The sequence below is a fragment of the Leisingera sp. ABM4_101 genome, assembly GCF_056158725.1.
The window spans coordinates 3,445,323-3,501,348 of sequence record NZ_JBSWTV010000002.1 but is presented as its reverse complement, the minus strand read 5'-3'; the positions used below and the strand labels follow the sequence as shown (position 1 = coordinate 3,501,348).

54 protein-coding genes (1 of these 54 running past the window's edge) are annotated in these 56,026 nt (G+C 62.6%); 22 read left to right on the top strand and 32 right to left on the bottom strand.

Annotated features, from left to right (window positions below):
• From nuoI to ACXAEK_RS18270, 10 genes are all read left to right on the top strand, one after another.
• Positions 1 to 481 carry the 3' portion of an NADH-quinone oxidoreductase subunit NuoI gene (nuoI, locus tag ACXAEK_RS18315; RefSeq protein ID WP_475044066.1) on the top strand. It extends 14 nt beyond the left edge of the window, so 481 of the gene's 495 nt are visible here — the last part of the coding sequence; its start codon lies beyond the left edge, outside the window; the stop codon is at positions 479 to 481.
• Positions 478 to 909: a carboxymuconolactone decarboxylase family protein gene (locus tag ACXAEK_RS18310; RefSeq protein WP_475044064.1), complete on the top strand. Its 432-nt coding sequence runs from the start codon at positions 478 to 480 to the stop codon at positions 907 to 909. The genes nuoI and ACXAEK_RS18310 overlap by 4 nt, the downstream gene beginning before the upstream one ends.
• Positions 906 to 1,508: an NADH-quinone oxidoreductase subunit J gene (locus ACXAEK_RS18305; protein ID WP_027237103.1), complete on the top strand. Its 603-nt coding sequence runs from the start codon at positions 906 to 908 to the stop codon at positions 1,506 to 1,508. Before ACXAEK_RS18310 ends, ACXAEK_RS18305 begins: the two co-directional genes overlap by 4 nt.
• Before the next feature lie 4 nt (positions 1,509 to 1,512).
• On the top strand, positions 1,513 to 1,818 hold the full coding sequence (gene nuoK / locus ACXAEK_RS18300; RefSeq protein ID WP_008553673.1) for an NADH-quinone oxidoreductase subunit NuoK: 306 nt from the start codon (positions 1,513 to 1,515) through the stop codon (positions 1,816 to 1,818).
• A gap of 6 nt (positions 1,819 to 1,824) precedes the next feature.
• Positions 1,825 to 3,927, top strand: coding sequence for an NADH-quinone oxidoreductase subunit L (gene nuoL, locus ACXAEK_RS18295; protein ID WP_475044062.1), 2,103 nt, complete (start codon positions 1,825 to 1,827; stop codon positions 3,925 to 3,927).
• The gene (locus ACXAEK_RS18290) at positions 3,927 to 5,477 is read left to right on the top strand and encodes an NADH-quinone oxidoreductase subunit M (RefSeq protein ID WP_475044060.1); all 1,551 of its coding nucleotides are present in this window, start codon (positions 3,927 to 3,929) and stop codon (positions 5,475 to 5,477) included. The genes nuoL and ACXAEK_RS18290 overlap by 1 nt, the downstream gene beginning before the upstream one ends.
• Positions 5,478 to 5,492: 15 nt before the next feature.
• Positions 5,493 to 6,932 (top strand): NADH-quinone oxidoreductase subunit NuoN, encoded by a 1,440-nt coding sequence (nuoN, locus tag ACXAEK_RS18285; RefSeq protein ID WP_475044058.1) that lies wholly within the window; start codon positions 5,493 to 5,495, stop codon positions 6,930 to 6,932.
• Positions 6,933 to 7,002: 70 nt separating this feature from the next.
• Positions 7,003 to 7,749 (top strand): biotin--[acetyl-CoA-carboxylase] ligase, encoded by a 747-nt coding sequence (locus tag ACXAEK_RS18280; protein WP_475044056.1) that lies wholly within the window; start codon positions 7,003 to 7,005, stop codon positions 7,747 to 7,749.
• A 12-nt stretch (positions 7,750 to 7,761) separates the two neighbouring features.
• Entirely contained in the window at positions 7,762 to 8,544 is a 783-nt protein-coding gene (locus ACXAEK_RS18275) for a type III pantothenate kinase (RefSeq protein ID WP_475044054.1), read from the top strand.
• Entirely contained in the window at positions 8,541 to 10,208 is a 1,668-nt protein-coding gene (locus tag ACXAEK_RS18270) for a ribonuclease J (protein ID WP_475044053.1), read from the top strand. Before ACXAEK_RS18275 ends, ACXAEK_RS18270 begins: the two co-directional genes overlap by 4 nt.
• A 211-nt stretch (positions 10,209 to 10,419) precedes the next feature.
• On the opposite strand, the gene ACXAEK_RS18265 is transcribed toward ACXAEK_RS18270, so the two are convergent.
• The 5 genes from ACXAEK_RS18265 to ACXAEK_RS18245 form a co-directional block, all read right to left on the bottom strand.
• Positions 10,420 to 10,599, bottom strand: a complete 180-nt coding sequence (locus tag ACXAEK_RS18265; RefSeq protein WP_475044051.1) for an RSP_7527 family protein — start codon at positions 10,597 to 10,599, stop codon at positions 10,420 to 10,422.
• A 211-nt stretch (positions 10,600 to 10,810) separates the two neighbouring features.
• On the bottom strand, positions 10,811 to 12,202 hold the full coding sequence (locus tag ACXAEK_RS18260) for a DEAD/DEAH box helicase (protein WP_475044049.1): 1,392 nt from the start codon (positions 12,200 to 12,202) through the stop codon (positions 10,811 to 10,813).
• Positions 12,203 to 12,384: 182 nt separating this feature from the next.
• Positions 12,385 to 13,332, bottom strand: a complete 948-nt coding sequence (locus tag ACXAEK_RS18255) for a glycosyltransferase family 2 protein (RefSeq protein ID WP_475044047.1) — start codon at positions 13,330 to 13,332, stop codon at positions 12,385 to 12,387.
• Complete coding sequence (locus ACXAEK_RS18250) at positions 13,277 to 14,170, bottom strand: hypothetical protein (RefSeq protein WP_475044045.1); 894 nt, start codon at positions 14,168 to 14,170, stop codon at positions 13,277 to 13,279. The genes ACXAEK_RS18255 and ACXAEK_RS18250 overlap by 56 nt, the downstream gene beginning before the upstream one ends.
• Positions 14,171 to 14,273: 103 nt before the next feature.
• Entirely contained in the window at positions 14,274 to 15,881 is a 1,608-nt protein-coding gene (locus ACXAEK_RS18245; RefSeq protein ID WP_475044044.1) for a peptide chain release factor 3, read from the bottom strand.
• Positions 15,882 to 16,121: 240 nt separating this feature from the next.
• Between ACXAEK_RS18245 and ACXAEK_RS18240 the strand changes: the two genes are divergently transcribed.
• Together ACXAEK_RS18240 and ACXAEK_RS18235 are read left to right on the top strand one after the other, a co-directional pair.
• Complete coding sequence (locus ACXAEK_RS18240) at positions 16,122 to 16,487, top strand: BrnA antitoxin family protein (protein WP_475044042.1); 366 nt, start codon at positions 16,122 to 16,124, stop codon at positions 16,485 to 16,487.
• A gap of 282 nt (positions 16,488 to 16,769) precedes the next feature.
• The gene (locus ACXAEK_RS18235; RefSeq protein WP_475044041.1) at positions 16,770 to 17,822 is read left to right on the top strand and encodes a hypothetical protein; all 1,053 of its coding nucleotides are present in this window, start codon (positions 16,770 to 16,772) and stop codon (positions 17,820 to 17,822) included.
• Positions 17,823 to 17,897: 75 nt separating this feature from the next.
• Here the strand turns inward: ACXAEK_RS18235 and ACXAEK_RS18230 are convergent, their stop codons facing one another.
• Entirely contained in the window at positions 17,898 to 18,923 is a 1,026-nt protein-coding gene (locus tag ACXAEK_RS18230) for a Hint domain-containing protein (RefSeq protein WP_475044039.1), read from the bottom strand.
• Between the two features lie 202 nt (positions 18,924 to 19,125).
• Between ACXAEK_RS18230 and ACXAEK_RS18225 the strand changes: the two genes are divergently transcribed.
• The 5 genes from ACXAEK_RS18225 to ACXAEK_RS18205 all read left to right on the top strand — a co-directional run bounded on the left by ACXAEK_RS18225 (position 19,126) and on the right by ACXAEK_RS18205 (position 24,549).
• Positions 19,126 to 19,905, top strand: coding sequence for an SDR family oxidoreductase (locus tag ACXAEK_RS18225; protein WP_475044038.1), 780 nt, complete (start codon positions 19,126 to 19,128; stop codon positions 19,903 to 19,905).
• Positions 19,906 to 19,915: 10 nt separating this feature from the next.
• A complete protein-coding gene (locus tag ACXAEK_RS18220) occupies positions 19,916 to 21,037 on the top strand; it encodes a hypothetical protein (RefSeq protein ID WP_475044036.1) in 1,122 nt (373 codons plus the stop codon).
• A gap of 252 nt (positions 21,038 to 21,289) precedes the next feature.
• Positions 21,290 to 22,339, top strand: a complete 1,050-nt coding sequence (locus tag ACXAEK_RS18215) for a methyltransferase domain-containing protein (RefSeq protein ID WP_475044034.1) — start codon at positions 21,290 to 21,292, stop codon at positions 22,337 to 22,339.
• 209 nt (positions 22,340 to 22,548) lie between these two features.
• The gene (locus ACXAEK_RS18210; protein WP_475044032.1) at positions 22,549 to 23,655 is read left to right on the top strand and encodes an ABC transporter ATP-binding protein; all 1,107 of its coding nucleotides are present in this window, start codon (positions 22,549 to 22,551) and stop codon (positions 23,653 to 23,655) included.
• A gap of 42 nt (positions 23,656 to 23,697) precedes the next feature.
• Entirely contained in the window at positions 23,698 to 24,549 is an 852-nt protein-coding gene (locus ACXAEK_RS18205) for a GNAT family N-acetyltransferase (RefSeq protein WP_475044030.1), read from the top strand.
• Positions 24,550 to 24,612: 63 nt separating this feature from the next.
• Here the strand turns inward: ACXAEK_RS18205 and ACXAEK_RS18200 are convergent, their stop codons facing one another.
• Together ACXAEK_RS18200 and ACXAEK_RS18195 are read right to left on the bottom strand one after the other, a co-directional pair.
• A complete protein-coding gene (locus ACXAEK_RS18200) occupies positions 24,613 to 25,287 on the bottom strand; it encodes a helix-turn-helix transcriptional regulator (RefSeq protein ID WP_475044028.1) in 675 nt (224 codons plus the stop codon).
• 81 nt (positions 25,288 to 25,368) lie between these two features.
• Entirely contained in the window at positions 25,369 to 25,677 is a 309-nt protein-coding gene (locus ACXAEK_RS18195; RefSeq protein ID WP_475044027.1) for a hypothetical protein, read from the bottom strand.
• Positions 25,678 to 25,902: 225 nt separating this feature from the next.
• On the opposite strand from ACXAEK_RS18195, the gene ACXAEK_RS18190 reads away from it, so the two are divergent.
• The 5 genes from ACXAEK_RS18190 to ACXAEK_RS18170 all read left to right on the top strand — a co-directional run bounded on the left by ACXAEK_RS18190 (position 25,903) and on the right by ACXAEK_RS18170 (position 29,918).
• Entirely contained in the window at positions 25,903 to 26,118 is a 216-nt protein-coding gene (locus tag ACXAEK_RS18190; protein ID WP_475044025.1) for a twin-arginine translocase TatA/TatE family subunit, read from the top strand.
• Positions 26,119 to 26,124: 6 nt separating this feature from the next.
• Positions 26,125 to 26,604: a Sec-independent protein translocase protein TatB gene (tatB, locus tag ACXAEK_RS18185; protein WP_475044024.1), complete on the top strand. Its 480-nt coding sequence runs from the start codon at positions 26,125 to 26,127 to the stop codon at positions 26,602 to 26,604.
• Positions 26,601 to 27,503 carry a twin-arginine translocase subunit TatC gene (gene tatC, locus ACXAEK_RS18180; protein ID WP_475044022.1) on the top strand — a complete coding sequence of 301 codons (903 nt, stop codon included), beginning with the start codon at positions 26,601 to 26,603 and terminating at the stop codon, positions 27,501 to 27,503. The genes tatB and tatC overlap by 4 nt, the downstream gene beginning before the upstream one ends.
• Positions 27,504 to 27,689: 186 nt before the next feature.
• Complete coding sequence (locus ACXAEK_RS18175; RefSeq protein WP_475044020.1) at positions 27,690 to 28,946, top strand: FRG domain-containing protein; 1,257 nt, start codon at positions 27,690 to 27,692, stop codon at positions 28,944 to 28,946.
• A 129-nt stretch (positions 28,947 to 29,075) separates the two neighbouring features.
• A complete protein-coding gene (locus ACXAEK_RS18170) occupies positions 29,076 to 29,918 on the top strand; it encodes an ATP-binding protein (protein ID WP_475044018.1) in 843 nt (280 codons plus the stop codon).
• Between the two features lie 201 nt (positions 29,919 to 30,119).
• Here ACXAEK_RS18170 and ACXAEK_RS18165 read toward each other — a convergent pair whose 3' ends face one another.
• The 24 genes from ACXAEK_RS18165 to ACXAEK_RS18050 form a co-directional block, all read right to left on the bottom strand.
• Entirely contained in the window at positions 30,120 to 31,370 is a 1,251-nt protein-coding gene (locus ACXAEK_RS18165; RefSeq protein ID WP_475044016.1) for a peptidoglycan DD-metalloendopeptidase family protein, read from the bottom strand.
• A gap of 159 nt (positions 31,371 to 31,529) precedes the next feature.
• Positions 31,530 to 32,177 carry a protein-L-isoaspartate(D-aspartate) O-methyltransferase gene (locus tag ACXAEK_RS18160; RefSeq protein ID WP_475044014.1) on the bottom strand — a complete coding sequence of 216 codons (648 nt, stop codon included), beginning with the start codon at positions 32,175 to 32,177 and terminating at the stop codon, positions 31,530 to 31,532.
• Entirely contained in the window at positions 32,174 to 32,968 is a 795-nt protein-coding gene (surE, locus tag ACXAEK_RS18155) for a 5'/3'-nucleotidase SurE (protein WP_475044013.1), read from the bottom strand. The genes ACXAEK_RS18160 and surE overlap by 4 nt, the downstream gene beginning before the upstream one ends.
• A gap of 253 nt (positions 32,969 to 33,221) precedes the next feature.
• The gene (locus ACXAEK_RS18150) at positions 33,222 to 33,869 is read right to left on the bottom strand and encodes an SDR family NAD(P)-dependent oxidoreductase (protein ID WP_475044011.1); all 648 of its coding nucleotides are present in this window, start codon (positions 33,867 to 33,869) and stop codon (positions 33,222 to 33,224) included.
• Between the two features lie 115 nt (positions 33,870 to 33,984).
• The gene (locus tag ACXAEK_RS18145; RefSeq protein ID WP_475044009.1) at positions 33,985 to 34,257 is read right to left on the bottom strand and encodes a hypothetical protein; all 273 of its coding nucleotides are present in this window, start codon (positions 34,255 to 34,257) and stop codon (positions 33,985 to 33,987) included.
• A 142-nt stretch (positions 34,258 to 34,399) separates the two neighbouring features.
• The gene (locus tag ACXAEK_RS18140) at positions 34,400 to 34,987 is read right to left on the bottom strand and encodes a DUF2199 domain-containing protein (RefSeq protein WP_475044007.1); all 588 of its coding nucleotides are present in this window, start codon (positions 34,985 to 34,987) and stop codon (positions 34,400 to 34,402) included.
• Between the two features lie 111 nt (positions 34,988 to 35,098).
• Positions 35,099 to 36,619 carry an amidophosphoribosyltransferase gene (purF, locus tag ACXAEK_RS18135; RefSeq protein WP_475044006.1) on the bottom strand — a complete coding sequence of 507 codons (1,521 nt, stop codon included), beginning with the start codon at positions 36,617 to 36,619 and terminating at the stop codon, positions 35,099 to 35,101.
• 409 nt (positions 36,620 to 37,028) lie between these two features.
• On the bottom strand, positions 37,029 to 37,361 hold the full coding sequence (locus ACXAEK_RS18130; protein ID WP_475044004.1) for a GYD domain-containing protein: 333 nt from the start codon (positions 37,359 to 37,361) through the stop codon (positions 37,029 to 37,031).
• 196 nt (positions 37,362 to 37,557) lie between these two features.
• Positions 37,558 to 38,241: a Hint domain-containing protein gene (locus tag ACXAEK_RS18125; protein WP_475044002.1), complete on the bottom strand. Its 684-nt coding sequence runs from the start codon at positions 38,239 to 38,241 to the stop codon at positions 37,558 to 37,560.
• Between the two features lie 387 nt (positions 38,242 to 38,628).
• Positions 38,629 to 39,183 (bottom strand): CvpA family protein, encoded by a 555-nt coding sequence (locus tag ACXAEK_RS18120; RefSeq protein ID WP_475044000.1) that lies wholly within the window; start codon positions 39,181 to 39,183, stop codon positions 38,629 to 38,631.
• Positions 39,184 to 39,225: 42 nt separating this feature from the next.
• On the bottom strand, positions 39,226 to 40,587 hold the full coding sequence (radA, locus tag ACXAEK_RS18115) for a DNA repair protein RadA (protein WP_475043998.1): 1,362 nt from the start codon (positions 40,585 to 40,587) through the stop codon (positions 39,226 to 39,228).
• A gap of 185 nt (positions 40,588 to 40,772) precedes the next feature.
• Positions 40,773 to 41,555, bottom strand: coding sequence for a DNA repair protein (locus tag ACXAEK_RS18110; protein WP_475043996.1), 783 nt, complete (start codon positions 41,553 to 41,555; stop codon positions 40,773 to 40,775).
• A gap of 138 nt (positions 41,556 to 41,693) precedes the next feature.
• Positions 41,694 to 42,140 (bottom strand): paraquat-inducible protein A, encoded by a 447-nt coding sequence (locus ACXAEK_RS18105; RefSeq protein ID WP_475043994.1) that lies wholly within the window; start codon positions 42,138 to 42,140, stop codon positions 41,694 to 41,696.
• A gap of 321 nt (positions 42,141 to 42,461) precedes the next feature.
• Entirely contained in the window at positions 42,462 to 43,208 is a 747-nt protein-coding gene (locus tag ACXAEK_RS18100; RefSeq protein ID WP_475043992.1) for an ABC transporter ATP-binding protein, read from the bottom strand.
• Positions 43,205 to 43,987, bottom strand: coding sequence for an MlaE family ABC transporter permease (locus tag ACXAEK_RS18095; protein WP_475043990.1), 783 nt, complete (start codon positions 43,985 to 43,987; stop codon positions 43,205 to 43,207). Before ACXAEK_RS18095 ends, ACXAEK_RS18100 begins: the two co-directional genes overlap by 4 nt.
• Positions 43,984 to 45,021: an alanine racemase gene (alr, locus tag ACXAEK_RS18090; RefSeq protein WP_475043988.1), complete on the bottom strand. Its 1,038-nt coding sequence runs from the start codon at positions 45,019 to 45,021 to the stop codon at positions 43,984 to 43,986. Before alr ends, ACXAEK_RS18095 begins: the two co-directional genes overlap by 4 nt.
• Before the next feature lie 30 nt (positions 45,022 to 45,051).
• Complete coding sequence (locus tag ACXAEK_RS18085; RefSeq protein WP_475043986.1) at positions 45,052 to 46,005, bottom strand: isopenicillin N synthase family dioxygenase; 954 nt, start codon at positions 46,003 to 46,005, stop codon at positions 45,052 to 45,054.
• A 230-nt stretch (positions 46,006 to 46,235) separates the two neighbouring features.
• On the bottom strand, positions 46,236 to 47,756 hold the full coding sequence (locus ACXAEK_RS18080; protein WP_475043984.1) for a replicative DNA helicase: 1,521 nt from the start codon (positions 47,754 to 47,756) through the stop codon (positions 46,236 to 46,238).
• Positions 47,757 to 48,089: 333 nt separating this feature from the next.
• Positions 48,090 to 48,767, bottom strand: coding sequence for an orotate phosphoribosyltransferase (locus ACXAEK_RS18075; RefSeq protein WP_475043982.1), 678 nt, complete (start codon positions 48,765 to 48,767; stop codon positions 48,090 to 48,092).
• Between the two features lie 109 nt (positions 48,768 to 48,876).
• Positions 48,877 to 50,583: a calcium-binding protein gene (locus tag ACXAEK_RS18070; RefSeq protein WP_475043981.1), complete on the bottom strand. Its 1,707-nt coding sequence runs from the start codon at positions 50,581 to 50,583 to the stop codon at positions 48,877 to 48,879.
• Between the two features lie 161 nt (positions 50,584 to 50,744).
• The gene (locus ACXAEK_RS18065; protein ID WP_475043979.1) at positions 50,745 to 51,704 is read right to left on the bottom strand and encodes a calcium-binding protein; all 960 of its coding nucleotides are present in this window, start codon (positions 51,702 to 51,704) and stop codon (positions 50,745 to 50,747) included.
• A 319-nt stretch (positions 51,705 to 52,023) separates the two neighbouring features.
• Complete coding sequence (locus tag ACXAEK_RS18060) at positions 52,024 to 53,385, bottom strand: calcium-binding protein (RefSeq protein ID WP_475043978.1); 1,362 nt, start codon at positions 53,383 to 53,385, stop codon at positions 52,024 to 52,026.
• A gap of 510 nt (positions 53,386 to 53,895) precedes the next feature.
• Positions 53,896 to 54,939 (bottom strand): dihydroorotase, encoded by a 1,044-nt coding sequence (pyrC, locus tag ACXAEK_RS18055; RefSeq protein ID WP_475043977.1) that lies wholly within the window; start codon positions 54,937 to 54,939, stop codon positions 53,896 to 53,898.
• 64 nt (positions 54,940 to 55,003) lie between these two features.
• Entirely contained in the window at positions 55,004 to 55,960 is a 957-nt protein-coding gene (locus ACXAEK_RS18050) for a phosphoadenosine phosphosulfate reductase (protein ID WP_475043975.1), read from the bottom strand.
• Positions 55,961 to 56,026 lie beyond the last annotated feature (66 nt).

The window sequence follows — 56,026 nt, the reverse complement described above, 5'->3', positions numbered from 1 at the left end:
CTACACCCGCGCCGCCAAATACTTCCTGCTGCAGGATTTCTGGGTCGGCTTCAAACTGGGGCTGAAGTACTTCTTCGCACCCAAGGCCACCCTGAACTACCCGCATGAGAAGGGCCCGCTGTCGCCCCGCTTCCGCGGCGAGCACGCGCTGCGCCGCTATCCAAACGGTGAGGAGCGCTGCATTGCCTGCAAGCTTTGCGAGGCGGTCTGCCCGGCGCAGGCGATCACCATCGACGCGGAACCGCGCGAGGACGGCAGCCGACGCACCACGCGCTATGACATCGACATGACCAAATGCATCTACTGCGGTTTCTGCCAGGAAGCCTGCCCGGTGGATGCGATTGTCGAAGGTCCGAACTTCGAATTCGCCACCGAGACCCGCGAGGAGCTGTTCTACGAAAAGGAGAAGCTGCTTTCGAACGGGGAACGCTGGGAAGCAGAGATTGCCCGAAACCTGGAAATCGACGCGCCGTACCGATGACAGATCCCAAGAACCCTTTCGAGGCCATGATGGCCCAGATGCAGACCCAGGCGCAGGAGATGGCCAAGGCCTTCAATCCAGCGCTGGAAAACTTCTCGCCAACCGAGGCTTTCAAGGAGTTCGAGGCGCTGTGGCCCACCATGCCCAAAGAGGTCATGGAAATGATGTTCGGCAACACCGTCAACAAGGACGGGCTGGATGCCAAGACCCGGCTGCTGCTGACACTGGCCGGGCTGACAATGCAGGGCGCGCAGGCTGACAGTGCCGTGCGCCAGACCGTGCGCCATGCCCTCGCGGCCGGCGCCAAGAAACAAGAGATCGTGGAAACGATCGGACAGATGTCGGTCTTTGCCGGCATTCCGGCCATGAACCGGGCGCTGGATCTGGCGCAGGCGGTCATGGACGACAAAAGGGACGATGAGACATGAGCGTTTTTGCCTTCTACCTCTTCGCCATCAGCGCCATCACCGGCGGGCTGTTCACCGTGATCAGCCGCCAGCCGGTGCATTCGGTTCTGTGGCTGATCCTGGCCTTCCTCTCTTCGGCCGGGCTGTTTGTGCTGCTGGGGGCGGAATTCGTCGCCATGCTGCTGGTCATCGTCTACGTGGGCGCGGTCGCGGTGCTGTTCCTGTTTGTGGTGATGATGCTGGATGTGGACTTTGCCGAGCTGAAGGCGGAGATGGCCAAATACATGCCGCTGGCGCTGCTGATCGGCCTGGTGATCCTGATGCAGTTCGTGATGGCCTTCGGCGTTTGGGAAACCGCGCATAAGGCGCCTGAGCTGTTGGCCAATCCGGTTCCTGCGGACCGCCACAACACCGAGGCGCTCGGCCTCATCATCTATGATCAATATTTCCTTCTGTTCCAGCTGGCGGGCCTGATCCTGCTGGTGGCGATGATCGGCGCAATCGTGCTGACCCTGCGCCACCGCACCGACGTCAAGCGCCAGGACGTGGTTGCCCAGATGATGCGCGATCCGGCAGCGGCGATGGAGCTCAAGGACGTGAAACCGGGGCAGGGGCTGTGAGCACATGATCGGACTTGAACATTATCTGACCGTCGCGGCGACGTTGTTCGTCATCGGCATCTTCGGGCTCTTCCTGAACCGCAAGAACGTGATCATCCTGCTGATGAGCATCGAACTGATGCTCCTGGCGGTGAACATCAACCTGGTCGCATTCTCCAGCTTCCTGGGCGATCTGGTGGGGCAGGTATTCACCCTGTTCGTGCTGACCGTGGCCGCAGCTGAGGCGGCCATCGGCCTTGCGATCCTGGTCTGTTTCTTCCGCAACCGCGGCACCATCGCCGTCGAAGACGTCAACGTGATGAAGGGCTAAAGAAACATGGAAACCATCCTCCTCTTCGCCCCGCTGGTTGGCGCGATTATCTGCGGCTTCGGCCACAAGATGATCGGCGAGAAAGCCGCCACCGTGACCGCCACGGCGCTGTTGTTCCTGGCGGCGCTGCTCAGCTGGATCACCTTCCTGTCGTTTGACGGGGTGACCCAGAACATCGAGATCTTCCGCTGGATCGAAAGCGGCTCGCTGTCGACCTCCTGGGCGATCCGCCTGGACCGGCTGACCGCGATCATGCTGATCGTGATCACCACGGTGTCCTCGCTGGTGCACCTCTATTCCTTCGGCTACATGGACCATGATCCGCAGTGGAAAGAGGGCGAAAGCTACAAGCCGCGCTTCTTTGCCTACCTGTCGTTCTTCACCTTCGCGATGCTGATGCTGGTGACCTCCGACAACCTGGTGCAGATGTTCTTCGGCTGGGAAGGCGTCGGTGTCGCCTCTTACCTGCTGATCGGCTTCTACTACCGCAAACCTTCGGCGAATGCAGCGGCGATGAAGGCCTTCATCGTCAACCGCGTCGGCGATTTCGGCTTTGCGCTGGGGATCTTCGGGCTGTTCTTCCTGACCGACAGTATCAACCTGTCTGACATCTTTGCGTCGGCCCCCACGCTGGCGGAGACCCAGGTGTCCTTCCTGTGGACCGAGTGGAACGCGGCGAACCTGCTGGCCTTCCTGCTGTTTGTCGGCGCGATGGGCAAATCGGCGCAGCTGATCCTGCACACCTGGCTGCCGGACGCGATGGAGGGTCCGACCCCGGTGTCGGCGCTGATCCACGCCGCGACCATGGTGACCGCGGGCGTGTTCCTGGTCTGCCGCATGTCGCCGCTGATCGAGTTCGCGCCTGAGGCCGCAGCCTTCATCACCGCCCTTGGCGCGGCAACTGCCTTCTTTGCGGCAACCGTGGGTTTGGTGCAGAACGACATCAAGCGGGTGATTGCCTATTCAACCTGCTCGCAGCTGGGCTACATGTTCGTGGCAGCTGGCGTCGGCATGTACTCGGCGGCGATGTTCCACCTGTTCACCCACGCGTTCTTCAAGGCGATGCTGTTCCTTGGCGCCGGTTCGGTGATCCACGCCATGCATCACGAGCAGGACATGCGGAACTACGGTGCGCTGCGTAAGAAGATCCCCTATACCTTCTGGGCGATGATGATCGGCACCCTGGCAATCACAGGTGTCGGCATTCCGCTCAGCGGCTGGGTTGGCTTTGCCGGCTTTGTCTCCAAGGACGCGATCATCGAAAGCGCTTATGCGGGCGGCTCGATGTTCGGCTTCTGGGCGCTGGTGATCGCGGCCTTCATGACCTCCTTCTATTCCTGGCGCCTGATCTTCATGACCTTCTATGGCGAGGCACGCGGCGACAAGCACACACACGACCACGCGCATGAAAGCCCCTTGACCATGCTGGTGCCGCTGGGCGTACTGGCTCTGGGCGCGATCTTCTCGGGCATGCTGTGGTACAGCAGCTTCTTCGGCCACGCCGATCAGGTCGGCAAGTTCTACGGCATCCCGGTGGCTGAAGCCGCAGCGGAAGCGCACGGCGAAGACACAAGCCACGGAGACGAAGCCTCGCACGGCGAAGAAGCCGCCCATGGTGGCGAAGGCGAGCACCACTATGTGTTTGCCGGCAAGCCGGGCGAGGGCGCGCTTTACATCGCGCCGGACAACCACATTCTGGAGGATGCCCACGCGGCGCCGAAATGGGTGAAACTGTCCCCGTTCATGGCAATGATTGGCGGCCTGGTGCTGGCGCTGTGGTTCTATATCTGGAACCCGTCGCTGCCCGCCCGCCTGGCCAAGCAGCAGCGCCCGCTGTACCTGTTCCTGCTGAACAAGTGGTACTTTGACGAGATCTACAACGTGATCTTCGTTAGACCGGCCGTTGCCCTCGGCCGCTTCTTCTGGAAACGCGGCGATGGGAACACCATCGACGGTTTCCTGAACGGTCTGGCCATGGGCGTTGTGCCCTTCTTCACCCGTCTCGCTGGACGCGCACAGTCCGGTTACATCTTCACTTATGCCTTCTGGATGGTGCTGGGCATTGCAGCCCTGGTCACCTGGATGTCGATCGGCGGAGGAGCGCACTGATGGACAATCTCCTTTCTATTGTCACCTTCATCCCGGCGCTCGCAGCGGCCATCCTGGCCCTGTTCCTGCGCGGCGAGGAAAAGGCGGCGCAGCGCAACGCCAAGTTTGTTGCGCTCTTTGCCACCACGATCACCTTCCTGGTGAGCCTGGGCATCTATTCCCAGTTCGACCCGGCCAACACCGGCTTCCAGTTCGTCGAGGACCGGGAGTGGATTTTCGGGCTGAAGTACAAGATGGGCGTTGACGGCATCTCGGTTCTGTTTGTGATGCTGACCACCTTCATCATGCCGCTGACCATCCTGGCCAGCTGGTCGGTCACTGACCGGGTCAAGGAATACATGATCGCCTTCCTGCTCCTGGAGACCCTGATGCTGGGTGTCTTCATGGCGCTGGACTTGGTGCTGTTCTACCTGTTCTTCGAGGCGGGCCTCATCCCGATGTTCCTGATCATCGGCATCTGGGGCGGCAAGGAGCGGATCTACGCCTCCTTCAAGTTTTTCCTCTACACCTTCTTCGGTTCGGTGCTGATGCTGGTGGCAATGGTCTTCATGTATGTGGATGCCGGCACCACCGATATTGAGACCCTCTTGACCCACAGCTTCTCGGCGGCGTCCTTTGACGTGCTGGGTGTTCACATCGTGGGCGGTGCGCAGACACTGATGTTCCTGGCCTTCTTTGCCTCCTTCGCGGTGAAGATGCCGATGTGGCCGGTGCACACCTGGCTGCCGGACGCGCACGTGCAGGCGCCAACTGCAGGCTCCGTGGTGCTGGCGGCGATCCTCTTGAAGATGGGTGGCTACGGCTTCCTGCGCTTCTCTCTGCCGATGTTCCCGGTGGGCGCGGATGTGATGACCGATGTGGTCCTGTGGATGTCGGCCATCGCCGTGGTCTACACCTCGCTGGTGGCGATGGTGCAGGAGGACATGAAGAAGCTGATCGCCTATTCCTCGGTTGCGCACATGGGTTTTGTCACCATGGGCATCTTTGCCGCCAACCAGCAGGGCATCGACGGCGCCATCTTCCAGATGCTGTCACACGGCTTCATCTCCGCCGCGCTCTTCCTTTGCGTGGGCGTGATCTATGACCGCATGCACACCCGCGACATCGACGCCTACGGCGGTTTGGTGATCCGGATGCCCGCCTATGCGCTGGTCTTCATGTTCTTCACCATGGGCAATGTAGGCCTGCCGGGCACCTCCGGTTTTGTCGGCGAATTCCTGACCCTGATGGGCGCCTTCCAGAAAAACACCTGGGTGACCGCAGTGGCGGCAACCGGCGTGATCTTCTCGGCCGGCTATGCGCTGTGGCTGTACCGCCGCGTGGTGTTCGGCGACCTGATCAAGGGCAGCCTGATGGGCATCAGGGACATGTCTGCGCGTGAGCGCTTTGTCTTTGCGCCGCTGGTCGTCATGACCCTGCTGCTGGGTGTCTACCCGTCGCTGGTCACCGACATCATCAGCCCCTCGACTGAGGCGCTGATTGCAAACTTCAACCAGTCTCTGGCTGCTGCGGACACTGCGCCCGCCGCGACCCAGATTGCTTCGCACTAAGGGAGCATCAGGCAGATGATCCAAGCTGATCTTACCGTAATCCTGCCAGAGATCGTTCTGGCGCTTTACGCCATGGCGGCGCTGATTGGCGCCGTCTACACCGGCAAGGACAAGCTGGCGGTGCCGCTGGTCTGGAGCACGGCAGCGTTGCTGGCGCTGGTCGCCTTCTGGATCGCTTCCAGCCCGGCCGGCACTCAGACGGCGTTCAATGGCATGTTCATCGACGACGGCTTCTCCCGCTTTGCCAAGGTGGCATTGCTGCTGGGTGCCTCGGCTGTGCTGCTGATCGGCCAGGACTACATGGCGCGCCGCGGCATCCTGCGGTTTGAATACCCGGTCCTAGTGGCGCTGGCCGCTGTCGGCATGATGGTGATGGTTTCCGCTGGCGACCTGATGTCCCTTTACATGGGGCTGGAGCTGCAGTCGCTGTCGCTTTATGTCGTCGCCGCGATGCGCCGCGACAGCGTCAAGTCGACCGAGGCGGGCCTCAAGTACTTCGTGCTGGGCGCGCTGTCCTCCGGCCTGCTGCTTTATGGCGCCTCGCTGGTCTACGGCTTTGCGGGCACCACACAGTTCGCGGGCATCATCCAGGTGGCGGAGCAGGGCCATATGTCTATCGGCATGCTGTTCGGCCTGGTCTTCATGATCTCGGGCATGGCGTTCAAGGTCTCGGCGGTTCCGTTCCACATGTGGACCCCGGACGTCTATGAGGGCTCGCCGACGCCTGTGACCGCCTTCTTTGCCACCGCACCCAAGGTTGCGGCCATGGGCCTGTTTGCCCGTGTGCTGTTTGACGCCTTCGGCGGCGCAATCGCTGACTGGCAGCAGATCATCGTGGTGCTGTCGGTGCTGTCGATGTTCCTGGGCGCCATCGCGGCAATCGGCCAGCGCGACATCAAACGGCTGATGGCGTTCTCCTCCATCGCCCACATGGGCTATGCGATGATCGGCCTGGCGGCTGGCACCGAGCAGGGCATCACCGCGATGCTGGTGTACCTGGCGATCTACGTCACCATGAACATCGGCACCTTCTCCTTCATCCTGATGCTGGAGAAGGACGGCAAGCCCGTGACCGACATCCTGGCCCTGAACCAGTTCGCCGCGCGCGAGCCGGGCAAGGCGCTGGCGGTGCTGATCCTGATGTTCTCGCTGGCTGGCGTGCCGCCGATGCTGGGCTTCTTTGCCAAGTTCGGGGTGTGGCAGGCGGGTGTCGATGCTGGCCTGATGACGCTGGTCATTGCCTCTGCCGTAGCCTCGGTCATCGGTGCGTTTTATTACCTGCGGATTGTCTTCTACATGTACTTCGGCACCGGCGAGGACGATGTGGAGGCCAAGGGCTCGCCGGTTCTGGGCGTGGCTCTGATGGCCTCTGCGGCGCTGATGCTGGTGGGCGTGGTCTACCAGTTCGGCATCGACGGCGCTGCCGCCGCTGCCGCGGCAACCCTTGTAAATTGATCTGCTTTTCAGGCAGGCTGGACAGGCCCGGTCTTGTGACCGGGCCTTTCGCACTTTTTAAGGAATGCAGATGAGCTGGCCAGCAGGATATGGGAAACGGGTGCTCGCCGAGGTGGACAGCACACTGAGCGAAGCCGCCCGCATTGCCGGGGAACTGTCGGGTCCCGAGTGGATCCTGGCGCTGCGCCAGACCCAGGGGCGCGGCCGCCGCGGGCGTGATTGGAAAGACCCCAAGGGCAACTTCGCCGCCACCCTGGTGATGCGCCCCGAAGGCGCGCCGGACAAGGCCGCGCTGCGCAGTTTTGTGGCTGCACTGGCCGTTTATGACGCTTGTGTCGCGGTCACCGGCCGCAGCGAGGGCCTGTCGCTGAAATGGCCTAACGACGTGCTGCTGAAGGGCGGCAAGCTGGCTGGCATCCTTTTGGAAAGCGCAGGCAACGGCAAAGGCGTCAACCATCTGTTTGTCGGCGTCGGCGTTAACCTGGTGGAAACGCCGATGAAGGAATGGCTGGAGCCCGGCGCGGTCTGGCCGGTGTCTCTGTTGTCGGAAACCGGTGTGCAGGTCACGCCGGAGGAATTCCTGGAAGCAGTGGCAGAGGCTTTTGCGCGCTACGAGCAGCAGTTCGCAACCTACGGGTTCGAGCCGATCCGCACCGAATGGCTGTCGCGTGCCGCCAAGCTGGGCGAGGTGATCACCGCCCGTACCGCCAGTTCCGAGACCGAAGGCACCTTTGAAACGGTGGACGGCAGCGGCAACCTTGTCCTAAACACCGCCAAGGGCCGCGTCAGCATTCCCGCGGCTGACATCTATTTCTAGGAAGGGGCAGCAATGCTTCTGGCAGTTGATTGCGGCAATACCAATACGGTCTTCTCGATCTATGACGGTGAGAAGTTCATCGGCATGTGGCGCACAGCCACTGAATGGCAGCGCACCGCCGATCAGTATTACGTCTGGCTCAACACGCTGATGCGGCTGCAGGGGATCGAAGCGGATATCACCGATATGATCATCTCCTCCACTGTGCCGCGGGTGGTGTTCAACCTGCGTGTGCTGGCGGACCGCTATTTCAACACGCGGCCTTTGGTGGTTGGCAAACCCGAATGCCTGCTGCCCGTCGCGGTGCGGGTGGACGAGGGCACCGCCGTCGGCCCCGACCGGCTGGTCAACACGGTTTCGGGGTTTGACACCTATGGCGGCAATCTGATCGTGGTGGATTTTGGCACCGCCACAACATTCGACGTAGTGGCCGAGGACGGCGCCTATGTCGGCGGCGTGATCGCACCTGGCGTGAACCTCAGCCTGGAGGCGCTGCACCAGGCCGCTGCCGCGCTGCCCCATGTGGACATTTCCAAGCCGCAGAACGTGATCGGCACCAATACCGTCGCCTGTATGCAATCCGGCGTGTTCTGGGGCTATGTTGGCCTCGTGCGCGAGATTTGCGACCGCATCAAGGCGGAACGCGCGGTGCCGATGAAAGTAATCTCAACCGGCGGGCTGGCGCCATTGTTCCAGCAATCTGCCGATCTGTTTGACGCATATGAGGATGATCTCACCATGCATGGGCTGCAGATCATTCATAAATACAACAAGGAAAACGGTACTGACGCATGAGCAGTGATAGATTGATCTACCTGCCCCTGGGCGGGGCGGGTGAAATTGGCATGAACGCCTATGTCTACGGCTATGGCCCGCAGGGCAAGGAACGGCTGGTCCTGGTGGATCTGGGCGTGACCTTCCCGGACATGGACACCACCCCGGGTGTAGACCTGATCATGCCCGACATCACCTGGCTGAAGGAGCGTGCCGACCGGTTGGAAGGCATCTTCATCACCCACGGGCATGAGGACCACATCGGCGCCATTGCCCATCTTTACGCGCATCTGAACGTGCCGGTCTACGCCCGCGCCTTCACCGCCAACCTGGCGCGCCGCAAGATGGAGGAGGCCGGCCACGATCCGGCCAATGTGCACACCGTCGAAGCCTGGCCGGAAACAACCAAGCTCGGGCCCTTCACCATCGGTGTTGCCCCGATGAGCCACTCGATCCCCGAAAGCGGCGCGCTGGTGATCGACAGCCCGGCTGGCCGCGTTGTGCACACCGGCGACTTCAAGCTGGACGCAAACCCCCTGGTCGGTGAACCCTTCGACCCGGAAATGTGGGCGGAGATCGCAAAGGACGGAATTCAGGCGCTGGTATGCGATTCCACCAATGTGTTCTCGCAGCATCCGGGCCGCTCGGAATCCGAGCTGCCGGAGGAGATCACCAAGCTGTTCTCCGAGGCCAAGGGCCTGGTCGCGGCCACCACATTTGCCTCCAACGTCGCACGGGTGAAAACCCTGGCAGAGGCCGGTGTGAAGGCCGGCCGCTCCGTGGTCCTTTTGGGCCGCGCCATGCGCCGGATGATCGAGGCGGCAGTGGAAACTGGCGTGCTGGTGGACTTCCCCAAGGTGATCAGCCCGGAAGACGCCAATAATGTGCCGCGCGACAACCTGATGCTGATCACCACCGGCAGCCAGGGCGAGCGCCGCGCCGCCACCGCGCAGCTGGCGCGCGGCAAGTACCGCGGTCTGGAGCTGAAGGAGGGCGATCTGTTCCTGTTTTCCTCCAAGACCATCCCGGGTAACGAAAAGGGCGTCATCCGCATCATCAACCAGTTTTCCGAAATGGGCGTTGATGTGGTCGATGACAGCTCCGGCCTCTACCATGTCTCTGGCCACGCTAACGGCCCGGACCTGGAGGTTGTTCACAACCTGCTGAAGCCCAAGATGCTGATTCCGATGCACGGTGAGCACCGCCACCTGCGCCAGCACGCCCGCCTGGGCGAGGAAAAGGGCATCGCCAGCGCCGTCGTCGTAAATGGCATGATGATGGACCTGACCGGCGATGCACCCAAGGTGACCGAGTGGATTGAGACCGGCCGCACCTATCTGGACGGCTCAGTCAAATACGGCGCGCTGGACGGCATCGTGCGCGACCGCATCCGCATGGCGCTGAACGGCCATGTGCTGGTGACGGTGATCCTGGACGAGGAAGACGAGCCGCTGGGTGAGCCTTGGTGCGATCTTAAAGGCCTGGCCGAGACCGGGACCTCCAATGCCGCGCTGGTCGAGGTGCTGGAGGAGGACCTGAATCAGTTCCTGATGCGGGCAGGCGCGAAAACCTTGCGCGACGATGACAAGCTGGAACAGGAACTGCGCCGCATCACCCGCCAGACCGCGCAGGCCGAAATCGGCAAGAAGCCCGAAGTGACGGTGGTGGTCAGCCGTATGCGCTGATCCTGCCGCGGGGAAAGGGCAGGGCGGTTCTCCCGCCCGGCCCAAGCCGCCTCAGAGATGCGGCAGGCCCCATTGTGCCTTGCGCCATGGTGCCTGACGGACCCGCGGTACGGGCACGGCCCCCCCTGTCTGAAAATTGAAAACGCCGCGGCCCGTTCGGGCGCGCGGCGTTTTCAATTCAATGGCGGCTCCACCAGGCGCGGTGGATGTTTCAGCCGTGCAGCGGGCGGGCGCAGCTGGGGCAGGAAACCACTTTGCGCGGGGCGCTGAACAGGGCGCGGAACAGGCGGCGCATGACATTGGCAAAGGCTTCCGCGCGCAGCTCATGGGCGCGGGCCTCAATGGCCTGGAATTGGGAGATGCTCAGGGTCTTGGTGTCGGTGGTGTTCATGGCGTGGCCCATCTTCAATGGCGCGTTTCAGTGTTGAAGATGCATTACGCCGCTTTTCGCAGAATTACGCCGGCCAAGATCGAAGACCCGATATGCTGCAGCTGCAAAGGTCGCCATGCTGCAGGTGCAAGGGCTGGCAATGGCCTGGCCGCTGTGGCAATGAAAAAGGCCGCCCCGGCGGGAGCGGCCTTGTATGCTAAGTTCTGCAGGATCAGCTTGCGCGGCGTTCGGCGAAGCTGAGCGCGATGAAGCTGGGCAGATGATCGCCCATGCCGACCACAACCTTGTCGTCGCGCTTGCCGTATTTCCCGCGGCCGCCGGAGGAGCGCTCGCGCTCCGGCTTTTGCGCCGGCTTTTCGTCCCGGCGGCTGCTGCGGGGCTCGTCCTTGCGCGGCTCGCGGGCTTCGACTTCCGGCTTGGCCGAACGGGCCGGCTTTTCTTTCTTGGGCTCCGGCTTGACCGGGTTTTCCAGCCGCGGAATTTCCTTCTGGATCAGGCTTTCGACTGCGGCCAGTGCCTTGTCGTCGCGCGGAATGCAGATGGTGATCGCCTTGCCCTCGCGGCCCGCACGGCCGGTGCGGCCGATACGGTGGACGTAGTCCTCGGCGTGGCCAGGCACGTCGAAATTGAACACATGGCTGACGCTGGGGACGTCCAGGCCGCGCGCAGCAACGTCGGAGGCCACCAAGATGCGCAAAGAGCCTTCACGGAAGGCATCCAGCGTTTTGGTGCGCTGGCTCTGGTCCAGATCGCCATGGATTGCTGCCGCGTCATAGCCGTATTTCTTGAGCGATTTCGCGCAAATATCCACATCCGTCTTGCGGTTGCAGAAGATGATGCCGTTGGTCAGCTTGTCGCCCTCAGCGTCGATCAGCGCCCGCAGAACCTTGCGCTTTTCGCTGCCCTCGCGGTCGCGGCGCGAGGCCTTGAACTGCACCACGGCCTGCTCGATGGTCTCCGACGCAGTGGCCTGGCGGGCCACTTCGATGCGGGCTGGACCCGACAGGAAGGTGTTGGTGATCCGCTCGATCTCAGGCGCCATGGTGGCAGAGAAGAACAGGGTCTGGCGGGTGAACGGCGTCAGCGAGAAGATGCGTTCGATATCCGGGATGAAACCCATGTCGAGCATCCGGTCGGCCTCGTCCACCACCATGATCTGCACGCCGGTGAGCAACAGCTTGCCGCGCTCGAAATGGTCCAGAAGGCGGCCCGGGGTGGCGATCAGAACGTCGACGCCTTTGTCGATCAGCGCGTCCTGCTCTTTAAACGAGACGCCGCCGATCAGCAGCGCCTTGGTGAGCTTCACGTGCTTGGCATAGGTGTCGAAGTTTTCCGCTACCTGGGCGGCCAGCTCGCGGGTGGGGCACAGCACCAGGCTGCGCGGCATCCGGGCGCGGGCACGGCCGCGCGCCAGAAGCGTGATCATCGGCAGCGTGAACGACGCGGTCTTGCCGGTGCCTGTCTGGGCGATTCCCAAGACGTCACGCCCTTCCAGCGCGGGCGGAATAGCTCCTGCCTGAATCGGGGTGGGGCTTTCATAGCCGGCTTCTTCAACTGCTTTGAGGACCTTGGGATTAAGGTTCAGATCGGTGAATTTTGTCATATGCATCCGTCATTGCGGACACTGACCTGGCCCGCGCGTGTATGTTGCAGCCGGTTCCGCAAAGGTCATGCGGCGTGGCAGCTTCCGGCTCGAGGCGGGGCATAGCAAAATACCTTGCGCAGGTCAATTAACGCCGGATTTTGCAGGATTTTCGTTGCTAGGATCGGCAAAATGGAAACAATTCAGCCGAAACCGGGGAAGTGTTTTCTCCGTTTCTCCTCCAAGCCGAGGGGGCGAATCCTCAAAAGCCCCTCCTGCTGCAAATTCCGGTAGACATCCGGATCCCTGGCGCTCACCTCATCAAAGAAGGCGCGCAGGCCCTGGGGGCCATGCTCCTCTTCGATCATGGAAATCAGCTCATGGGCGCTGAGCCCGCCTGCAAGCCTGGCAAAGCCGGGGGCCAGGCCGGGCCGGTAGGAGCCGCGTTCAAGGCGGAACCTGTAAACCGATTGCCAGTGATCCCAGCTGAAGGCGTGGCAATGGCACAGGTCCGCTTGCTTCAGCTCGCAGGCGGCTGAGACTTTCTGGCCGTTCTGGTACATGTTGTGGATGCGCAGCTGAACGTTTTCCTGGCCTGTGCGGGCGAAAATCTTGCCTGCGGTATGGCTCAGGAAGCCGCCTTTGAGGAAAACCCCATAGGCCGGATAGATATTGCGCACCGCTGCTTCGCGTTCGCTGGTGTCGGGCAGCATCGCCTTGAATTCCCCGTCCCGTCCGGCCAGGGCCTCAACCGGGCGGATCCGGGCGCTCAGGGTTTCCTGGGGAAGATCCGCCAGCAGGCGGGGCAGAGGCGCAAGCGGCCAAAGAAACTCATCGACGTCGATATGAGCAATCCAGTCCGTCTGGATCCGTTCATAGGCGTGGGTCGCGTTTTGCGTCTGCCGGACCTGATGCTTGACCGGGCGCTTCAATTTGCGCCGCTTCCAATAGGTTGCGTCACAGACCGTGACCCGCACCTTGGGGTGCGGTTTCAGATGCGCATAGGCGTCCGGGTTCGGCTCATCCAGATAGATGTGCAGCCGGTGCGCGCCCAGGTCCAGATGGTAGGCAGCAAAATTCAAGATGTCCTTGGCGTCAGCCTTGATTGTGCTGACGATACCCCAAGCCGGATCTGATTTTGCCGTTTCCAACGGGCGGGACCTTCCTTGGGTGTTTGAGCTTTTGCGTTCTGGCAAAGATTGATCGGTGATCGCAGATGAGCCTGGACAGCAGCTGCGCGCCCAATGGTTCAATCACAGGATCGGAATTTGCAAGTTTGTTCAACCGTGAAAGAATTGAAAAGTCCAAATCCCCATACTCGAAGGAGTAAGGAGACAGATCAAATGCCAAAGGATAGCGGTCCTCCATCGCATTAAAGCGGAAGGCAACCGAATTCGGGCATCCAGACAGGCGCCGTTCACTGTCGTGAAGTTTGATCAGGTCAAAGACCAGCGCAAAGGCTTGCCCTGCCAGCCGTTGCTCAACTGTCTCGCCAGCATCGGAAAAACTGGTCGCGGCAGAGATCAGCCATCTGGTCTCCAGCTGCGAAGCAAGGAAGGGGCCTTCTTCCCGCCACATCCGCAGAAACAGCCGCCGGTATCTTGGCGGGCAGCCGCGGCGCCGGAGCAGGGCGCACACAAGCGCGTGCAGGGCAAGCAGCTCTGATTTGCCGCCGAACTCGGCGCAGAGTTCCTTGTATTTCTTGCGGGCATCGTTGGTATGTCCCGGTTTCGGAGGCATTTCCGGGCCGGGCAGCTGGCGGGCTTTCACCTTTTGCAGGTTCAGCCTGATGTCGGGGATCACTTTTTTCGCGTGGCGGTAAGGATTTTCCCGGCGGTCGAAATAAGCATCAATCTGCGCCAGCCCGCCGGGGACAATTGGCTCTCCCGGCACGACCGGGTCGAACCGTCCGAACAGGAGTTTCTGTCTAAGACTTTGAATGGCAGAATTTCGAATAAGACGGCGCAACGGCCGCAAAAGGCTTGGCATCAAACGTCACCTGGTCAAACAAAAGTAAAGCAAATTCAACTTCACCCTTAAAATCACCGGGGAAGCTGGAACGGCCCGGCAGCACTGCCGCCGGGCCGGATCGTCAGACCATCATTTCCTTGGTCGCGGTCAAGTTCAAGTCCGGATAATCCCGCACCACACGGTCGATGTCCCACTGCAGGCGGGTCAGATAGACGATGTCGCCGTCGTGGTCATGGGCGATGTGCTGCTTGTTGGCGTTGATGAACTTGTCCACCGCTGCCTTGTCGCCGCTGACCCAGCGTGCGCTGGTGAACTGGCTCGCCTCAAACCGCACCGGCAGGCCGTATTCCATCTCGATCCGGCTGGCCAGAACCTCGAACTGCAGCTGGCCGACCACACCGACAATGAAGCCGGAGCCGATCGAGGGTTTGAACACCTTGGCGGCACCTTCCTCGGCAAACTGCATCAGCGCCTTTTCCAGGTGCTTGGCCTTCATCGGGTCGCCTGCGCGCACGCCCTGCAGCAGTTCCGGCGCAAAGGACGGGATGCCGGTCACGCGGATCGCCTCGCCCTCGGTCAGCGTATCGCCGATGCGCAGCTGGCCGTGGTTGGGGATGCCAATGATATCCCCGGCCCAGGCTTCCTCTGCCAGCTCCCGGTCGGAGGCCAGGAACAGCACCGGGTTCGAGACCGCCATCGGCTTCTTGGTGCGCACATGGGTCAGCTTCATGCCGCGCTTGAAATGGCCCGAGGCCATGCGCACAAAAGCCACCCGGTCGCGGTGCTTGGGGTCCATGTTGGCCTGCACCTTGAAAACGAAACCGGCGACCTTCTTTTCCTCCGGGCTGACCTGGCGCGGCTCTGCCGACTGGGGCTGCGGCTCGGGGCCGTATGCGCCGATACCGTCCATCAGTTCCTTGACGCCGAAGGAGTTGATCGCCGAGCCGAACCAGATCGGGGTCATGTGGCCCTCAAGCACCGATTGCGGGTCCAGGGCGGGCAGCAGCTCGCGCGCCATCTCGACCTCTTCCAGGAGCTTCTCCAGCAGGTGCCCGGGCACGTGTTCGGCCAGTTTGGGATCGTCCAGCCCGTTGATTTCAATGCTTTCCGCCACTTTGTTGCGGTCGGCGCGGTCCATCAGCTCCAGCCGGTCGCGCAGCATGTCGTAGCAGCCGATGAAATCGCGGCCCACCCCGATGGGCCAGCTGGCGGGCGTCACGTCAATCGCCAGCATCTCCTGAATTTCGTCAATGATTTCAAAGGTGTCGCGGCTCTCACGGTCCATCTTGTTACAGAAGGTCAAGATCGGCAGATCGCGCAACCGGCAGACCTCGAACAGCTTCTGGGTCTGGCTTTCGACCCCTTTGGCGCCGTCGATCACCATCACCGCCGCATCCACCGCCGTCAGCGTGCGGTAGGTGTCCTCGGAGAAATCCGAGTGGCCCGGCGTGTCCACCAGGTTAAACCGGAAGCCGCTGAAATCAAACGACATTGCCGAGGCAGAGACAGAGATCCCGCGGTCCTTTTCCATCTGCATGAAGTCCGACCGCGTGCGCCGCGCCTCGCCCTTGGCGCGCACCTGTCCGGCCATCTGAATCGCGCCGCCGTAAAGCAGGAACTTTTCAGTCAGCGTAGTCTTGCCGGCGTCCGGGTGCGAGATGATCGCAAAGGTCCGGCGGCGGGCAATTTCGGGCGGCAGTTCGGGGCGGTTGGTGACGGTATCGAGCATGAGCGCGCGTATAGCAGGAATGCCGCAAGAGGCAAGAAAAACGCATGGTGACATGCGTGCACCCCCGGTACACCCCCCGTACACCCCCTGTACACCCAGGCCCGGGCGCGGCCCTCTGCGGAGGTGTTGCGCGGGCAGCGTACGCACCGCTGGCGCGGAATTAACCGGATTGGGGCAGACTGGAGATCAGCGCGGGAGTGCCGCCCCGCCCCGCAACCGCCGCCGCCAAGGGAGAGGGCAATGCCCAGCAAGCAATATTATGACAATGAAATGCAGCTGGAGCTGGATGGGCTGCAGGAGAACCTGCGCCGCGACTGGCTGGACAAGAGTATTCCGCGCGAATGGGACGGCATGGACAGCTGGGAGCGGCTGGAGAAGCCCAAGACCCGGGTGACGATCCGGCTGGACGCGGACATGGTGAAATGGTTCCGCAAGCTGGGCCCGAACTACAGCCGCCGCATCAACTCGGTGCTGCGGACCTATTGGATGGCGCTGATGGCCGGCTATATCCAGGCCCATGACAAGGACAACACCATCCTGCGCCTCAGCCTCGCCGCGCGCTATCTGGCGGAGGGGAAGAACATGGACGGGACGGAGAAGGAGTGAGGAGAGGGGGCCGGGTTCGGACATGGGGAAAGGGTTCCGCAAGCTGGTCCGGACCATCGCCGCCGCCTGAACATGGTGCTGCGAGCCTATTGGCCAGCGCTGCTGGCGAGCATTTTAAGGCCCATGGCAAGGGCCGTGCGATTTTGCGCATTGCCGTGCGGGCGCGGGAGATGCTGCAAGAGGTGTGGGAGCGCGGAGTGGGGGAGAGGTGAGCGGGAGCTGGTTGCCGTAGTCTAAAGTGCACTTTTTGGTTGCTTTCAGGCGTTTCAAGGTGCTTTTTGATTGAGGAAGAACTCAAGCATTTGGAAAAAGCAAGCAATGGAAAGTACCGGGGAATTTCTCGCTGGAGAAGCAATTTTTGATAAAGTGAAATACGTTATGGGCGGGCAGTCTAAGCGTTGTGCGGTTGCGTTCTGGTCATCGGAGTGGATTGAAGGCTGCGGGGTGGATTTCAGAGATTGCGAAGTCACGCTTGATGTGTCGATGGGCTGTACGTCTGCAAAAGCTATCAGGAGTTTGTCTCAGGCCGGTGCAGATGTTCGTCATTGTTTCCAACTTCATTCCAAGTTGTATCTTTCTGATCGAGGCGCGGTGATCGGATCTGCGAATTGCAGTGTCGGTGCAATGGGTTTACCCGGTAGCCGAACTCCAAGACTAAAGGAAACAGCATACTTCATGCTGCCCGGGTCGACAGCATATGCAGAAGCGGTCAGGTTTTTGGACGATTGCAGGGATGAAAGCGGACCTAAGAAGGAAGCAATTGAGCTTGCTGAGAAGCTCTATCGACAAAATCGGATCGCTGATGACATCGGTCCAGGATTCGACAGCGGGTCAGTTCTGCAAAGAGTGCTCTGCGACCCAGTGGCGTTTGGATCAGTAGGCTTTGTCTTTTGCGGAAGCAAGTCTGAGGATACAGAGGAGCTTAGGAATTGCGACGTAGAATACGCCGAAGCCTCTGATGAGATTGTTGAACCAAATGTAGTTAAGAATAGTGTGTTGTACCAGGAGTGGGATCCTTCGGATGTTGCTGACTGGCCTGAGTGCTTTTTGGAGTTCTATTGCTGCAGTGAGAGTGGCGCGATAACTATAGATGCACTTCAAACCATATTGCGTAATCCAAAGCAGCGAAGGGTGCGTGCCAAGAAGAACTGGCCTGGGGTCGTAGGGAACCGAACTGCTTTGAAGTTCCTTAAGTCGTGTACTGTGGAAGTTGATGCGGAGAAAGCTTTGAGAATTTGGAAAAGGTTGGGTGGTCAACCGGGTGACGGAAGGGTCTTTTGTGACGCTGCCACACTGCGCTCTTTCATGGTGAGCGACAAAGAACATGATGAGTAGTTTGGCTATTCGATGTATATCTTGCGTTGAAGTCAAAGAGTAATCTCTCCACACGTGAAATCGTGCGAATTGTTCTTACCTCAGAGACGCCCGCTTCAGCAGCCCCACGGCATCCGGCCGGTCCAGCAGCGACCGGCTCACGTCCAGACCGTGGGCGCCGGTTTTGTGCGATGCGGGCAGGGGGCCTTGCGGGCCGCCTGGGCGGGCGGTCCAGAAGTCCTCGGGCAGGACCGGCCGCGTTACGGGGTCGAGGAAGGTGCTCTCGGCGGCGATGCCTTCGGCGTAGATGATGTGGTGGCGGTCGAACAGGATCTGGAAGTAATCGGCAAAGCCGCCGTCCAGCACCACCACGGTGTCGCCGTTCACCAGGTCGCGGGCGCGGACCAGGATCTCGGGGGCGCCGGCGCCGATCTCATCCTTGCGCTGATAGACCATCAGGCGGTGGCCGGGGCTGACGATCAGGTCATTGGAATTGTTCAGCGCGCCCTTGCGGATCAGGATCGGGGCCAGGTCGCCAACGGCGCGCAGGGTCGACTGGCCGACCCAGCGCACCTCCTGGATGCCGTCGTCGCGGGTCAGGACGCGGTCGCCCGGGCGCATGTCCTCAATCAAACGCTGGGCGCCGGTGGAGAGCGTGATGCGGGTGCCGCGGGTGAAGGAGACGCAGGCGGATTGCGCCAGCTTGCGCCGGGCGGGCTCGCGCTCAGCCTTGACCAATGTGTAGGGCATCTGCGGCTGCAGGGGCGCCAGCGGCACCAGAAACACGGCGGCGATATAGCCCTCAGCGTCGGCCTCGACCATCACCAGGATCTCAGTGTTGGGGCCGCTGTCGGGCATCAGGGTCAGCAGGCAGTCCAGATGCAGCGCGGCGCCGGCGGTGCCGAGCGCGGTGTCATGGGCGATGCTGAAGCTGCCGTCATGATGGGCGGCGATGCCCAGGCGGCGCGGCGGCTCAGCCACGGCCAGCATGTAGATGTCATCCAGCACCAGGTCTTCGAGCACCCCCAGCGGGTCGCCCATATTGGCGCCGTATTCGACGCGGAACTGCTCGGCCCGGAAGGCCTGAACGGAGGCATGGCTGGCGGTCAATGTCTGGTCCATAGCTGGCGGCGGTCGATTCCATATGTGGGCCAGCGGGGCGGCCCGTCCAATAGAATTGCCGTGAGAATGTGGCGGAAAGGCGGTCGGAAGGCGCTGTTTTTCCGGCGGCTTAACGTTTCGGGCCGGGGGCGGGGGGCTGGCTATCCGGGGCTGGCCGGTGCAAGCTCCGCGCGGACGACAAGATTCCCGAGGGAGGACGACGATGGATCTGGGTATTTCGGGCAAGCGCGCGCTGGTCTGTGCCAGCAGCAAGGGGCTGGGTCTTGGCTGCGCCGAGGCGCTGGCGGAGGCCGGGGTGAACCTGGTGATGAATGCGCGCGGGGCGGAGGCGCTGGAGGCCTCTGCGCAGGCGATCCGCGACGCCTATGGTGTCGATGTGGTGACGGTGGCTGCGGATGTGACCACTGAGGAGGGCCAGCAAAAGGTGCTGGATGCGGCTGAGGGCGTGGACATCCTGGTCAACAATGCGGGTGGGCCGCCGCCGGGCATGTGGACCGATTGGGACCGTGCCGATTTCATCAAGGCGCTGGATGCCAACATGCTGACGCCGATTGCGCTGATCAAGGCGCTGGTGCCGGGCATGATGGAGCGCGGCTGGGGCCGAGTGGTCAATATCACCTCGCAATCGGTGAAGGCGCCGATCCCGGTGCTGGGTCTGTCAAACTCGGCGCGTGCGGGCCTTACCGGCTATGTGGCGGGCACCGCGCGGCAGGTGGCGGGCAAGGGCGTGACCATCAACAACATCCTGCCTGGCATTCATGCCACCGACCGCGCCGTCTCGCTGGATACCGGGGTGAGCCAGGCGCAGGGGATCTCGATGGAAGAGGCCAAGGCGCAGCGCTGTGCCGGTATTCCGGCGGGCCGTTACGGCACCCGTCAGGAATTTGGCGCCACTTGTGCGTTCCTGTGCTCGCAGCACGCAGGCTTTATTGTCGGCCAGAACATCCTGCTGGATGGCGGCGGCGTCAATTCGACGATGTAAGGGGGGCGGCATGGCTTCGGGATTTTCCCTGAAAGACCAGTTGTTCAACCGCGACAAGGTCCGCTACCTGGCGGGCCTTTTTGCTGCGGCTGACACTGGCTTTGATGCGGATCTGTTTGAAGAACAGGTGATGGCAGAACTGCCGGCGCTGGAGCTGAAGCAGCGGATCACGCTGATTGCGGACGTGCTGGGACGCCATTTGCCGGAAGCATTGCCGGATGCGGCCCCGGTGCTGCTGAAGGCGCTGCCGCCGCCGCTGGACCCGGGCAAGACGGATGATGATTTCGGTGATTTCATCTTTGCGCCTTTGGGCGAGTATGTCGCCAGCCGGGGCGCAGAGGCGCATTGCGATCTGGCGCTGGACCTCTTGGAGGAGATCACCCAGCGGTTTTCCATGGAATGGGCGATCCGCCCGTTTCTGAACCGCTGGCCGGACGAGGTGCTGGCGCGGATGGAAGGCTGGGCCCGGCATTCCAGCTATCACGTGCGGCGGCTGGTCAGCGAGGGCACACGGCCGCGGCTGCCCTGGGGCGAGGCGGTGGGGCTGTCGCTGGATCAGCCCTTGCCGCTGCTGGACCGGCTGCACGGCGATGGCACCCGATATGTCACCCGCTCGGTCGCCAACCATCTGAACGACATTGCCAAGAAGGACCCGGATTTGGTGATGGACCGGCTGGAGAGCTGGCGGGCCGCCGGGCAGCAGCAGAAGAAGGAGCTGGAGTGGATGACCTCCCACGCCCTGCGCGGGCTGGTGAAGGCGGGGCATCCGCGGGCGATGGCGATGCTGGGCTATGACCCGGAGCTGGCGCTGGAGGCGCGGATCGAGGTGCCAAAGGCGGTGCGGATCGGCGCGGCGCTGGAGGTGTCCTGCTGCCTGGAAGGGGCTGCGGGGGCGCCGGTGCTGGTGGATTATATCCTGCATTTCCAGCGCCCTGGCGGCAAGACCTCGGCCAAGGTGTTCAAGCTGAAACAGGCGAAGATCACCGGCGGCCGGCTGGAGCTGGGCAAGAAGCACAAGCTGAAGGGGGATGCGACCACCTTTAAGCTGGTGCCGGGGCCGCACCGGATCGAGCTGATGGTGAACGGCAAGGTGCGGGCCGAGGCGGCGTTTGAGCTGCTGACTGAGGGATAGTTTCCAAGCAGTGCAATCTTGCCGGCGCGGAGCAATGAACTGAGGGCAGCGCCCGACCCTGGGCGGGTGCGAAGCGCCCTCCCGTGGGGAGGGTCGGGCGCTGCCCGGCGTTCCGCCGGGCGGGAGGCCAAAGTATTTCGATGGTTCCCCCACACTCCTTCACAGTTGCGTCAGACCGCCTGCTGCCCCGATTGCCGCACCACCTGCACGCCGCTATCCCATTGGTCCGGAACCACAGGAAAGGCGGCTCTCATGAAACATGAAAACGTGCAGAACTATTACGGCGAGGTGCTGCAGGGCAGTGACGACCTCCAGACCAACGCCTGCTGCACGCCGGACGATATGCCGGATCATGTGAAGGCGGTTCTGTCGAAAATCCATGACGAGGTGCTGACCCGCTATTACGGCTGCGGGTTGATTGCGCCGGAAGCGCTGGAAGGCGCGCGCATTCTTGACCTTGGCTGCGGAGCGGGGCGCGATGTTTATGCGCTGTCGGCTCTGGTCGGCGAGAGCGGCAAGGTGGTGGGCGTCGACATGACCCCGGCGCAGCTGGAGGTGGCGCGGCGCCATCAGGACTATCACGCCGAGGCGTTTGGCTATGCGCAATCTAATGTCGAGTTCCACCACGGTTATATTGAGAGGCTGGAGGAGCTGGACTTGGAGCCGGGCTCGTTCGACATCATCGTTTCCAACTGCGTGATCAACCTGGCCACCGACAAGGGCACGGTGCTGCGCGGGGCGCATCATCTGCTGAAAGAGGGCGGGGAGATGTATTTCTCCGACGTCTATGCCGACCGGCGGGTGCCGCAGGCGATGGCGGAGGATGAGGTGCTGTATGGCGAGTGCCTGTCCGGGGCGCTTTACTGGAACGACTTTTTGTCGATTGCCAAAGAGGCCGGTTTCAAGGACCCGCGGATGGTGACTTCGCGTCTGCTGACGATTGAAAACCCGGTGCTGGAGAAGCGGGTGCAGCCGCTGAAATTTCTGTCGGCCACCTACCGGCTGTTCAAGCTGCCCGCTTTGGAGCCGGCCTGCGAGGATTACGGCCAGGCGGTGATCTACAAGGGCACCATCGAACACGCGCCGCATGTGTTTGCGCTGGATGACCACCATATCATCGAGGCGGGCAAGGTGTTTCCGGTCTGCGGCAACACCTGGATGATGCTGCAGGACAGCCGCCTGGCGCCGCATTTCGAGTTCATCGGTGATTTCGATACCCACTACGGGATTTTCACGGGGTGCGGCGGCAATTCGCCCTTCAACGGGCTGGAGCAGGACGGCGCGGCTGCGGGCTGCTGCTGAGGCTGGATTAATGTCCCGCCCGGCCGAGAGGCCGGGCAACGCCCGACCTTCCTCACGGGAGGGCGCTATCGCTTCCGCCCGCGGACAGGCGCTGCTCAGCCGAGGTTCCCGAGCTGTGCCCTGCAATTCAGACCGCTTGCGGCCCCGCCGCAGGGTTGCTATCCCGGCGTGAACCTAAGCGTTTTCATCGGAAACAGCCCCGAGGCCTCATGAATACTGCCCCAGCCGACATGCTCAGCACCATGGCCCCGCCGCGGCTGGAGATCCGCAACATCAAGCGGTTCTTCGAGGGCCGCGCGGTGGTCGATGATGTCTCCTTGCAGATCCAGGCGGGGCAGGTGACCTGCCTGCTAGGCCCCTCGGGCTGCGGCAAGTCCACCACGCTGCGGATGATTGCCGGGGTGGAGATGCAGGATTTGGGCGAGATCTATGTGGATGGCAAGCTGATCTGCGACACCGTGTTCCGGGTGCCGCCGGAGCGGCGCGAGATCGGGCTGATGTTCCAGGACTTTGCGCTGTTTCCTCACCTTAGCGTGGCGGACAACGTCGGCTTTGGCCTGAAGGGCAGCAGGGACGAGAAACGCGCGCGGGTCGAGGAACTGTTGAACCGGGTGTCGCTGAAGCGGTTCATCGACGGCTATCCGCATCAGCTGTCGGGCGGCGAGCAGCAGCGGGTGGCGCTGGCGCGTGCGATTGCGCCCAGGCCGCGGATCATGCTGATGGATGAGCCGTTTTCGGGCCTGGATAACCGGCTGCGCGACGGCATCCGCGACGAGACGCTGAGCCTTCTGAAAGAGGAAGACACGGCTGTTCTGCTGGTCACGCATGAACCGGAAGAGGCGATGCGGATGGCCGATGAGATTGCGCTGATGCGCGGCGGCAGGATCGTGCAGCAGGGGGCGCCCTACAACGTCTATACCCACCCGGTGGACAAGGCGGCGGTTTCGTTCTTCAGCGATGTGAACGTGCTGAAGGCGGAAGTGAACGGCGCCTTGGCGCGCACCGCCTTTGGCGAGTTCCTGGCGCCGGGCATTGCGGATGGCACTGCGGTGGAGATCGTGTTCCGCCCGCAGCATCTGCGCATCGACTTTGACCGCGGCGGCCAGGGGCCGCTGCCGACCCCCAGCGACGGCGTGCCGGCCCGCGCGACCGTTGAGCGCGCGCGCTTTCTGGGCAGCGAGAGCCTGGTGGAATTCCGGATGGATTTTGACGGTTCGGTGCTGAAGGCGACGGTGCCCAATGTGTTCCTGCCGGAAAAGGGCCGGGTGATGTGGCTGACAGTGCGCCGCAACCGCTGTTTTGTCTTTCCTGCCTAGGCGTTAGCGGGCATTCTGCACCCAAGTGAACAGGAGGTGCAGATGCAGGGCAGCGATCAGATCAGGCCGCTGGCAAGCGCGGAAATCCAGACTGCGGCGGACTGGGCCGCGCGCGAGGGCTGGAACCCGGGCCATCAGGATGCCGCCTGCTTTGCCTCTGTTGACAGCCAAGGGTTCTGGGGCGGGTTCCTGGACGGGCAGATGATCGCCTGTATCTCGGTGGTGAACTACGGCAGCAGCTTTGCCTTCCTCGGCTTTTACATCGTGGCGCCGGAGCATCGCGGGCAGGGCTATGGCTATGCGCTGTGGCAAAAGGCGCTGGAGCATGCGGGGGGGCGTGTGGTGGGGCTGGACGGTGTGGCGGACCAGCAGGACAACTACCGCCGCTCCGGCTTTGAGCTGGCGTACCGCAACATCCGTTTTGGCGGGGTGCCGTCCGGCGGCCCGGCGGGGGCAGCGGATTTCGAAATTCAGGTTCTGACAGCCCCCACGGCGGAGATGGAAGCGCTGGACGCCCGCGTTTTTCCCGCACCGCGCCGGGCTTTCTGGCAGCAGTGGCTGGGGGCAGAGGGGCATCACTCCTTTGCGGCGTACCGGGATGGAGGCCTGGCAGGGTTTGCCACCCTGCGTCCCTGCGGCAACGGGTATAAAATCGGGCCGCTGGTTGCGCTGTCCTGTCCGGCGGCACAGGCAGTGCTGGCGCGGCTGCTGCAGGAAGTTCCAGAAGGGCAGGAGGTTTTCCTGGATGTGCCAGAACCCCATGCGGAGGCAGTGGAACTGGCGCGGTCCCTGGGGCTGGAGCCGGTGTTTGAGACCGCCCGGATGTACCGCGGGCCGGCGCCGCAGCTGGAGCTGGAGCTGATTTACGGCGTGACCAGTTTCGAGCTGGGGTAGGGGCGCTGCCCCCGCCGCCGCTGGCGGCTCCCCCGGAGTATTTGCAACCAGAAAGAAGCGGTTTCAGGAGCCGTAAGGATCATAGTCCTGCAGGCGCCTGCCGGGTTCGTCCACGAACAATTCGGGCAGGGCTTGCGCGTCTTCGATCAGGTCCACCCGGAACACCCGGAAATCCCCGCGCGTTTCGCACCAGGCGGTGAGGGTCCAGACGCGGCCCCAGTATTCCATGTGCAAGGGGCGGATCCTGCGTTCCGTCAGGGTGCCGTCGATGCGGCGGTAGCTGAGCTGCAGTTTCTGCCGGGCTTTGATGGCGGCCCGCAGCGTGGGCATATGGGCAAGCGCGCGGGCGGCGTCCGAGAACGGGTAGACCGCGAATTTCCAGGCGTCGGCCTCGGCAATGGTCTGCTCCGGCAGCACCGCGTCCACCTTGGCGGCCAGCGACAGGGCGGCGGCCTTCAGGTCCGGGTCGGCGGCCTCAGCCACGATGGCCATGCCGAGGTTCAGCGCCTCCAGCTCCTCTGGCGTCAGAGTCAGCGGCGGAAGGCTGATCTGTTCGCGCACCATGTAGCCGACGCCGCGCTCGCCCTCCACCGGCACGCCGGAGGCCGCCAGCGTGTCCATGTCGCGGTAAATGGTGCGGGTGGAGACCTCCAGCCGCTCGGCAATGTCCTGGGCGCGGTGCAGCTTGCCGTCGCGCAGGATCTGGATGATTTCGAAAAGGCGGTCGGTGCGGCGCATGGGCCTAGCCTTTGCGCGGGGGAGCGGGGAGGTCAAGGGCTGCGCCTGGCCCTGCTGACCTGAGGGCGCAGCCCGGGGGTGTTACGGCGCCATCTGCCACAGCACCTCTTCATGGCGCATGGCTGCGCTGTCCGGCGCCAGCGCCGCAACAACTTCAAGGGCGAAGTCCTGCTGCATGAAGGTCTGCGCCACTTTCTTTGCCGTTGCCGTGTCCTTCCACACCACATAGTCGGTCCATTTGCCGTCTTCGCCCTGGCTCAGCTGGCGGGTGACAAAACCGTCCTGGGCGCGCACGAAGGCTTCGGTGCGCTGCATCAGGGCGGTGAAATCCGCGGGACTCACGCCGTCGGCCAGTTTGAAGGTCACGATTTCGGCGACATGTTTGCTCATCACGTTTCTCCTTTGTTCATGTGATGGGCTGGAATTACCGCCCTGCAACTGACATAAACCTGTCAGTTGAATGCGGGCGGGCGGCAAAAACTTCGAATTCCCCCGCTGGCAGGCGCTTTCTGCGCGCGGAGTTGCTTTCGCTCAAAGCCGCGCCCGCGCTAAACCCGTAGCGAACAATGCCACCGGTGCTGCCAATCCGCGCCGGATTACTAAGGAGAGACTCTCATGCTCAACAATATCGGCCTGCCTGGCCTGCTGCTCATCGCCGTTGTGGTTCTGGTCCTGTTCGGCCGCGGCAAGATTTCCTCGCTGATGGGTGAGGTCGGCAAGGGCATCACCTCGTTCAAGAAAGGCATCAACGAAGGCACCAAGGAGCTGGAAGAAGACGCCTCTGCCGAGGCCAAGGACGTCACCCCCGAGACCGAAAAAGACAAGGCCTAAGCCCGGATGTTCGATCTTGGGTGGACCGAACTGCTGGTCATCGGCGTTGTTGCGCTGATCGTCGTCGGCCCCAAGGACCTGCCGGTGCTGTTCCGCAATGTCGGGCGGTTCGTGGGCAAGGCCAGGGGCATGGCGCGCGAGTTCAGCCGGGCGATGCATGACGCGGCGGATGAGGCCGGGGTGAATGAGGTCGCCAAGGGGCTGAAGGCCGCCAGCAATCCCGTCGGCACCGCCATGGACGGGGTCAAACAGGCGGCGCAGGAGATGGCGACGTCGATCGACCCGACCAAATTCGATCCCGAAAGCGAGACCGGCAAGCTGGCGGCGCAGCGGGCGCAGGATGCCAAGAAGATCCAGGCGTCAACGGCCCGTGCTGCCGCAGAGCGCAAAGCGCGCGAAGCCGAAGAGGCACTGGCCAAGGCCAAGGAATATGAGGCCGCGCTGGCGCCTGATGCGGCAAAGACGGAAGATGAGGCCAAGTCATGAGCAAGACGGAAGAGATCGACAACTCAACCGCGCCGCTGATTGAGCATCTGGCCGAGCTGCGGTCGCGGCTCATTCATTCGGTGGTGGCCTTTATCGTCGGCATGGTGATCTGTTTCACCGTGGCGACGCCGGTGTTCAACTTCCTCACCGCGCCCCTGTGCGAGGTGCTGGCCGAAGGCGGCCAGGACTGTGCGCTGATCTTTATCAGCCCGCAGGAAGGCTTCTTTGTCGCGATCAAGATTTCCTTCCTGGGCGGCTTTATCCTGGCGTTTCCCTATATCGGATTCCAGATGTGGCGGTTTGTGGCGCCGGGGCTGTATAAGAGCGAGAAGGGGGCGTTTCTGCCGTTCCTGGTGGCCTCGCCCTTCATGTTTCTTTTGGGCGCCAGCTTTGCCTTTTATGTGGTCACCCCGCTGGCCTATGACTTCTTCCTGGGCTTCCAGCAGTTCGGGGCCGGCGGCGAGGCGGTCACCGGCGAAGAGGTGAACCAGGGCCTGAGCGTGGTGTTCCAGGGGTCAGCGCAGGAGTATCTGAACCTCACGATCAAGTTCATCGTGGCCTTTGGCCTGTGCTTTCAGCTGCCGGTGCTGCTGACGCTGATGGGCAAGGCCGGGCTGGTGAGCGCCGAAGGCCTGGGGTCGGTCCGCAAATACGCGGTGGTGGCGATCCTGGTGCTGGCGGCACTTGTGACCCCGCCGGATGTGATCACCCAGATCATCCTGTTTGTGGTAGTTTACGGGCTCTATGAAATCTCGATCTTCCTGGTGGCCCGTGTCGAGAAAAAGCGCGAGGCGCAGCTGCGGGCGGATGGCTATTATGACGATGAAGACGGGATGGACGCCCACCCGGAGGATCCGCTGATGGCCGAGTTCGATGCCGGGGACGGCAAGGACAAATAGGCCGGAGACGGTTTGGAAACAGAGAGGCGCGCCCGGGAGGGCGCGCCTTTTTTGCTGGAGAAGGGGTAGCTCCAGCCCGAAGCGGACATAGCGCCACTGTCTGCAAAACTATAGATTGCATACACACATTCGTATCCTAATATTACTGTGTGTGACTTCATTCAGAGATCGGGTTATTGGAACAGAATGAACAGAGATGATTATTTTGTTTGTAAACGCTGTGGCGTTGAAAGCATAAAGTCCCCCCTTCACCAAGATTTAATGTGCGATCCATGCTCTCAAACCGTCTATGCAGAGCAGGTCCAAAACGCACTTGAGACACTACCATACAGTGCTGGAAAGAAGCACTTTCTCTATGTGCTGGACGTTGACGTGCCGGACTATGACTCGCCGATAGCTACTGACGATTTTGTTTTCATCAAAGTTGATGGCCAAACCTTGTCTACACTTGGCGAATTACTCGAACTTTGTGGGATGGACATTCGGTATGAAGTTATTGGTAACGCTAAATATCTTTTGGCAACTGACGCATATCTCGACCTTGATCGCGTGGAATGTCATTTGCACAACAGGTTCGGTGAAGAGCTCGGTGGCTTTGTCAGATCCGTTCTACTTAGCTACAAGACCCAATATGGGGATTGGAGCGCTCGATACCGTGTCTCTGAAAACCGCTTGAGTGTAACCGTGGAATCAGTCGACGAAATATCGACGCTATGTCTAAGCGGTCACGAAGATGATGGACTCGACGCCGTCGATGTTCGGTTCATTATTGACCGGCTGGAACAAGACAAGGAAAACCGCCTGTATCGCGGGATCAACCGCCACTATTTGCGCGAGGATGGGATAGCAGCATCCATCTACAGAAATAACCTCGACCTGGCTGAATGCGGCACATTGCAAGAGCATGAGCGCGAAATTGTAGAGAAACTGTCGATAAGGGATTTTTATAAATCTGAAAAATATCCTAGAGTTGCAGCACTGACCGACCTCAGGCATTACGGAAAAGATACCTGCATTCTGGACTTCTCAGAAGACCCAAAGATTGCTCTGTTTTTTGCGTGCCATGGCGGATCAATTGCAGAAATTTTGATTCTCAACGTCCGTGCATACGAGGCAAAGAACGATATTCGTTACCCAATCAGTGATGATTTCATAGTGCATCCTGCAAAAACAGAGACAGCCCGACGTCGTGTCAAGGCTCAGAAGAGCGTATTTCTCTATTGTTATCGGGGCTATGCTGCAAGAAGTGCAAATGGGCTAAGAATTGGGAACTTGGTGATCGCGCCAAGCCTAAAGCCAATTCTTTTGCAGTATTGCGGGCATTCGGACGAAACGGTGTACCCCGATTTTCATGCATTCATTGAAAATCCTGAAAACTTCATGACACAGACAAAGCGGAACTGCCAAAGAGAGCGGGGCGGTGAAAAGGACTACGTGGCATAAGGGCCTTCTTTATGCCCTCAACTTCGCAAAGCCCGCTTTCTGCGCTTGCCAAACCAACTTGCGCCTCCCCCTTGCCGGCCTCTCGCGAACATGCTTTGAAATCCGTCAGCTAACCGACGGAGGCACCCTATGGACCAGATCGCATTGACCCGCATTGCCGAGGCGCTGGAGCGGATGTCTCCGGCGCCTTTGGAGACGCCCGATTTCGATGCGGCCTCTGCCTTTGTCTGGCATGTGGGGCCGGAGCGGCTGGAGCCGGTGGAGAGCGTCAACCGGGTGGATCTGGAGCTGCTGGTGGGCATCAGCCGCGCGCGCGATACGCTCTTGGAGAACACCCGCCGGTTTGCGCAGGGGTTTGCGGCCAACAATGCGCTTTTGTGGGGTGCGCGGGGGATGGGGAAATCCAGCCTGGTCAAAGCGGTGCACGGCTCCTTGGTTGACGATCACCCGCAGCTGAAACTGGTGGAGCTGCAGCGCGAGGATCTGCCCTCGGTGGCGCGGCTTCTGAACCATCTGCGCGGCTCGGCGCACCGGTTCATCCTGTTCTGCGACGACCTGTCGTTCAGCCATGACGACCAGCATTACAAGAGCCTCAAGGCGGTCTTGGACGGCGGGATCGAGGGGCGGCCGGAGAATGTGGTGTTCTATGCCACCTCCAACCGCCGCCACCTGATGCCGCGGGACATGATCGAGAACGAACGCTCCAGCGCCATTAACCCGTCGGAAGCGGTGGAGGAGAAAGTGTCTCTGTCCGACCGGTTCGGGCTGTGGCTGGGCTTCCACCCCTGCGATCAGGATGAATACCTGGCGATGATCGAGGGCTATTGCGCGGCTTACGGCGTCGAGGTGGCGGCGGAGGATCTGCGCGCCGAAGCGGTTGAGTGGCAGGCGACCCGCGGCGCGCGTTCAGGCCGGGTGGCCTGGCAGTTCTTCACCGATCTGGCCGGGCGGCACGGGGTGGCGTTGCGCTGAAATAGCAGCGCCGCCTGGCCGGGCTGCAGGTGGTGGCAGGGGGGGGGGCGCTGCCCCCGCCGCCTGCGGCGGCTCCCCCGGAGTGTTTCTGACCAGAAAGAAGCCCGAAGCACGGCACTGGGCAGCCGGGCCTGCAATGAAGCCCGGGGACGGGCGGCGGCTGCGGCCAGGGTTCAGCCTGCCAGCTGCCTGCTGCCGCCGTCAGTTCAAGTAGCTCAGCGGGTCGATGCTTTCGAAGCCGTCGCGCACTTCGAAATGCACATAGGCGTCGTCGCCCTCGCGCAGGGAGGCGATGCGCTGGCCGCGCACCACGCTTTCGCCCTTTTTCACGGTGATATTGCCGACGTTCTGATAGACGGTCAGCAATTTCTGGCTGTGGCGGATCACCACGATCGGCACATTGTTGGAATCCTTGGTGATCGCGGCCACGGTGCCCGCCTCGGCGGCATTGACCGGCGCGCCGGGCGCCGCGGCGATGTCGATGCCGTCGTTGCGCCCCTTGGCGTAGGTTTTGATGATCTTGCCTTGCACCGGATAGGCCATTGCCGCGCTGCTGGCGCGGGTTGGTTCCGGCAGCTCCGGCTTGGGCAGGGTCTCAGCCGCGGGCTTGACGGCTGCAGGTTCCACCTTTTCCTCTGGCAGCGGCTGGCTGGCGCTGGGCGGCACCGGCGTTGCGGTGCCTTCGCCCGGTTCCGTCACCTCTGCCGCAGCGGCGGCCGGAGCCAGCTCTGCCGCCGGTTCCTCTTTCAGCGGGATCAGCAGGAACTGGCCTTCACGCACCGCAAAATCGCTGCCCAGCCCGTTCCATTCCGCCAGCGATTTCACCGGCACCTGGTAGAGCCGCGAGATGGTATAGGCGGTCTCGCCGCGCTTCACCTTGTGGCGCACCGGCTCCGGTCCGTCCTGCACCACCGCAGGTTTCGGCTTGGGCGCAGGCTGGATCGCGGTTGTGGTGACAGAGCCGGGATTCGGAGAGGTCAGCGGCGCGGTGTCGATGGCCTGGCCCGCCAGGGTGGCAATATCGACCGAACCCGGCGTGGCGGTGCCGGAACCCGGCAGGCTGTCAGGCGCCCGCCGCGGCAGCGCAAGAACTTCGCCCTGGCGCATCTTGTCGCCGGTCTCCATCCCGTTGAAGCGGGCGACCTCTTGCGGCGGCAAGCCGATGCGGGCGGCAACATCCGACACCGTATCGCCGCGCTGTGCCACGGCCACCTGGTAGGACGGGTAAGTGATCAGCCCGCGGCTGTCGGGGGAGGGGCGGCTGGATGTGGCCGACTGGGCCGCGCCGGCGGTGTTGAAGGCGCCCAGCTGGCCGCGCAGGTCATAATCCAGCGGGCCCTGGCAGGCGGCCAGCACCCCGGCCAGCGGCAGCAGGGCCAGCAGCCGGGCCCGGGGCAGGCTGAAGCGGGTCAGCCCGCGGGATGCGGTCCGGGCGGGGGGGGTCCGGGTCATCTTGCTCTCCTCAAAACACAGTTCCCCTTTTTCGCGGGGATTCTCTCGCGTCAATCACTATAGCCGATGCCGCCGGGGCGGCGGCTGAAATCCGCCGGTAACTTAGTCCCGGCTGGCGCGGATTTCAAATGCCAGCGGCAGGTTCGCAGGCAAGCGGCCCTAGCTGTCCTTGCCCAGCCCCTCCAGCAGCGGCACGAAACGCACCGGGCGCAGTTCGTCATAGTCGAGCCCGTCCTCTGTCTTGCGGACCCGGATCAGGGTTTGCACATGGTCGGACTGGCCCACCGGCAGCACCATGATGCCGCCCACCTTGAGCTGCGCCAGGAGCGGTCCGGGCGGGTCTTCGGCGGCCGCCGTCACGATGATGCGGTCAAAGGGGGCCTGCTCGGTCAGCCCGTGGCTGCCGTCGCCCACCAGCGAGGTCACATTGGCCAGCTGCAGCTGCTCAAACACCGCCCGCGCCTCGCGCACCAGGCGGGCGTGGCGGTCGATGGTATAGACCCGGCGCGCCAGTTTCGACAGGATCGCAGCCTGGTAGCCGGAGCCGGTGCCGATCTCCAGCACCGTGTCGCGCGGGTTGACCTGCAGCGCCTGGGTCATCATGCCCACCACCGAGGGCTGGGAAATGGTCTGTCCGCAGGCAATCGGCAGCGGCACGTCCTCATAGGCGCGTTCCGCGAAGATGCCGCGCACGAACAGCCCGCGGTCGATCTCTTCGACCGCTTCCAGCACCTTTTGGTCCGTGACCCCGCGCGAGCGCACGGAGTAGACGAACTGCATCTTGGTTTCCGGATCGGGTCCGCTCATACGCCGGAGCTTTCAATCGCCTTCAATGCCTCCATCGCGTCCCGCGCGGTCAGATCGGCGCGCATCGGGGTGACGGAGATATAGCCATCCAGGTTGACCGCCGCGTCGGAGCCGGGGGCGGTTTCCACATGCTGGTTGCCGCCGCGGATCCACAGGTAGCGGCGCCCGGTGGGCGACAGCTGCTCCTCAGCCGAAAAATGGCTGCCGCGGCGGAAACCCTGCGGCGCAACCCGCGCACCCTTCACATCCGCGGCCGGCACCGGCGGGAAGTTGATGTTGTAAAACAGCCGGTAGTCCTGGCCGTCCTGCGGCTGCGCCGCCAGGATCTTTTTAACCAGGGCAGCGCCATGCACGGCGGAGGCCTCGAACGGATTATCTGTCTCGCGGTTGGCGGGGCCGTAATACTGCGATAGCGCCATTGCCGGGATGCCCTGCAGCGCCGCCTCCATCGCGCCGCCGAGGGTGCCGGAATAGAGCGCGTTTTCGGCAGAGTTGTTACCGCGGTTCACCCCTGACAGCACCAGATCCGGTTTTTGATCATGCATCGCCACATGGATGCCCGCCAGCACGCAGTCGGCAGGGGAGCCTTCGGCGGCAAAGCGGCGCGCGCCCAGCTGGCTGAGCATGGTGGGGCGGGTGTAGCTGATGCAATGGCCGACGCCGGATTGCTCAAACGCGGGCGCCACAGTCCAGACCTCGCCGTCCGGGCCTGCGACCTCATGGGCGATGGTCTCCAGAACCTTCAGCCCTTCGGCGCTGATGCCGTCGTCATTGGTGATCAGAATGCGCATGAAAAGCCTGCCTGCCGTGGTCAACCGGGTTTTCGATTGAATAGGACCTGTACCGGAATGGGGCAAGGGTTTCGCAGCCAGAAGCAGCATCCGCGGCAAAGCGGGGCAGGGAGGCAACAGGCAGGGCGGCCCGGGTAAGGGGGCCCGGGTAAGGGGGGCAGTCTCCCGCGCCTATGGCCTGCATCAAAGATGCCGTCCATAGCCTTGGGCCGGGCGCCGCGCGGGGGCGCGGCGCGGCACTGTGCTGCGGCGGTCAGTCGGCCAGGATCAGCGGCAGCAGGCGTGCGGCCTCGTCCTGGATCGGGGTCAGCGCCTCGCGGTCCTCGCCCGGGTGGAAACGGGCGCGCAGGGCAGTGGCCATCGGCTGCGGCTCCAGGATCTTCACCTTGGGGCCGGTGCGCTCTGTCTCGGCCTGCCAGCTGCGGGCCAGCGCCATCTGCGCCGCCTTGGTGGCGCCGTAGGTGCCATAGAACTTCTCGCCCGCCTTCGGGTCCTCAAAGAACACCGCGCGGCCCGACTGGCCCAAGAGAGGCGCCACATAGGGGATCAGCACCGAGGTGGCGGTGGCATTGACCGCCACGGCCTTGGTCCAGTCCTTGGCCGCCACGGAGGGCGCCGGGCACAGGGCCGTGGCATGGATCGCCGTGTGCAGCCACAGGTCCAGCTTGCCCCAGCGGTCATGGATGCCGCGGCAGAGCGTTGCCATCGCCTCGGGCACGGTGATGTCCATCGGCGCCAGGGTGGCAGAGCCGCCCGCCGCCTTGATGCGGTCGTCCAGCTCTTCCAGCGCGCCGGTGGTGCGGGCGACGGCCACGATGTGATGGGTGGGCGCAAGCGCCTCGGCCAGGGCGTTGCCCAGGCCGCGCGATGCACCGGTGATGAGAGCGGTTTTGTCTGTCATGGCCGCCTTCTTGGGCCGCCCGCGCGGGCAGGTCAAGGGGTGGCGGGCCGGGCCAGGGATTTTCGGAAATCCCTGGCAAATTTCCTGGAAGAAATTTGCCGGGGCAGTGGCCCGGTCAGCTGCCGGGCATATCCAGGCGCCTGGTCTCGCCGCGCTGGTTCAGCACCAGGCCGCGGGCGTCGATTGCCACCACCTGTCCCTGCGACAGGCGGGTGCCGCGGGAGACCTTGCGGGTGCGGCCCGACGGCAGGCGGACCAGGGCTGTCATGCTGTCCTCGGGGCCGAACAGACCCAGCAGGCTGAGGTTGCTGCGGTTCACCGCATTGGTCTGTGTCGCAAGCCCCGCCACCTTGGCAGAGGTTTCGCCGCCGCTTTGTGTGTTTGCCATCGCGTCCGTTCCTCATAGATCCGGACGTATCTGGGGCGCTGCGGCAGAGGGATCAAGCCGCCCTGCCAAGCGGAGCCTGCAATCGGCGGGAAGCCGCGGATGGCTTCAACAGGGCCGGGTGTGCTGCCGCGCCGGCTCCCGCTCAGGCGTCGTAGACCAGCGATGGCAGGTCATGGCCATAGGCATAAAGCAGCTCCAGCAGTTCCTCCAGGTCCGCCCCGTCCTTTTGCAGCGGATAGAGCGGGTGGTTCTGCTCGGTTACCTTCAGCTCCGGATACTGGCCGCCGGTGCGCATTTCCAGCATGCAGCCCGCGGGCATAGGCATGTCCGGCGGGATCGCATTGGCCAACCAGGCCGGGCGGTCGCCCAGCTTATCTGTCTCGCGCATCTCAAAGAGGTCGAGATAAGCGTCAAAGTCATCGCGGCTGAGGCTGGCCCAGGTGCCCAGGATGAACTCCTCGCCGCGGCTGCCGTTCAAGGGAATTGCCAGCACCGCCCGGACAAAGCGCAGATCGCCCAGGCGGCAGAAATCCTCGGTCAGGATATCGCCGCGGGTGGCGAGGACGGCAGAGTTGTCCTCCACCTCCATATCCTCGGCGCAGATGTCGGGCCGGTCGCAGCTGAGGCTGAGCAATTGCGCGAACGTCGCGCCGCAGCAGCGGCACTGGCGCGGAGAGGTCAGCATGCGGGCAAGATGCGCGTCCAAGGGGCGGCCTTTCGTCAGGAGCATAGGAAAAGGCGCGGGCCGTCACGGCCAGCGCCTCCCCATGCAAAGTTCCGGGCCCTCATAGACGCATGCGGGCCAAAGTTCAAACCCCGTCTGCCGGGGCGGGCGCGGGCCTCAGCCGGTGGCCAGCTTGGAGGCATTCCAGGAGGCGCCGGGTGCCGGCATGTCCTGGATCTTGGCGCTGACCCGGCTGCTGTTTTCCAGCGCGTCCAGGTATTCGCCGGTGACACCGGTGATGTAGTTGCCGTCAAAGCAGGAGCAGTCGAAGCCCTGGATATCCGGGTTGCCTTCCTGGGCCGCCCAGATCAGGTCGTCGAGCTTTTGGTAGAACAGCGCATCAGCCCCCAGCTCCTCGCGGATTTCCTCGACGCTGAGGCCGTTTGCGATCAGCTCATGCTTGGTCGGCATGTCGATGCCATAGACGTTCGGGTAAACCACCGGCGGCGAGGCGGAGGCGATATAGACCTTCTTGGCGCCGGCCTCGCGGCACATTTGCACGATCTTCTTGATGGTGTTGCCGCGCACGATGGAATTGTCGATCAGCAGCACATTGCGGTCCTTGAATTCCAGCGGGATCGCGTTGAGCTTGCGGCGCACCGATTTCTGCCGCTCCGCCTGGCCCGGCATGATGAAGGTGCGGCCCACGTAGCGGTTCTTCACCAGCCCCTCGCGGTAGCGGATTCCGGTGGAGTTGGCGACTTCCAGCGCCACGGGACGGGCCGAATCGGGCACCGGGATGATGCTGTCGATTTCCAGGCCCGAGTCTTGGATCTGCTTGGCCAGCGCCTGGCCCATGCGCAGCTGGGTCTTGTAGACCGAAACGCCGTCCATCATCGAGTCCGGGCGCGCCAGGTAGACATATTCGAATATGCAGGGGGTCAGCTTGCCCTCGACCGCCTGGAAGGTGTGCATGTTGCCGTCCAGATCCACCAGGATGGCTTCGCCCGGTTTTACGTCGCGGATCTTTTCAAAGGCGTTGATGCCAAAGGCCACGTCCTCAGACGCAAAGCAGTAATCCTCACCGCCGCTTTCCGCCGCGCGCTTGCCGACCGACAGCGGCCGGATGCCGTGCGGGTCGCGGAAGGCCAGCATGCCGACACCGGCAATCATGCACAGCACCGAATAGGCGCCCTGCACCCGCTCCATGGTCATCTTGACGCCGGCAAAGATGTTGCGGATCGGCTCGGCGTTGCCATTGACCTTGATCGCATCTGCCACCTTGTCGGCCAGAACGTTCAGCAGGATTTCGGAATCGGAGGTGGTGCGCAGGTGGCGGCTGTATTTGCCGGTCACCTTCTCGCGCTGCTCGGCGGTGTTGGTGATGTTGCCGTTGTGGACCAGGTAGATGCCATAGGGCGCGTTCACAAAGAACGGCTGTGCCTCGGCGGCGCTCAGCGAGCCTGCGGTGGGGTAGCGCACATGGCCTATGCCGACCCGGCCGGTCAGGGTCTCAGCATCGGACGGTCCGAACACATCCTTGACCAGCCCGTTGGCCTTGCGCTCGCGGAAGAACTCGCCGGTGTAGGTCACGATGCCCGAGGCGTCCTGGCCGCGGTGCTGGAGCATTAGAAGCCCGTCATAAATCTCTGCAAAGACATCCGTGTCCCGGCTTGCGATCCCCAAAATCCCGCACATTGGCTGGCTCCAATCCCGATTAGTCCGATGGCTGATGGAAGCGGCTTGGCCGGCAGTCTAGCGCATTTCTCCGCGCTGGTGCCATTGCGGAGGCACCAAAGCAGCTGGCCGGCAAAACGTCCGGAGCCTGATGGCCGGTTGCAGCCCTGGTCCCCGGCGCGATGCGCATCAGGTCAGGTCCACAAGGGCAGGCGGGCAGCGTCTGCAGCAGCGGCAAGGCGGTGTGGCTCCGAATCCGTTTCCTGTTCGCGCCCTCACATAGAGGCTTTCTTGCCGTCTGTCATCAAAGGATCACATATCGCCGCTGCGCTGCGGCAACCGCCCCCCTGGCGCCACGCAAAAGGCCCGTGTGAACCACGGGCCCCGGACGGCGGCCTGCGCTGGCCGCCGACTGTTCCGGCTGTGCCGTTCAGCCGCCTGGCGCCTTGTAGGCACTGGCAATGCTGCCCGCCTTTTTCTGCATCGCCTCAAACTCGGCAGAGGTGAAAGCGCGCTGGGTTTTAAAGTTGCTGACCGCGCCGCTGGCGCCGGTAACAAGAAGCCCGGCAAGCAGGGCGGTCACATCGTCGATGGTCACGCTGATGGCAAAATCGCTGTCGCCTGTTGTCAGGTAATAGCTCTCCAGCGTGCCGCCTGCGGCTTCGACCACGGCGCGGGCGGCGGCTTCCCGGTCGCTCGGGCTTTCGATCATCGCCTTCATGGCGGCAGAGGTATAGCTTCCGGTCACAATAAATCTTGGCATCTTCAACACTCCCAGAACGCGGAGCAGCGGGCCGCCGGCGGGCAGGATGCCTGGCAGTCCGGCGCGCTCCCCCAAGTCCGGATCCTATCACATTTCCGTTAGAACTGCATGTGCGGCGCCCGGGCGGGGCATCAAAAGGAAAGGCCCGCACAAAGGCGGGCCCGAGGGGGGAGGAAGTCTTGGGGGGATTCTAGGATCAGGCCGCCAGGATGCGGTCCAGCAGGTTGTCCAGCGGGGACAGCGGCAGGCGGGCGTCTTCGTCCCCCATGCCGGTGCCGGCCAGGGCGCGGCCTTCGTCGCTGGCCAGAACCTGGCGGGTCTCAGACAGCGACAGCTGGTGAAAGGCAAAGTCGTCAGCGGTGTCGCTGGCAGGCAGCAGCATACCGCTTTCGGCCCAGACCAGCTCTTCCTCTGCGAATTCGAAATGAATGCGGCCCAGGCGCTCCGGCGCGGCGGCGCTAATCCCCTTGTAGCCGGCCAGGGCGATCAGCTTGGCGACGACAACCGGCAGGCCGAACAGGCGTTCCGCGGTCTCCATCTCCAGTGCCACTTTCTGGTCCGAGGGCAGCATCAGGTCGGTGTCATTGCCAAGCGCACCCGCCGGGATATGCATCAGCGTGGTCAGGCGCGGCACCGCGTGTTTCACCGCCTTCACCTCCTGGGCGCCGCCGTCAAAGGTGAACACCATGTCGCCGGGCTTGACGTCGCGGGCCTGCTTGAAGCCTTCCTCAGTCTCCACCAGCGTATCGGGCAGGAAGCCGCCGCTGCGGATACGGGCACGCTTGCGCGCCGGCTTCACGGACTGCGGCAGGGGGTTGGTCAGCAGCAGCACGTCAACCGGCAGGAAGTCGGCGAAATCTGTGGTGTGGTCCAGCTGCATTTTGGTGTCCCTTCTGAGCGTCTTCGTCCCGGCGTTTTGCCGTTGAAGCCATGTGGCCCCCGAATTGGGACCAAATTGGGGCAGGCTTGCGTCGCATTTCGGGATGAGGCGTTTTTTCGGGGACAAAAACTGCCTTTTTGGGGGTATTGTTAACCTTTTGCCGGTGCCGGCTGAGGATTTGTTAAGATTTGGCGCGATTTTTGAGACGCCCTGAAGGGTCCCTCGAATCCCGATTCTCGTTTGTTAACAAAGCGTTAACTTGAATTTGCGGTGTTAACCGCTGCAGCGCGCATCTTGTGGATAACTTTGTGAACGCATTGAAATCCAAGCAAAACGGGCGCCCGTGGGGCGCCCGCATACCTGTCTGATGGTGGTAATCCTTAGGAATTACTGGCCGCAAGCGCCGATCAGCGCCTCATATTGCTCAGTCACCCAGCCCAGGGCCTGCTCCGGATTGCGTTCCTCGATCTTGCCGGTCAGGCGTTCAAACACCCCGGCAGAGCGGCTTTCGTCAACAATGGTAAAGGACTGCCCGGTCATCACCACATCATAGAGGAAGAAGGCAATCGCAATCAGAAGAATGCCGCGCAGGACACCAAAGAAGAAGCCAGCGCCCTGATCCAGCCCGCCAAGCGCAGAGCGCTGCACCAGGGTGGAAAACAGCGGCGTGAAGAAGGAGACCACGATCAGCGCCAGCGCAAACACGGCGGCAAAGGCGGCGATGATCGACAATTCGCAGCTGTCGGCAATGAATTCGCCGATCACCGGGATCTCCGCCATCAGCGGCTCTACCTGCGGGGCAAAGATGAAGGCGAGCACGCCCGCGGCGATCCAGCCTGCAATCGCCATCGCCTCGCGCACGAAACCGCGCGAATAGGCCAAGAGCGCCGATACGACAATGACCAGGGCCACGACCCCGTCGATGATTGTGAAACCTTCCATGTCCCTCGCCCGTTTGCCTGCGATCTCAAATTTTTTGCGACTTTAACCGGCCCCGAAGAATTCGCCAACAAAACCTGCCAGATCGCCCGATTTTCGCAAGTTCAGGCCGTTTACGGATACGGTTTTGCTGCCGCCAGGGGCAATCGCCGCCGTGAAACCAAGTTTTTGCGCCTCTTTCAACCTGTTTTCGGTCTGCGGCGCAGGACGCAGCGCCCCGGATAGCGAAATTTCTCCGAAAACCACCGTATCGGCGGGCAGGGCGACGTCCTCCCGTGCACTCAGCAGCGCTGCGGCTACCGCCAGGTCGGCGGCAGGTTCGGAGATCTTCATGCCGCCTGCCACGTTCAGATAGACGTCGAGGCCGGCAAAGGGAATGCCGCAGCGTGCCTCCAATACTGCCAGGATCATCGCCAGCCGCGAAGAATCCCAGCCCACCACTGCCCGCCGGGGCTGTGAATGCGGCGAGGGCGCAATCAGCGCCTGCATCTCCACCAGCACCGGCCGGGTGCCTTCGATGCCCGCAAACACCACCGATCCCGGCGAGGGCTCGCCGCGTTCGGACAGGAACAGGGCCGAGGGGTTGATCACCTCGCTGAGGCCGCTGCCTGTCATTTCAAACACACCGATCTCATCCGCCGGGCCAAAGCGGTTCTTGACCGCGCGCAGGATGCGGAACTGGTGGCCGCGCTCACCCTCGAAATACAGCACCGTGTCGACCATATGCTCCACCACCCGCGGGCCTGCGATCTGGCCCTCCTTGGTGACATGGCCGACCATGATGATCGAAATCCCGTGCCGCTTGGCGAATGTGGTCAGCTCATGCGCGGCAGCGCGCACCTGGCTGACAGATCCCGGTGCGCTGTCCACATGATCCGCCCACATGGTCTGGATGGAATCGATAATCGCCAGCTGCGGCTTTTCCGCCTCCAGCGTGGTCAGGATGTCGCGCAGGTTGGTCTCGGCGGCCAGCTGCACCGGCGCATCCGCCAGCCCCAGCCGCTGCGCCCGCATCCGCACCTGGGCCGATGCTTCCTCGCCGCTGACATAGACTGTCTTGACGCCCGCCTGGGCAAACCGCGCCGCCGCCTGCAGCAGAAGCGTAGATTTGCCGATGCCCGGATCGCCGCCGACCAGGATGGCGGAAGCCGCAACCAGCCCGCCGCCCAGCACCCGGTCCAGCTCGCCCACCCCGCAGCAGGCGCGCGGCGGCGGGGTTTCCCGGGCGGACAGATCGGTCAGTTGGATGGTGCGGCCGCGCTTGACGCCCAGCGATTTCTTCGAGGGGCCGGAGGACAGCCCCTGATCCTCACTGATGGTGTTCCACTCGCCGCAGCCTTCGCAGCGGCCCGACCATTTCGAAAAGCTGGCTCCGCAGGCGGAGCAGGAGAAAGATGTTTTTGCCATGCCGGATCAGTGGCAGATGTTTCTGTTTTGTTCAAGGGGCTGCGGGTTCCGGACCGGCAGATGCGAGGCTCTGCCTCGCGCTCCGGGATATTTGGGGCCAGAAGAAGAGGAGGGGCTTCCTTCTTCTGGCTGGAAATATCCCGGGGGAGGCCCGTCAAGGCCTGGGGCAGAGCCCCCTGCTGCTGTCAGTCGGCGCGCCGCGGCGGCTGGATCGGCACCACGCTGCCGCCTTCGGGGCCGGACCCGTCCGGCTGACCCTGCAATTGCGCCGACAGTTCCGGCAGCAGTTCGAACAATTCGCCGCGCAGCCGGCCCAGGTGCGACTTGGCGATGCTTTCTTCGATCTCCACATCGCGGGTCCATTGGCGCAGTTCCTGCATGATGATCTGGGCATCCTCCAGCCGCGCCTTGAAGGTTTCCAGCTCCTCCTGCCGCTGCTGCAGGAACAGGCGGGCGCGGGCCACCTTGGCGTCGGAGTAGGTTTCTGCCAGTTCGTGGCTGACCTGGCTCATCTGCGCGGCCACCTCCAGCACCTCCGGCTCCAGCGCGGACAGGTCCGGGTGATCCCGCATGAAGGCGAGGCGTTCCTTCACCGCGTCAAACTCCGAGGCCAGGGTGAACACGCCCGCCCGGTCGCCGGCATGGGCCAGCTGATAGGCCCGCAGCACATCCTCCATCTGCAGCGAGAACCGCCGGTGCGAGGTTTCCAGCGCCATGATGCGCCCGTTGGCGGGCAGGAAGAACACCAGCATCAGCGCCAGTGCCGTCAGGGTTATCTGCGCCGCCATCCCGGCCTGCGGGTGGATCCCGGCGCCGATGCCGGCCTGCAGGCTGAGCCAGGGCCAGACCCCCGCCGCCGCCAGGCCGGTGGCCGCCAATGCAGCCAGCGCGCCGAAGCAGATCAGCAGAAACGTCAGCCGCATCAGCGCGGCCTGGGCGGTGAACAGGACAGATTGAAGGCCGGGCATGGCTCCCCCTCCAGCAGCAATACACACTGACGCCGGTCCGGCCTGGCAGAAGGGGGGAGGTCCTGCAGAAGGCACGGTCAGCCGGATCCGGGCGTCACATTTCTCCGGCCTTACGAAATGGAGCGGAAGGCGCCGGGATCAAGGGGTTCTGTTCCTGGCCCCGCGCTCTGTCAGCATTCCCAGCACGATGGAGGCCAGAATGCAGGCGGTGAACAGGTAAAGCCCCCAGGCGGTCTCGATGGTCGCCAGGCCAATGCCCTTGGCCAGGGTGATGTAAAGCGCGATCAGGAAGATATCGGCCATCGCCAGCTTGCCCAGCACATGCAGCACCTTCTGCACGCGGGTGTCCATCAGCTCCCATTGCACCAGTGCGGTGCCGATGGTCTTGAGGTAGGGGGCGAAGATCGCAAAGAAGGTGACAATCAGCGCCAGCACCGCGTCGCTGCCCCATAAGGACTGCAGCCCGGTGATCACCGAAATCTCGCTGAGACCGAAAATCGGCAGCAGCCCCGCCCGCATCAAGGGCGCAAACCAGGCGACGGGGTAGAGGATCAGCAGCGACAGGGTGAGGAGGCGGATCAACAATCTATTGCAGCTCGCTTCTTAGACGGGAGATGTTGCGCCGCATATACCACAGTCCAATGCAAGAAAATGACGCCCAAAAAACGACAGCCGGGTAGACAGCCCAGGCAGATTGCGGAAGTAAAACACTCCATACTGAAGAGCAGAGTTTAAAGAGCAGGATCACTGCAAACATGGCGCCCAAAAGCCGTGGAACAGCTTTCTTAAGGAATTTTCGACGCAGCAAAGGCGCATTAAGGCTAGGGCCTTTAGCGACCTCCACCCATGCGCTGACTGTGAATAGCAGTACAATAGCACCAAGTGCGCCTAAAATTATTTCCATGATTACCGCACCGCCTCGATCGGCCCCTCCGCGCGGCCGTGGATGAACTGCTCCATGTAAGGATCGCCCGACTGGTCCATCTCCGCCACAGGGCCGGTCCATTGGATGACGCCGCCGTGCAGCATCGCCACGTTGTCGGCAATGGCGCGGACCGAGGTCATGTCGTGGGTGATGGTCATGGCGGTGGCGCCCATCTCCACCACGATCTCGCGGATCAGGTCGTTGATGACGCCTGACATGATCGGGTCGAGGCCGGTGGTCGGCTCATCGAAAAAGATGATCTCCGGCTCGGCGGCGATGGCGCGGGCGAGGCCCACACGTTTCTGCATGCCGCCCGACAGTTCGGCAGGCAGGCGGTCGGCGACATTGGCTTTCAGACCCACCCGGCGCAATTTCTCGATGGCGATCTCACGGGCCTCATCGGCTGGCCGCTTCAGCGCGCCGCGCAAGAGGCGGAAGGCGACGTTCTGCCAGACCGGCAAGCTGTCAAACAGCGCACCGCCCTGGAACAGCATTCCGAAGCGCGCCAGGAATTTGTCGCGGTCGCCCGATCCGGCGGGTTTGCCATCGACAAAAATCTGGCCTGAGTCCGGCTGGATCAGGCCCAGGATGCTTTTCAGCGCCACCGATTTGCCGGTGCCGGAGCCGCCGATGATCACCATCGAGGTGCCCTTGGCGATCTCCAGGTTCATGCCGTTCAGCACGGCATTGTCGCCAAAGGCCTTGTGGACGTTTTCCATGCGGATCATAGCGAGAAGAACACCCCTGTGAGGACAAAGTTGGCGGCCAGGATCAGGACGGCTGCGGATTCGACCGATCCCTTGGTGGCGCGGCCCACGCCCTGGGCGCCGCGGCCCGACTGCATACCGTAATAGCAGCCCATCATCGCCGCGATGGTGCCAAAGGCTGCGCCCTTGGTCAGCGAGGAGATGATGTCGAGCGGCTCCAGGAAGTCGACCGTGTTTTTCAGATAGGCGGCGGCGTTGAAGCCGAGGTTCTGCACCGCCACGGTATAGCCGCCCATGATGCCGATGATATCGCCGACTCCGACCAGCACCGGCACCGTGATCAGCGCCGCCAGCACCCGCGGCGCGACCAGGTATTTCATCGGATGGGTGGACAATGTGACCAGCGCGTCGATCTGCTCTGTCACCTTCATGGTGGCGATTTCAGCGGCGATGGAGGAGGTCACCCGCGCCGCGATCATCAGCCCGACCAGTACCGGGCCAAGTTCCCGCACCATGCCGATGGCGACGATTTGCGGCACCACGGCCTCAGCGTTGAAACGGGCGCCGCCGGCATAGATCTGCAGCGCCAGCGCGCCGCCGGTGAAAATCGCGGTGAGGCCGACGACGGGCAGCGACAGCCAGCCGACGTTCAGCAGCGCCTGAAAGAACTCGCGCGGGTAATAGGGCGGGCGGATCATGTGGCTGAAGGCGCCAAGCGCAAACAGCGCCGCGCGCCCCACAGCAGCCAGCCCGGCCAGGGCCGTGCGGCCCAGCCGGGCCAGGAGGGTAATGGGGTTCATCCCTGATATGTCCGTGCGTAGCGGTGTCCGGTGGAGGTCAGGATCTCATAGCCGATGGTGCCCGCCGCCTCGGCCAGCATGTCGACGGTCTGGCGCTCGTTCAGGATCGCCAGCACATCCGGCACCTCCGCCAGATCCGTGACGTCCACGGTGATCAGATCCATTGAGACCCGGCCCACGATAGGGCAGGGGGTATCGCCGGCAAAGACGTGAATGCCGCCCTGGCCGATCGCGCGGTGCAACCCGTCGGCATAGCCGGCCGCAACGGTTGCGATCCGGCTGGGGCGCTGGGCGGTCCAGGCGTTGCCGTAACCGGCGGTCTCGCCCGGCTCCAGGTCGCGCACCTGAATGACCGGCAGGTCCAGCTGCACCACCGGCACCGCGTCCGAGAACGGCAGCCCGCCATAAAGGCCAACGCCCGGGCGGCAGAGGTCAAAGTGATACTCCTTGCCCAGGAGCATACCACCGGTGGCCGCCAGCGAACGCGGCACCTCCAGCCCGTCCGTCATCTCGCGGAAGGCCTTCAGCTGCTGCGCATTCATCGGATGCGCGGGCTCATCGGCACAGGCCAGATGCGACATCAACAGCACCGGGTTCTGGCCCAGGGCGATTTCCGCCACCGCGGCCCATTCGCCATGCTCCATCCCCAGCCGGTTCATGCCGCTGTCCAGCTGCACCCCGAACGGGTGGCCCGGCAGGGTCTCAAAGTGGCGCAGCATCTGATCCAGCGAGTTCAGCATCGGCGTCAGCTGGAAGTCCTTGAGCAGCTTGGTGTCGCCCTCCATATGGCCGGAAAACACCGAGATGCCGGGACCGGGCCCCAGCGCACGGCGCAGCGCGCCGCCTTCCTCGGCCGCCGCCACAAAGAAGTTGCGCGCGCCCGCCTTCGCCAATGCGGTTCCCACCCGGCCTGCATCCAGGCCGTACCCGTTCGCCTTGACCACTGCGGCAGTCTCGCAAGCAGTCAGCGCATCCAGATTCCGCCAGTTGGTGACCAGCGCATCCAGGTTGATTTTCAGTTTTGCCGTGCTCATGCCCCGTTCATGACATGCAGGCGGCAGGGGTCAAGTGGAATTCACGCCGTCCTCTGCCGCCTGATGCACCTCATAGGCCGCTTCCAGCTCTCCGCGCAGGAAATCGGCGAATTTGACCGGCGGGAACCGCGCTTCGCCGGTGCCGGGCAGGGGGGCGATCACGGTGTCCACATGCGGGTCAAAGAAAAACGGGATCGAAAACCGCTCGCGCCCGGAGCGGTTGATCACCCGGTGCGGCGTGGACAAGAGCCGCCCGTTGCTCATCCGGTGCAGCATGTCGCCGACATTCACCACCAAGGTGCCGGGCCGGAAGGGCGCATCCACCCAATGGCCCGCCGGCGTGCGCACCTGCAGCCCGCCCACCTGGTCCTGCGCCAGCAGGGTCAGGCAGCCGAAATCCGTGTGCGGCGCCGACCCGTACAGATCCTCCGGACTGCGCTTGGGCTGGGGCGGATAGTGCAGCAGCCGCAGCCAGATCGTGGGGGTGGCAAAGGCGTTCATTATGCTGTGATCAGCCGCACCCGCTGCCAGCAGGGCAATCCGCATCAGGCGGCGTCCCAAGGCGCTCATGGCTTCGGCGTACCGTTCCAGCACCCCGCGGAACCCGTCCAGCTCCGGCCATTGGTTCGGCCCGCTCAGATACACCGCAGGATCGGCCGCCTGATCCTCGCGCATCATCATGAAACTGGCGGACTGGTTGGGTTTGGTCACCTCCGCCAGGGTGGAATTCACATCTGTCGAGGTGTTAATCGGAATGTAGCCGCGGTGGGTCTTGTTGACCGCCACCGCCATCTTTTTCTCCAAGGGCAGCGCATGAAACCGCCGCGCCGCGTCGAACATCGCATCAATCAGCGTCTGCGGGATGCCATGATCGCTGATATAGCCAAAGCCGGTGGAGCCATAGGCCGCCAGGAAATCCTGCGCCAACTCTGCATCGCTGCGCCCGCCCAGTGCGATCACCGGGATGTCTGAAAATTCTGTCAAGGGAGTGCCTTTCGCCTTTGAGGTTGGGACAGGGGTGAAATCACCCCTCGCTACCCCGCAAAGCGTTTCCGGCGGTGGCCATAATGCCGCTCCAGATGGACCCGGCGGCGGCCGTACGATGACTGCAGTTCCATGCGCCCAGAGGGCAGGGTCCGCTGGCGCCTGTCAAGGCATTGTGCTGCGCCGGACGTCCTGAAATGGAAAAAGGCCGGGACGTCCCGGCCTTGGTTTCAATATTCTTGCTGTTCCTGCTGCCAGGCCTTCGCCAGATTGCCGAAGCGGGTGAACTGCGCCTCGAACGACAGCTCTACCGTGCCGATGGGGCCGTGACGCTGCTTGCCGACGATCACCTCGGCCTTGGCGTGCAGCCGCTCCATCGCCTGCTTCCACTCTTCCATCTTCTCCAGCTCGTGGTCGCCGGGCTTTTCCCGCTCCTTATAGTATTCCTCACGGAACACGAACATCACCACGTCGGCGTCCTGTTCGATCGAGCCCGATTCCCGAAGGTCCGACAGCTGCGGCCGTTTATCCTCGCGGCTTTCCACCTGGCGCGACAGCTGCGACAGGGCGATCACCGGGATGTTCAATTCCTTGGCAACCGCCTTCATCCCCATCGAAATCTCGGCGATCTCGTTCACCCGGTTGTCCGACATGCCGCGGCAAAGCTGCAGATAGTCGACCACCAGAAGGTCCAGCCCATGGGTCCGTTTCAGGCGGCGGGCGCGGGCGGCCAGCTGCGAGATCGGAATAGCGGGCGTGTCGTCAATGAACAGCGGGCAGCTTTCCAGATCCTTCGCCGCCTGCACAAAGCGGCGGAACTCGCCCTCTGTCATGTCGCCCTGGCGGATCTTGTGCGAGGAAATTTCCGACGCTTCTGCCAGAATACGGCCCGCCAGCTGCTCGGCGCTCATCTCGAGGCTGAAGAACCCCACCACGCCGCCGTCCACGGCGCCCTCGCTGCCATCGGGTTTCACCCCGCGCTTGTACGCCTTGGCAACGTTAAAGGCGATGTTGGTCGCCAGCGAGGTTTTACCCATAGAGGGGCGGCCTGCGAGGATAAGAAGGTCCGAGGGATGCAGGCCGCCAAGTTGTTTGTCGAGGTCCATCAGGCCCGTCGAGATGCCGGCCATGCCGCCACCGCGCTGATACGCCTCGTTGGTCACATTGACCGCTTCTGTGACGGCCTTGAGGAACGATTTGAAACCGCTTTCCGTCTGGCCCTGCTCTGCCAGCTGGTAAAGCGACTGCTCTGCCTCAACAATCTGCTCTTTTGGTTCCGACGCCACATCCACGCGGCGTGCCTTATCTGCAATGCTCTGGCCCAGGGCGATCAGCTCGCGCCGGATCGCCAGGTCATAGATCATCTGCGCGTAGTCCCGCACCGCAAAGGCGGAGATCGACGCGCCTGCAAGCTTGGCCAGATAGGCCGGCCCGCCCAGTTCCTTCAGCCCCTCGTGGTCCTCCAGAAACGCCTTCAGAGTCACCGGCGAGGCCAGGGCGTTCTTGGAAATCCGCGCCGCCGCAACCTCATAGATCCGGGCATGGACCGGATCGTAGAAATGCGACGAGTCGATGATCAGCGCGATCTTGTCGTAGACCTCGTTGTTGGTCAGGATCGCGCCCAGCAGCTGCTGCTCTGCCTCCACCGAATGCGGCAGCTCGTTGTCCGGCATTGCTTGCTCTGCTTGCGCAGGTTCCGGCATCGGGGCGGGCGGCGGCATATCGCCGTCAAAAGGGGTAATCTCGTTCATCACTGCTCTCGTTACTCGGCCTGCTTATACGGCGCGCCGGGCGTTTCTCAAATCTGGGAATCTCTGTGGATGCCCTGTGGATAACCGCGCGAGCTTTGTGGGGTGTTTACCATAAAAGGCCAGCAAACCTGTCCTATTCAGGCTATATGATGCGGTGCTCTGTGGGAAGACCCCAAGATTTGCACGGCATCCAAGGCGCGATATGATTCGGATCGGGCTTTTCCACAGCCTGCGCGGTAACGCTTTCCGTTGCGTAAGGCGGAAAGCCGCGTGCCCGCTGCCGGCCGCGGCATGGCGGGCAATCCGCCCGCCGTCCCAAGCCCTTGATCCGCCTCAGGCTTTATGCGCCTCCTGCCAGGCGCGCGGGTCTTTCAGGAATTTCTCCACCTCGGCCAGCGTCTCCTCGCTGAAGCTCTTCTGCGCCTTGGCCTCGGCCAGGACATCCCACCAGGTGCACAGGTAATGCAGTTTAACCCCGTGGTCGCCCAGGCGTTTGGTGGTTTCGGGGAAGATGTCGTAGTAGAAAATCACCGCGGTATGGCCGCAAGAGGCACCAGTTTCGCGGATCGCATCGACAAAGGACAGTTTGGAGCCGCCGTCAGTGGTCATGTCCTCCACCAGCAGCACCCGCTGATCCTCGGTCATCACCCCTTCGATGCGGGCATTGCGGCCATAGCCCTTGGGCTTCTTGCGCACATAGGTCATCGGCAGCGCCATGCGTTCAGCCACCAGTGCGCCGAACGGGATACCGGCGGTTTCGCCGCCTGCAATATTGTCAAACGCCTCGAAACCGGCGTTGCGCATCACGGTCACGGTGAGGAAATCCATCAGCGTGGTGCGGATGCGCGGAAAGGAGATCAGCTTGCGGCAGTCGATATAGCTGGGCGAGGGCAGGCCGGAGGCCAGCGTATAAGGCTCATCCGTGTTAAAGTTCACCGCGCCGATTTCCAGCAGCATCCGGGCCGACAGGCGGGCGATTTCTTCTTTGGACGGATAGGAGGTGGGGATCATGGCGGCAGGCATCCTTTGCGGCAGCGGTTTTGCAGTCCTTAAACCGGAATGCTGCCGGTTTGAAGCCCCAGCCGGGGCCGCGCGCAAACGCTGCCCCGGCTGTTCAGGATCAGGCGAGTTCCCAGGGGACGTCGTGCCATACGACATCGGGGCAGGGGTCCATTAGGTAGTCGGAGGTTATCACGAGTTCATCCTCCATCTCAGGTGCTGGGTAATCCTCGCAGTGCGCCGGCTCATCTTCCGCTTCAGCCGCAGCGGGCTGCTCGGAGGCATATTCGCCTGGCTCCCGCTCGATCACTTCGGGAACAAACCAATCTTCGCCATCCGGAGAGACGGGTATCATAGGCAGTTCAAAAATGAAGTCAGTTCCGTCCAGATCCGCCAAATCCACGTTTTCCAGTGTAATGCTGCTGCCGGCCCCGTCCTCGATGATGACGTTGGCGCCATCTTCCCGAATGTGGTTTTCCAGCAGATCGGTCATATCCTCGATGCTGGACACCGTACTGAGATCAATCTTCTCGCCGCTGCTGGAGGCATCGAAATCGGTGATGGTGTCGTTGCCAAAGCTGCCGAACCCGTCCCAGAACACAAACAGATCATCGTCGGCTCCGCCTGTCAGCAGGTCATCGCCAAGCCCGCCGTCCAGCGTGTCCTGTCCTAGCCCGCCATCCAGGGTATCGCTGCCGATGTCCTCCAGGATCATGTCATGGGTCGGTGCGGCAACGATGAGGGAAAAGGGGGACAGAAAACGGTTCTGAGTAAAGCTCCCGCCGCTCAAGTAGTCATCACCATCGCCGCCAGAGAGGGCATCATCACCCGCACCGCCGGACAAGGTGTCATTGCCCCGGCCGCCAAAATTTACGTCATCGCCACGCCCGCCGGACAGAGAGTTATCGCCGGTTCCGCCCCTCAGGGTGTCATCGCCGTGGCCGCCGGACAGAACGTCATCACCAGCTCCACCCCTCAGGGTGTCATTGCCGTGGCCCCCAAATAGAATGTCATCACCGGCTCCGCCCTTCAGGGCGTCATTGCCGCGGCCTCCGGACAGGGTGTCAGATCCTGTGCGGCCAAGCAGGGTGTCCTCCCCGTCACCGCCCTTCAGGATGTCTCTGCCGCCGCCTCCAGCCAGATAGTCATTGTCTGCGCCGCCCCGCAGAATGTCGTTGCCATTGCCGCCAAACAGAAGATCGCGGCCTTCCTGCCCCAGCAGCGTGTCCCGGTGATTGCCCCCTTTGAGGAGATCATCACCGTGGCCGCCTTCGATCCTGTCATTGCCCTCTCCGCCTTTCAGCCTGTCAGCCTGATCAGTCCCGGTCAGGATATCGTTTTCGCTGACGCCGGCCGCGTTCAGATCCCAATCCAGCGTCTGGCCGGTCTGCAGGCCGGCGGTAACAGGCTCAATACTGGTGATGGAGGCTGTAAATTCCGCGTAGTCGGCATAGCTTTCCACCTGCGGCAGGGGATCGCCGCTCAGCAGGTAATAGCTGACGTCGCTGTGGCTCACTGCCCAGGTGCTGTCCACCTTCAGGACAACCGCGGTTCCGCCCGGCCAGGTGATCTCCGACAGCGTATGCCGGTAAAGGCTGATCATATCCTCCGGCAGCAGGTGCGGCGCATAAGGCAGGCCGTGCATCTGGGTGTCGGGGGTAAAGCGCACCTCGCCGTTTGGCAGAACCTCCAGCGGCGAATAGGTGAAGGGCCTGCCATCCGGCACCACCAGCCGGATTTCCGCGCCTGTAACCGTGTAAAAACTGTCAGGCGCGACGGAGGGGCCGTTGTCCCGAACAGTAAAGCCCGAAAGCACGTAAGTGGTCATGAAATCGATCCTAAATTATGCGTAGCCAGAATTTGCCTATGGAGTTGCTACTTTATGAAAAATCACCTGAAAAGTGTGGATATCCAGAAACTGGCAAAAGCCCTCAATGAAAATAGCCCGCGCAGTTGCACGGGCTGTTCGTTTCCAAAGTGTGATTGCAATCAGAACAGGAAATCATTGGCTGACAGATCGGCAATGCCGACCCCGTCCAGGGTGATCGTGTTGCGGCCAGCGCCGCTGATCACCGCATCCCCGTCGCCGTTCTCGGACAGGTGATTGTTTTTCAAGTCGCGGAAAGAGGTGATCTGCTCGATCTGGCGGAGGTCGATCTTTTCGCGGCGGCCGGAGGTCTGGAAATCAGCGACCGTGTCGTCTCCGAAACTGCCCTTGAAGATAAACCGGTCCGCGCCGCTTCCGCCGGTCAGCATGTCGTCGCCCCGGCCGCCGTTCAGCTTGTCCCCTTTGGCGCCGCCGCTCAGATCGTCATTGCCCTGGCCGCCGTCCAGCCTGTCCTTGCCGCCGCCGCCGGCCAGGGTGTCGCCGCCGCCGTTGCCCGCGATTTTGTCCTTGCCTGCACCGCCATTGAAACTGTCCGCCTCAGAGGTGCCGCTATAGACGTCGCGCTGGGTAATCGAATGGTCGTTGAAACTGGACCAGGGGATTTGCATCCCGGGACCCATGGCGCCTTGCGGGACGGCAAAACTGTAAGAGCTTGCGCTGCCGGAAAATACATCTTCCCAGGCCTCCAGCCAGGCATCAGGCGCAACCTCCGGCCCGTCCAGGACAAAATAGCTGTCGGTGGAGATGTTGCCTGAATCGCTGAACCACCCGAATACCGTGGAGGTGCCTTGCGGGGTGGTCAATTCGGTTGCGAAATACTCATAACCGGGGAGAGTGTGCAATGTCGTTCCCCCCGTCTGAAACTGCACGATATTGCTGTCGATCCTGATGAACTCCAGCCCTTCGACCTCCATGTCGTTTCCGATAACGGAGTAGGAGAACGCCGAAGCGCCGCCGTTTGTCAAAATCTTGGCTGAAATCTCAGAGATGGATGTGTTTTCAAAGATGCCATCGCTTTCGTCGTAAACGATGTGATGGCCCCTGATTGTAATCGTGGTCATGATGAATTCCTGCTGGGATCAATTGGTTTGTCAGAGCGCCTTGGCTGCAATGGCATTCCAATTGGCGCTGGCGCAGAATAGCGGCCGCACCCATGCCGGATAACCTCGCAAAATTCACAGTCTGCCGCCTCAAAAGGGGCCTTGGCCGCTGGGTTTCCCTCCGTCAGAATTCCGAAGAGAGCAGCCGGATGCCAGGCCGGAACCAAGTTCCGCCGGTTATGCTAGGGGGGGCTTGAAGGCGGGGGGCGGCAGCGCGCCTCGCTGATGCAAATTGCTTGCGATGGAGGCGGCGGCCTTGCGCCGCCTCCGGGTCCTGCCGTTAGAACAGGAAATCGTTGCCCGACAGATCGGCGATGCCCACACCGTCCAGGGTGATGGAATTGCCGTTGTTGTCGCTGATTACCGCATCCCCGTCGCCGTTCTCGGACAGGTGGTTGTTCTTCAGGTCGCGGAAAGAGGTGATATTGTCGACACCTTTGAGGTCAATCTTCTCGCGCCGCCCGGAGGTCTGGAAATCGGAAACCGTGTCGTCTCCGAAATTGCCCTTGAAGATAAACCGGTCCGCGCCGCTGCCGCCAAACAGGCCGTCGTTGCCGCCGCCGCCGATCAGACGGTCCCTGCCGTCTTCGCCGTACAGCGTGTCATTGCCGCCCTTGCCGTCCAGGGTGTCGTTGCCGCCTTCGCCTTCCATGTCGTTGCCGCGGCGGCTGCCGATGAGTTTATCCGCCTGGTCCGATGCGCGCACGTCATCAATGTTGCGCAGCTTGTCGCGGCTGCCGAAACCGTCAATGGCAAAACCTTTGCCCAGGTTGACAGTCACCCCGTCCTCGCCGCCATAGCGGAAATCCCGGTCATAGCGCACCTCGTCCCGGCCGCTGCGGCCGTTGATCGTGTCGTCACCGTCCAGCCCGCGGAAATAGTTCCGGCCGCCATTGCCGGACAGATTGTCATCAAAGGCCGAACCGCGCAGGGCTTCGATGCTGCTCAACCTATCCGTATTGCCCCAGCCATCGGTGGCTGTGCCGGATTTCAGGTCCGCGGTCACAGCGCCGGGGTCGCTGTTAAAGGTGACTTGATCGAAATCGCTGCCCTTGCCGACATAGGTGTCGTTGCCTTCGGAGCTGATGAAGTAGTCGTACAAGCCGCTGCCGACCAGCCGGTCGTTGCCAGCGGTGCCGACAAAGGTGTCCTCATCCGCAATCTCAATGAAGGAGCCGTTAAACGTGGACCAGGGGATAACAGCACCGGGCGCGAAGGCGCCGGACGGGTCTGTCAGGCCGGTTATTGAGTTGTCGAATGCCAGCCAGTCCGACAGGTTGCTGACAGCAGGCAGCGGCGTTCCGCCCAGCTGGAAAATATAGGCTGAGTCGGTGTTGGCGCCGGTTGTTTCATCCACGACCATAACGGTGCTGGTGCCGCCGGACCAGGTTACCTGAGTGATCAGGGTCTCATAGTTGGTTGCGCTTGAGGTGTGGTCAAACACCCGCCAGTCAATTCTGAGCTCCCGAATGCCGCCATCGACTTCAATGACTGCGACGCCGTCTACATCGCGGCCCGTTATCTGATAGCTGAAGGTTGTCGTTTCAGACGGTACCACCACATCTGCCTGGGCGGTGGTCGCGAAAACAGGATCGCCATCTACATAGTCAATGCGGACACCTGGAATGCTGAACGTCGTCAATTTTTTACCCCATCGTTAATTTACTTTGGATGGCCATAGGCCGAATGATGGCGCCGACCTTGGGGGAGGAAACAGAAGGGAGCAAGAATTTTTTGAAACGTTAACGTGAAAAAGTCTATTCTGTGGTTGCGCGGACAGAGGCGCGTTTAAACATCCCGCCGGTCTTGCAACCTGGGCCAGGGATCAGAAAATAAAATCACCGCGCCCCAAACCGGCAAGCTGGACGTCCTCCAGGGTGATGGTATTGCCGGGCTTTCCCTGAAAACAAAGCTGTCCGATTTGGCGCGGCCAATCAGATGTTCATCACTTTTGCGACCGTCAAGGGCTTGCTGCTAACAGATTGCGCACCCGGGTAGATCCGTTTCTGCACCGCAAAACCGCTCAATGTTTAGGGCGCCGCAATGCATTCCTGAATTCCTGTTTTCAGGTCGTGCCTATTGGAGCGCGCATGAAAAGGCCGGCCCGCACTGTGGCGGCAGGCCCGTGGTGCGGACGGAATGGGCTTTGACCCTAGCCTTCCGCCTTCCAGAACACCTCAAACCCCGGATCAAACACCGTTACTGGGCCGTCGCCGGTTTCGATCTTCTCGGGGAAGGATACGGCGGTGCCGGATTTGGTCAGCGTCAGGGTCTCTGTGCTGACCGGCAAGCGGTAGAACGCCGGGCCGTTTTCAGAGGCAAAGCCCGCCAGCTTGTCCAGCGCGCCTTCCTCCTCGAACACATGCGCCAGCAGGGACATGGTGTTGGTGGCGGTGAAACAGCCGGCGCAGCCGCATTCGCTGAGCTTGTTCGGGTCGGTATGCGGTGCCGAGTCGGTGCCCAGGAAATAACGCTTGTCGCCCGAGGTTGCGGCGGCGCGCAGCGCTAGCCGGTGCTCTTCGCGCTTGGCCACCGGCAGGCAGTAGTAATGCGGCTTGATGCCGCCCGCCAGAATGTGGTTGCGGTTGATGATCAGGTGGTGCGTGGTGATCGTCGCGCCCAGATCCCGCTCCTGGCTTGCCACATAGTCGGCCGCGTTCCTGGTGGTGATATGCTCCATCACCACCCGCAGGCCGGGGGTCGCCTTGCGGATCGGGTCCAGCACCCGGTCGATGAACACCGCCTCGCGGTCGAAGATGTCGATGTGGTTGTCGGTGACCTCGCCGTGGGTGCACAGCGGCAGGCCGATTTCGGCCATCCTCTCCAGCACCGGCCGGACCTTGTCGAAATCGGTGACGCCCGAGGCCGAGTTGGTGGTGGCGCCCGCGGGGTACAGCTTTACCGCCTTGACCAGCCCGCTGGCATGGGCCGCGGCGACGTCTTCGGGATCGGTGTCCTCGGTCAGATACAGCGTCATCAAGGGCTCGAACGCCATGCCTTCGGGCAGGGCGGCCAGGATCCGGTCGCGGTAGGCGGCGGCCTGCTCGCCGCGCACCACCGGCGGCACCAGGTTCGGCATGATGATCGCACGGCCAAAGTGGCGGGCGGTTTCGGGCAGCACGGCCTGCAGCATGGCGCCGTCGCGCAGATGCAGGTGCCAGTCGTCGGGGCGGGGGATGGTCAGCGTCTGGGTCATGCTGCCCGCCTAGCATATGGGCGGGCAGAACAGAAGCGGCGGAATGCGCCGCCGCCCTCTGCCGCTACACTTTGGCCGGGAAGCGGAACTCGCCTGCCTCGGCGCGTTTCTCCAGTTCCTGCAGGCGGCGGCGGAACCGCGGCGCCCGCATCCGCTCTGTCACATTGCGGCACAGCAGCGCCATCATAAAGGGGCGGTCCTCCCGCTCCAGCCGGCCCAGCAGGTTGCGCAGGAAATGCGGATTGTTGCGGCGGCTGCGCAGCAGCTTGCAAAAGGCGCCGCCGGTCAGCTTGCGGCTGCCCGCCAGCGACAGGATGTGATAGAGCATCTCCATTTCGATCAGCCGGGTCTGCACCGCATCCCCCAGATGCGGCGCCCGCAGCCGGGTCACGTTCTTGCGGGCAAACAGCGATGCATGCATGGCGTCCAGCCGCTCCTGCGGGTCATAGATCACATAGGCCTGATCAGCGGCATCCAGCATGTCCGGCGCATAACCGTAGCGGTCGGTGAACGACAGCCGCCGCATTTCGGTGAAACGGTCGTCCCATTCGGTCATCCGCGGATCCAGCGTCGCCTGCGGCTGCACCGCCACCACCACCGCACCGGGAGAGGCCACCGAATAGGCCGCCGCCGCATAGCCGCAAGGCCCCGCGCCGTAAAAGATCACATTGTCGAACTCGTCGAAAAAGCCGTCGTCGATCAGCTGGTCGAAGAACCCGTAAATGCGGCCCTCGCGGAACCAGGTGTCGCCGTCGGAGACCACGCACATATGCGACCAGCCCAGGTTCTTCACCAGGTCGAACCCCAGCGGCTGCGCCTGATCCGACAGGTTGTGAATGCCCTGCATGGTCTCAAAGGTCACCAGCAGGGTGTTGCCCTGGTCGATGAAGGTGGCAAAATGCTTGTCGCCGAGCGGCTGGTACATGCCATGCTCTTCAGCCAAAGCCGCCATCCGGGCCTTCCACTGGGCCGGCTTCAGACCGGAAAGGTCTTCATCCAGATTTTCAAGTCCGTCCTGCATGGCTGCTATCCTCTTTGCCCCCCAAAGGGTTCCGGCCTGCTGTTTGGATTTACAGTTAGGTGAGAA

Excerpts from the sequence above, each read along its gene's own strand:
- ACXAEK_RS18310 (WP_475044064.1), top strand. The coding sequence starts at position 478 with ATGACAGATCCCAAGAACCCTTTCGAGGCCATGATGGCCCAGATGCAG.
- ACXAEK_RS18305 (WP_027237103.1), top strand. The coding sequence starts at position 906 with ATGAGCGTTTTTGCCTTCTACCTCTTCGCCATCAGCGCCATCACCGGC.
- nuoK (WP_008553673.1), top strand. The coding sequence starts at position 1,513 with ATGATCGGACTTGAACATTATCTGACCGTCGCGGCGACGTTGTTCGTC.
- nuoL (WP_475044062.1), top strand. The coding sequence starts at position 1,825 with ATGGAAACCATCCTCCTCTTCGCCCCGCTGGTTGGCGCGATTATCTGC.
- ACXAEK_RS18290 (WP_475044060.1), top strand. The coding sequence starts at position 3,927 with ATGGACAATCTCCTTTCTATTGTCACCTTCATCCCGGCGCTCGCAGCG.
- nuoN (WP_475044058.1), top strand. The coding sequence starts at position 5,493 with ATGATCCAAGCTGATCTTACCGTAATCCTGCCAGAGATCGTTCTGGCG.
- ACXAEK_RS18280 (WP_475044056.1), top strand. The coding sequence starts at position 7,003 with ATGAGCTGGCCAGCAGGATATGGGAAACGGGTGCTCGCCGAGGTGGAC.
- ACXAEK_RS18275 (WP_475044054.1), top strand. The coding sequence starts at position 7,762 with ATGCTTCTGGCAGTTGATTGCGGCAATACCAATACGGTCTTCTCGATC.
- ACXAEK_RS18270 (WP_475044053.1), top strand. The coding sequence starts at position 8,541 with ATGAGCAGTGATAGATTGATCTACCTGCCCCTGGGCGGGGCGGGTGAA.
- ACXAEK_RS18265 (WP_475044051.1), bottom strand. The coding sequence starts at position 10,599 with ATGAACACCACCGACACCAAGACCCTGAGCATCTCCCAATTCCAGGCC.
- ACXAEK_RS18260 (WP_475044049.1), bottom strand. The coding sequence starts at position 12,202 with ATGACAAAATTCACCGATCTGAACCTTAATCCCAAGGTCCTCAAAGCA.
- ACXAEK_RS18250 (WP_475044045.1), bottom strand. The coding sequence starts at position 14,170 with ATGCCAAGCCTTTTGCGGCCGTTGCGCCGTCTTATTCGAAATTCTGCC.
- ACXAEK_RS18245 (WP_475044044.1), bottom strand. The coding sequence starts at position 15,881 with ATGCTCGATACCGTCACCAACCGCCCCGAACTGCCGCCCGAAATTGCC.
- ACXAEK_RS18240 (WP_475044042.1), top strand. The coding sequence starts at position 16,122 with ATGCCCAGCAAGCAATATTATGACAATGAAATGCAGCTGGAGCTGGAT.
- ACXAEK_RS18230 (WP_475044039.1), bottom strand. The coding sequence starts at position 18,923 with ATGGACCAGACATTGACCGCCAGCCATGCCTCCGTTCAGGCCTTCCGG.
- ACXAEK_RS18225 (WP_475044038.1), top strand. The coding sequence starts at position 19,126 with ATGGATCTGGGTATTTCGGGCAAGCGCGCGCTGGTCTGTGCCAGCAGC.
- ACXAEK_RS18220 (WP_475044036.1), top strand. The coding sequence starts at position 19,916 with ATGGCTTCGGGATTTTCCCTGAAAGACCAGTTGTTCAACCGCGACAAG.
- ACXAEK_RS18215 (WP_475044034.1), top strand. The coding sequence starts at position 21,290 with ATGAAACATGAAAACGTGCAGAACTATTACGGCGAGGTGCTGCAGGGC.
- ACXAEK_RS18210 (WP_475044032.1), top strand. The coding sequence starts at position 22,549 with ATGAATACTGCCCCAGCCGACATGCTCAGCACCATGGCCCCGCCGCGG.
- ACXAEK_RS18205 (WP_475044030.1), top strand. The coding sequence starts at position 23,698 with ATGCAGGGCAGCGATCAGATCAGGCCGCTGGCAAGCGCGGAAATCCAG.
- ACXAEK_RS18200 (WP_475044028.1), bottom strand. The coding sequence starts at position 25,287 with ATGCGCCGCACCGACCGCCTTTTCGAAATCATCCAGATCCTGCGCGAC.
- ACXAEK_RS18195 (WP_475044027.1), bottom strand. The coding sequence starts at position 25,677 with ATGAGCAAACATGTCGCCGAAATCGTGACCTTCAAACTGGCCGACGGC.
- ACXAEK_RS18190 (WP_475044025.1), top strand. The coding sequence starts at position 25,903 with ATGCTCAACAATATCGGCCTGCCTGGCCTGCTGCTCATCGCCGTTGTG.
- tatB (WP_475044024.1), top strand. The coding sequence starts at position 26,125 with ATGTTCGATCTTGGGTGGACCGAACTGCTGGTCATCGGCGTTGTTGCG.
- tatC (WP_475044022.1), top strand. The coding sequence starts at position 26,601 with ATGAGCAAGACGGAAGAGATCGACAACTCAACCGCGCCGCTGATTGAG.
- ACXAEK_RS18175 (WP_475044020.1), top strand. The coding sequence starts at position 27,690 with ATGAACAGAGATGATTATTTTGTTTGTAAACGCTGTGGCGTTGAAAGC.
- ACXAEK_RS18170 (WP_475044018.1), top strand. The coding sequence starts at position 29,076 with ATGGACCAGATCGCATTGACCCGCATTGCCGAGGCGCTGGAGCGGATG.
- ACXAEK_RS18165 (WP_475044016.1), bottom strand. The coding sequence starts at position 31,370 with ATGACCCGGACCCCCCCCGCCCGGACCGCATCCCGCGGGCTGACCCGC.
- ACXAEK_RS18160 (WP_475044014.1), bottom strand. The coding sequence starts at position 32,177 with ATGAGCGGACCCGATCCGGAAACCAAGATGCAGTTCGTCTACTCCGTG.
- surE (WP_475044013.1), bottom strand. The coding sequence starts at position 32,968 with ATGCGCATTCTGATCACCAATGACGACGGCATCAGCGCCGAAGGGCTG.
- ACXAEK_RS18150 (WP_475044011.1), bottom strand. The coding sequence starts at position 33,869 with ATGACAGACAAAACCGCTCTCATCACCGGTGCATCGCGCGGCCTGGGC.
- ACXAEK_RS18145 (WP_475044009.1), bottom strand. The coding sequence starts at position 34,257 with ATGGCAAACACACAAAGCGGCGGCGAAACCTCTGCCAAGGTGGCGGGG.
- ACXAEK_RS18140 (WP_475044007.1), bottom strand. The coding sequence starts at position 34,987 with ATGCTCCTGACGAAAGGCCGCCCCTTGGACGCGCATCTTGCCCGCATG.
- purF (WP_475044006.1), bottom strand. The coding sequence starts at position 36,619 with ATGTGCGGGATTTTGGGGATCGCAAGCCGGGACACGGATGTCTTTGCA.
- ACXAEK_RS18130 (WP_475044004.1), bottom strand. The coding sequence starts at position 37,361 with ATGCCAAGATTTATTGTGACCGGAAGCTATACCTCTGCCGCCATGAAG.
- ACXAEK_RS18125 (WP_475044002.1), bottom strand. The coding sequence starts at position 38,241 with ATGCAGCTGGACCACACCACAGATTTCGCCGACTTCCTGCCGGTTGAC.
- ACXAEK_RS18120 (WP_475044000.1), bottom strand. The coding sequence starts at position 39,183 with ATGGAAGGTTTCACAATCATCGACGGGGTCGTGGCCCTGGTCATTGTC.
- radA (WP_475043998.1), bottom strand. The coding sequence starts at position 40,587 with ATGGCAAAAACATCTTTCTCCTGCTCCGCCTGCGGAGCCAGCTTTTCG.
- ACXAEK_RS18110 (WP_475043996.1), bottom strand. The coding sequence starts at position 41,555 with ATGCCCGGCCTTCAATCTGTCCTGTTCACCGCCCAGGCCGCGCTGATG.
- ACXAEK_RS18100 (WP_475043992.1), bottom strand. The coding sequence starts at position 43,208 with ATGATCCGCATGGAAAACGTCCACAAGGCCTTTGGCGACAATGCCGTG.
- ACXAEK_RS18095 (WP_475043990.1), bottom strand. The coding sequence starts at position 43,987 with ATGAACCCCATTACCCTCCTGGCCCGGCTGGGCCGCACGGCCCTGGCC.
- alr (WP_475043988.1), bottom strand. The coding sequence starts at position 45,021 with ATGAGCACGGCAAAACTGAAAATCAACCTGGATGCGCTGGTCACCAAC.
- ACXAEK_RS18080 (WP_475043984.1), bottom strand. The coding sequence starts at position 47,756 with ATGAACGAGATTACCCCTTTTGACGGCGATATGCCGCCGCCCGCCCCG.
- ACXAEK_RS18075 (WP_475043982.1), bottom strand. The coding sequence starts at position 48,767 with ATGATCCCCACCTCCTATCCGTCCAAAGAAGAAATCGCCCGCCTGTCG.
- ACXAEK_RS18070 (WP_475043981.1), bottom strand. The coding sequence starts at position 50,583 with ATGACCACTTACGTGCTTTCGGGCTTTACTGTTCGGGACAACGGCCCC.
- ACXAEK_RS18065 (WP_475043979.1), bottom strand. The coding sequence starts at position 51,704 with ATGACCACGATTACAATCAGGGGCCATCACATCGTTTACGACGAAAGC.
- pyrC (WP_475043977.1), bottom strand. The coding sequence starts at position 54,939 with ATGACCCAGACGCTGACCATCCCCCGCCCCGACGACTGGCACCTGCAT.
- ACXAEK_RS18050 (WP_475043975.1), bottom strand. The coding sequence starts at position 55,960 with ATGCAGGACGGACTTGAAAATCTGGATGAAGACCTTTCCGGTCTGAAG.